We start from the raw sequence: 57671 nt of genomic DNA, 5'->3' as shown, positions 1-57671 counted from the left end.
GACTTGCCTTTTTAGCTTGTTGAGGTAACGTTTTAGCAAAGTCACAAGGGATTATATACATGGACGCGTCAAAAAGCTTGCCTATCAGAAGGCATACGACTCTTTTAAAACGACTACCCGAAACTCGCTTTGCCACCCAGCTTGATAAAGCCAAGGCTAACTGGATTGTGTTTGGTGAACATCTTGAGCCCCGTAACTTCGAAGACATCGATTTTTTTACTGGTTTCTACAATCCAATCTTAGACACTTGGAAAGTTGGGCAGTATGAAGTTGCATTGATGGCTGGGCAACTCACTCCAGAGCACGAAATCATTTTGAAGAACCTTAACCTTGATTATGCGTCGCTTAATGAAGTGCCGGATCTCTCTACGCCAGGGCTGGTGGTTTTCGATATGGATTCGACGGCGATTCAAATCGAGTGTATTGATGAAATCGCTAAGCTGGCAGGCGTTGGTGAAGAAGTGGCAGAAGTCACCGAACGAGCCATGCAAGGGGAGTTGGATTTCGAACAAAGTTTGCGTCAGCGCGTGGGTAAACTGAAAGGTTCCGATGAAGCGATTTTGGAACAAGTACGTAGCCAACTGCCATTTATGCCTGACTTTGAAGCGCTGATTGCGACCTTTAAAGCATTAGGTTGGAAGACGGCGATTGCTTCCGGTGGCTTTACTTATTTTTCTGATTTCATCAAAGACAAAGTTGGCTTGGACTTTGCTCAATCGAACCAATTGGAAATTATCGATGGCAAGTTGACCGGTCAGGTACTTGGCGATGTTGTCTCTGCACAAACAAAAGCGGATATCTTGGTTGAACTTGCAGAAGAGTATGACATTGAACAACACAATACAGTGGCCGTAGGCGATGGAGCTAATGACTTGGTGATGATGTCTGCAGCAGGGCTAGGTATTGCTTATCATGCGAAACCAAAGGTAGAACAACAAGCGCAGACATCAGTTCGATTTGCGGGGCTCGGTGGAGTGTTATGCATTCTGTCAGGCGCTTTGGTTAAGCAACAGAAAATCAGCTGGCAAGCAAAGCCATAAGCTCAAGGTTTAAGACCGACCAATAGAAAACACCGCCTATAGTTGGCGGTGTTTCTTTATTCGGTGAGTTCAAGCCTGACGACGACCTCTTCCGTGATGTCTTCAAACTCACTGTAACCGACGAGAGCAGTCAGTTCTTTTTCTAACTTGCTGGCTTGATGGACACCAAATTGAGTCAGGTCGCTCAAATCTTGGCGCAGCAAAGAGGTCATTGGATCAAAGATCGGCGCGGTTGAAATACGTGTGGCGTAGAACTCGCCCATCATGCGCGCTTTCTTAATAAATTGAATGCGCTCTTTCACACTGGTGAAATCTTGGTGCAGTTTAGACTCGAGGCCCGTGATCTTGCTGCCTACCTTCATCAGGCTGATATAAATGTCTTGATGTCTTGCTTGTGCGCCATCGATACGCTTGATGGGGTCGGCAATCAATGTGCTGGAGCGACCCTTAAACAGAGGTTCTAGCGAGAACAGTTGATTGTGGCCCAAGCGAGCGTACAACTCGATGTGTTTTGGAAGTGGGAAGTTCACCCCTATCACTGGTGTTTTAACCGAAGAGGTGGCACTTTTACTAATAAAGATCGGAGTACTCAAGGTACGAGAAAGTAACACGCTGTGCAGCCTTTCTAGCAGTGGGTTACTTGGTAGCACCTCTTTTTGTTGAATGAGTTTGTCTTGGTTGTGTTCAATAATGCTATTAAAGAAAGCAATCACACGCATGGTTTTGCTGTCTTCGTCTATCACCATTTGCACACTGCGGCCATCAGGACTCACTCGAATAATACGATAAGGTACCTCGGATAGGGGCAGTTTCTTATCGTAGAGCTGCAACTCACGGAAATTGATGTGAACCTCTTGCCCTGAACGCAGCGCAGTAGGTTCATCTAACCTGATGCCCAAGCCACGTTTGGAAATATCCATGGTGAAACCAGCGGCTTTTAGGTTGCCAGCATCCAATACCAACGGCGTTTTGAAACGGTAGCGAGGTTCCTTGCGACGTGATTGCGCATCGAAATAGATACCTTTAGGACTACCAATGATCTTCCTCGGCTGACGAAATGAATTTAATGTGTTCGCAGGAACACGAGGTTTCTCCGTCAGTAGGTAATCTTGACCGGATTTATCATCAGCGATCTCTTGCAAAATACCGACATGTGTTAGTCTTTGTGAGCTTTCAGCAAGCTCAGAAGAGAACGCTGCAAGGTCATTTTTCTCTTGTTCAGAGAGTTCAAAAATTGAAATACGGAACGCACGCCAACTTGAACGTTTTGCACCTAAGTGCCAAAACAGTTGGCGTTGTTCTCTAGTCGCTTCTGGACGGAGCATTGAATAGAAGTAGGTTTTATTTTCATGCTCATGGGTAAAGGAATAAAGCACATTGGTTGTTCCTTTAACTCCTGGCGTAATAAGCGATGCCATTCTTTGCTCATGGAACAACGAACCAAATACTTGCTGATTACGTTCATCGTGCCAGTACTGCCATAACTTTTGGTTATTTGGCGTTAACATGGCTAACTTAAGTTCGCTACCTTCGAAGAACAGAGGTAGATTGCTCGTGTGCTTGAGAGCAATGTGTTCGTAACCACGAGTTCGAGCGCGAATGATTTTATCTTGGTTGTCATGACGAGCTCGTTTTGCTGCACTGTTTAGTGCTTCGTCAATCACACGAGCGATGATGTTGGTTTCCGTCAGGCGAATCGTTCTTAGGTAGCGAATCGAGTCATTTTCATAACAATCATCTACGGCCAGAACACGATAGGTCATTGGCTTTTCAATGCCAGCGACCTGAGACTTGCTCGCAAACTCAGTAAAAGTCACCTGAATGACTTCTCCCAGACTGTATTTAAAAGCGCTAGGGACTTTGAATTTCGCCCCCGAACAAGAAAGGTCGATGCTCAACCCATGGATCACTTGTTCTTTTGAACGAACGATTTCCACTTGGGACTGTACTTTTAAACGCTTCTCTTGACGTTTTAGGTCATACCCAAGGTGCACAGGCTCTGCAAGAAAAGGGCTTTTCGGATCGGTCAGCGATCGTTCTTCACTCTTACCATTATTTTTGCTCATCACACGGAAGTTATTGCGTGTGTTGACCAAAGCCTCCCACATGCCCTCGGTGTAAACACCGTACTTTTTCAGGTTCTTGTGGTAAGCGTTAAAGGCGACATCATCCAGCCAATGTGGAATGCCATCTAATAAGTATTCACGACATTCACCTTTCACTCGACCTCGCAAATCAATGCTCTTTTTACAAGGAGCCATGACACGGTTGAGCTCCATCTTTACTAGAATTTTGGCCGATGGTGGCTCTCCTTCAGTCAATTGACCCAGGACGAAATCAAAGTCATCAGCGCCATAAACAGGGATGAGGCGTTCTGCGAGCGAGAGAATTTCAGATTGCTGCATTATTTCTGTTAAAGTATGTCGTTATTCGAATTATATCGGCTAAGCAAAGCAAAACTTGAGTATATCAATAGTTCTGCTCATATAAGGTCTGACATGGCTGTGCTTGGTCACATTTGTTGAAAAAACCGAGTGTTGAAAAAATCGAGGCATCATGGCGAAAGCAAAACGAGCGTATGTTTGTAATGATTGTGGCGCAGACTTCCCGCGTTGGCAGGGGCAATGTAACGCATGTGGCGCGTGGAATACGATTACTGAAGTTCGTATTGCAGCCTCTCCGACGGTTGCGCGCAATGAACGCTTGAGTGGTTATGCTGGTTCAGCAACAGAATCGAAAGTTCAAACCTTATCGGAAATCGATTTACAAGAAGTCCCAAGATTCACCAGTGGTTTTAAAGAACTAGACCGGGTTCTAGGCGGTGGTGTTGTTCCTGGCGCTGCGATTTTGATTGGTGGTAGCCCTGGTGCGGGTAAGTCGACCTTATTACTGCAAACCATGTGCTTACTCTCTTCTCAAATGCCAACCTTGTATGTGACGGGTGAAGAGTCTTTGCAGCAAGTCGCGATGCGAGCCTCTCGCCTTGGGCTGCCGAAAGACCATCTAAAGATGTTGTCGGAAACGAACGTCGATAAAATTTGCCAAATCGCCGAGAAAGAGCAACCTCGCATTATGGTTATCGACTCGATTCAAGTTATGCACGTGTCTGACGTTCAGTCGTCACCGGGCAGTGTAGCGCAGGTACGTGAATCAGCAACGGCATTAACGAGATACGCAAAGCAAAACAATGTCGCCGTCTTTATTGTTGGTCACGTAACAAAAGATGGTACCCTTGCCGGCCCGAAAGTACTTGAGCACATTATTGACTGTTCAGTTCTGCTCGATGGTGGCACTGACAGCCGCTTCCGTACTTTGCGTAGCCATAAAAACCGTTTCGGTGCTGTGAACGAGCTTGGCGTATTTGCTATGACGGGACAGGGACTGAAAGAGGTCAATAACCCTTCGGCGATTTTCCTATCCCGTGGTGAAGAGGAAACATCGGGTTCTTCCGTTATGGTGGTGTGGGAAGGTACGCGTCCTCTATTAGTAGAGATTCAAGCGCTAGTGGACTACTCACAATTGGCAAACCCACGTCGTGTTGCGGTTGGCCTAGAACAAAACCGCCTGTCTTTATTATTAGCGGTACTGCATAAGCATGGTGGTCTTCAAATGGCAGACCAAGATGTGTTCGTGAATGTCGTCGGTGGTGTAAAAGTGACAGAAACCAGTGCTGACCTTGCGTTAGTTATGGCGCTTTTATCGAGTTTCCGCGATCGCCCGTTACCGAAAGATGTTGTCGTGTTTGGTGAGGTTGGCTTGGCGGGTGAGATTCGCCCAGTACCAAGTGGCCAAGAGCGTTTAAATGAAGCATTTAAACACGGCTTTAAGAAAGCGATAGTGCCAGCGGCGAATATGCCTAAGGGCGGAATTCCTGGTATGCAAATCCATGGTGTGAAAAAACTCTCGGAGGCCATCGAAGCATTTGATGAGTTGTAAATGCCATCTTGTGCCCCAATTTAAGGGGTAACAATAATGTTGAACCCATCCTCATTATTCTTGAATTAAGCACACAAATTGCGAAGTTTGACTATTATTTGAGGGTGGAAAATCGACGTTAAAATTTTTTTTGTTCCAATGGCACGCAAAGGTATCCGTCTTGACAGATTGTGATATACTCTGCGCGCACTTTATACCTTATTAACAGAGTAAGACAATGACTGATTTATCAAAATACAGAAACATTGGTATTTTCGCGCACGTTGATGCGGGTAAAACTACCACAACTGAGCGTATCCTGAAGCTTACTGGTAAAATCCATAAGACTGGTGAAGTACACGACGGCGAGTCTACAACTGACTTCATGGAACAAGAAGCTGAGCGTGGTATTACAATCCAGTCTGCAGCAGTAACTTGTGAGTGGAACGGTCACCGCCTGAACGTAATCGACACTCCTGGACACGTAGACTTTACAGTTGAAGTATACCGTTCACTTAAAGTTCTTGACGGTGGTATCGGTGTATTCTGTGGTTCTGGTGGTGTTGAGCCTCAGTCAGAAACAAACTGGCGTTACGCGAACGACTCAGAAGTTGCTCGTCTGATCTTCGTAAACAAACTAGACCGTATGGGTGCAGACTTCTTCAACGTTGTTGACCAAGTTAAGAACGTACTAGGTGCAAACCCACTAGTTATGACTCTACCAATTGGTCGTGAAGACGATTTCGTTGGTGTTGTAGACGTACTAAACCGTAAAGCTTACGTTTGGGATGACACAGGTCTACCAGAAAACTACGAAATCCAAGACGTTCCTGCGGACATGCTTGATGACCTAGAACAGTACCGTGAAGAGCTAGTTGAAACTGCTGTAGAGCAAGACGACGACCTAATGGAAGCTTACATGGAAGGCGAAGAGCCGACTATCGATCAACTAAAAACTTGTATCCGTAAAGGTACTCGTGATCTAGCGTTCTTCCCAACGTTCTGTGGTTCTGCATTCAAAAACAAAGGCATGCAACTTATCCTTGACGCTGTTGTAGATTACCTACCAGCTCCAAACGAAGTTGATCCTCAGCCTCTAACAGATCCAGAAACTGGTGAAGCAACAGGTGAAGTAGCTACAGTAGACGCTGACGCGCCACTAAAAGCACTTGCGTTCAAGATCATGGACGACCGTTTTGGTGCACTAACATTTATCCGTATCTACTCTGGTCGCATGAAGAAGGGTGACACAATCCTTAACTCTGCAACTGGTAAGACTGAGCGTATCGGTCGTATGTGTGAGATGCAAGCTGACGAACGTAACGAACTTACTGAAGCTCAAGCTGGTGACATCATCGCTGTAGTAGGTATGAAGAACGTTCAAACTGGTCACACTCTATGTGATCCTAAGCACGAATGTACTCTAGAAGCTATGATCTTCCCAGAACCAGTAATCTCTATTGCTGTTTCTCCAAAAGACAAAGGTTCTACTGAGAAAATGGGTATCGCGATCGGTAAAATGGTTGCAGAAGATCCATCATTCCAAGTTGAGACTGATGAAGATTCAGGTGAAACTATCCTGAAAGGTATGGGTGAACTTCACCTAGACATCAAGGTAGACATCCTTAAGCGTACTTACGGCGTTGAGCTAGAAGTAGGTGCTCCACAGGTAGCTTACCGTGAAACTATCACTAAACCAGTTGAAGATAGCTACACGCACAAGAAACAGTCTGGTGGTTCTGGTCAGTTCGGTAAGATCGATTACCGTATCAAACCAGGTGAGCCAAACTCTGGCTTCACGTTTAAATCAACAGTTGTTGGTGGTAACGTACCTAAAGAATTCTGGCCTGCAGTTGAGAAAGGCTTTGCGTCAATGATGGATACTGGTGTTCTAGCTGGCTTCCCAACTCTAGACGTTGAAGTTGAACTATTCGACGGTGGTTTCCACGCAGTTGACTCATCAGCAATCGCTTACGAAATCGCAGCGAAAGGTGCATTCCGTCAGTCTATGCCTAAAGCAGGCGCGCAACTTCTTGAGCCAATCATGAACGTTGACGTGTTCACTCCAGAAGACAACGTTGGTGACGTAATCGGTGACCTTAACCGTCGTCGTGGTATGATCAAAGACCAACAAGCTGGTACTACAGGTGTTCGTATTAAAGCTGACGTTCCTCTATCAGAAATGTTTGGTTACATCGGTCACCTACGTACTATCACTTCTGGTCGTGGTCAGTTCTCTATGGAGTTCGCACACTACTCAGCATGTCCAGCAAACGTTGCTGAGCAAGTAATCGCAGAAGTTAAAGAGCGTGACGGTAAGAAGTAATTCTTAAGTTAACTCTTTAAAATCTCAAAGCCCCGCCTAGTGCGGGGCTTTTTACTATCTGTTCTCTCACTTTCTATCAACAGCACTTGTTGCTGGGCTCGTCATTAAATCTTAGTTTTATTGAGCCAAGGTTATGGTCTCAAAGTCTTTAACCGTGGTCTTTTCAAATTCAGCAATCTCTTCTTTTATCCACTGGCTAAACGACAGTGCTTTTGGTCGTTTCAGGTAACCAGTGGGAGCGCAAAGGTAATAAGCATCTTTTGGATGATATTGGTTACAACGAAAGTGAAGTACAAAAGGAAATTCAGAAACCGTTTTGGCGAGATTGAACGCTAGCTAAAGAAAAAGCCAACGGGCAATTCACCGCTGGCTTTGTACTTGGTGGTTTCACTTTAAGGCATCGCTTTCACTTCTACCGTAATCGTGTCTTGGTATCTTCCCGCACGGGCAAAATCAATATTGCCTAGCGTTACTTCGAGAGGTAAACCCCACCGCTTAGTATCTTCATTATTAGAGAAGGTATAAACCGACTTCTGGTTTACCTGGGTATGGTTAAACTTGAGGGTATAGGGAATCGTAAAGTCTGGTTCTGACTTTTGTTTTAACTCACCATATTTTTGTTTAATGACCAAGCGAACGTTTGAATTAGACAGAAGATCAAAATCAGACCGGTAGGTTCGGTTGGATTCAAGTTCACCTAACTGGAAGCGATAACCTGAATTGCCGGAGCGCTGAAGGTTGGGAGTATTCGGTGCAGAGTTAAATGCGACAAAGGCGGGTACCTTTAGTTTTACTTTTGCATTCTTGGTCTCTTCTTTTCTATCTAGTGAAATGGAGGCTTCTAGCAGGCCGGTATAATTCCCAGAGGCAGATGTTTTGGCCTCTGGGACTTTAATCCAAAACTTGGTTCTCTGGCTATTATCAAGTGGAAGTTGGAACCCTTTATTAGGAAAGTGGCTTAATTGACGAAAGTTTTTGTCTAAGATCGTCAGGGGTAGGTTTCCACTTATTGAGCTCAAGTAGCTAGATTGCTTATTGTTAACCGAGACCATGGCCATCGGAAAGCGGCAGCGTTGGATGTCTCTTGAGAGTTCAAGGTAGACGGGTATATAAGCGCCTAAATCGCGTTTAAATTCGACGTTACTTCTGTCGACATTGAGCGTCCATTTGCCACTGCATTCCGCCCAGACTGAATGGGAAAGTAGGGCAAAACCAAGCACTGAGAGTTTGATTAGGTGTTTCATTGTTTATCCCTCTTTAATAAGTAAAGTGGGTAGATAAATCAGATTTTCATTTGTATCAGGGACGTTCAGTTTCGTTGGGGAGAAGCCATCTATCATGATGGTGTAATCGCCCGGCGCAACGCCTTCTACAACAAATCTACCTGATCGGTTAGTGAAAAATTCATACGTTTTCTGTTGTCCAACTAACTGACCTTGGAATAGTTTTAATGGTTTATTCTGGCTAAGTTCAATCGTACCAATGATGGTTTTCGATGCTGCTGACCCTATTTTTATTAGATGACCAGTCTGTGACCCTGGCGTGATGTTGTACTCGTGGTCGCCAAAGTCATAGCCGACAGGAGCATCCGGTACGTTGATGTAAATGCTGGATAACTGATGCCCACCAGACAATTGAACCGCATTATTTATTGTAGAAGTTGATATGGCTTCTGCGGGATCATCCGCGACAGCATTGATCTCGACGTCTGCGTTTAGTGACTCATGAACTGCGACAATCGCAACTGGGCCATTTATTGGGCGCGACCACGCCAAGTTACCGTCTGCTAATGTCAATGCCGTACTCGCGCGAACGGAAGCCGTTTGGTAACTGTCTGCGTTATCAAACTCTAGGTGGGAGACCTTGGCATCGGCAATAAATCGGTTGGCAACATAATCGCCTTCAACGGAATAGGTTTGTGAATCTGCATCGCCTTCCGCGGTCATAGCATAGCCATAGCTGCCAGTGTAATCATCGGATGGACGTTGGAATTGTGCTCGATAAGTATCAGGCTCATTCGAATAGGAAACATTGGCGTTATATTCCCCAGAAACCGAATTCCAATCCCAATCCGCGGAGAAGGTGAAGCGCGTTTCATCAATATTGTCGTTTGGGTTCTCCTCTTTTTCTACACCAGCAGAGAGCGAGAGGCTATACCATTGCCACGCAATTTCTGACGAAACTAGCCATTCAATTTCCTCTTCTTCAAAATCACGATAGTCCCCAGTTAAGATGAGATTGAGATCATCCGTAATGGTAAATACGTAGTTAGAGAACACTCGTAACCCTGTCGCTGAAGGGCCAATTTGCCAAGGCAGTGAAAAATACTGATCTTGATATTCAGCACCTAAGCGAAAGTTTGGTGAGCCATAACTGTCCGTTCCCCAAAGTTGATGAGAGTAATCCAGGCTGTAAATGCTGCCAGTTTCATCATTGGGTTTGTTGTTTTGAGCGGAGGCCCTTAACCCCAAATTCCCCCAATCTGAACCAATGGTAGCGATAACACCAAGTTGTTGCCCATCTGGGTGATACAAGCCGTTTACGCCAAGCGTTAAGGTATCGCTGATACCGTAATCGTAATACCCAGACGTTACCCATTGCTCATCATCGTATTTGAAGTTGTTGTCCTCAATCGTCGAAATCAGTCCTGAGTAAAATCCAAAATCAGAGATGCCTTCACGCAGTAGGCGAGAATTGAAAAATTGGCTATAAACAATGGTGTCTGTGCGGCCTGATTGATAACTGATGTCTAACCGAACATCATTAGTGCCAGAGACCAGCGGAAGGTCATCAAGGGTGTATCGGCCTGGTGGAAGTCGGATTTCGGTGAGGAAAATATCATTGATGTAAATCTCCACATCAGCACTTTCGTTAAGCACTAAAGGTTGTGTACCACCATTTTGAATATTGCGAGTTGGTTGAAGGTCTTGATACAAACGCTCAAATGCAACGCCGCCTAACGGTGTACTAGGTAAATGACCGGCACTGGTTTGAGTCACATCACCGAAGGTTAAACGCCAAGGCGTGCTCGGTTCATCGAAGAAGAGTCTTGCCTCCCCACGATAAACGTCAGAGTCAATATCGTCGCCATCAGTAATAAAACCCGAGACGTCGATATTGGCACCACGAACCCCACCTATGTTGGCCTTCACCAACCATTCTCCTAACCATGTCTGCGTATTTTCACTGTCTGAATCGCTAAACAAGGTGTAATCAGTACTGGCATTAAAGGTGTTTTGCATGGTCCAAAATGCACTCTCTGAATATTGCGCAGGCTCGTATTTACTGCCGAAAGAAAGCAGAAAATCAGCCGCTGCGGATTCATCAATCACGAGGTTGATGCTTTGATCTGATGAATTGAATTCTGCTGCTATTCCCATCTGCTTCAATTGCTCGACCGTGACATACTCATCTGGTAAGTTTCGGAGGGCGTCGAGCGTACCAGCATTGACTAATTGCTCAGTTGCTTGTGTCAATTGTTCTACATTGATGGAGCCAACTGTGATCCCATCCGAATACGCATCGATTTCCCCAAGGGTCCTTTCCCCCCATATCAACGGAAATGGAAATAACCAACTTTGAGCAGTTGCAGTTTGCAAGGTCAGCAAGAAGATAAGGCCTATAATGAGATTCTTCATGAAAACCTCATTAGTCTAATGTTTTTACGGTGACTTTCTTTGGTTGTCCTAACTTGCTAGGAAGGGCGTATTTCACCGTGCTACCCGGCATTAAATAAGCACTACTCTTATTGCTCAACACTTCCCAATCGATAGTCTCGTTTGACTTGCCTCCGGAGAAATTGAATTCCATCCCGTTCATATTCAGTACGCGTTTGCCATCGTTGGTTAACGCAACTTGGTTATTTTGAATCGACGCTTTTGGAATGGATTTACTGGATGCCGGTGAAACGAAGGCAAGGGTCGCAAACTCTAATAGCATTGAGATCGAACTGTCATCCGTCTCGTCTTCGACCTGATTTTCAAGTTCAATCTGAGTAAAGATAATTCGGTAGGTGACTGTCTGGCTGATGTTACCTTTCGGCATATGACGGACGCGGAATGTTTGTGATTTTTGTCCATCGATTTTGGCTTGAGGTGGGAGAACTAAGAAGTCCTCTTCTGATGGCGTTAAGATTTCCTCCCCACTAGAGAAATCAGCTTGATAGACACTCACTTCAAGCAGAATGGGCTCTTCTTCTACATTTGTTACTTTATAAAGCCCTTGGGAACCCCGTCCTACATCATCAAGCTCTAAGTAAATCGGACTTACCTCATAAGCAAATAAGACAGAACTGAACAATAAAGAAAAGAGAAGAGTGGTGATCCTAGCCATAGATTTATCTCCCTATAACAAACTTGGCTCGATAACCGAGCCAAGTTTTTTTGCCTTTACCTTTAAAAGATATTATCTATAAAGATGTCGTTCGGTTAAGGCATTACTGGACCTGATGCAGCAAGGCTTACTTTGATACGACCTTTATATTTACCAGCTCGTGCAAAGCCTGAATCTTCAGGTTTCACGTAAATTGGATGCTTGTTGATCTTGTTCACCAAGTGCTCACCAACTGATGGAAGCGGAGTTGCCATTTGCTCCATGCCATGGTGGTTTTTAGTGTTCGCAACGGTTTCAGAGCCAATTTTTACTTTGTAGTTAATTTTCATGCCCATATTGTGTTTAGTAACACCGCGAAGTTTGTAAGCAGTTACTGAGAAGTCCAAATCAGTACCGTAGTTACACCAAGCGCGTAAGTTACCAACCAACACTTTCTTGTTGTTGAACCCGTTATCCCACGAATCTGAGTGCACTTTGTTTGCTTTACGCAGAACATTGTTTTTCACATCTTTCTTACCGATTCGTAGTAAACAACGTTTTGGCACACGACCTTCAATACGAATCGTTTTTTGGTCAGTTTTGCTCAGCGTTGTAAAGTCTACTGGGTTGTTAAACTGAACCGCAGAAGCGCCAAAAGAAAGTGAAGCAGCAGCTGCAGCTACAGCTGAAGCAAGAAGTAACTTTTTCATAACTCAATCCCTCGTTAGTAATGAATGCATATCGTTGCATCGCTCTACTAGCTTATGAGGGGAGGAGTCTCTCAACCTCACCGACAAAGGTGAGATGATGTTATTAGTTAGGGTGAAAAAGGGGTGAACTTGGTTCAACTCTATTTGATTACACCCTGACTAATGTTGAATTAATCAATAATCCTTTTTTATTTCTTATAGTTAGCTTAGAACTGATCTTTTGCCATCGCCATTAACTCGTAGCGAGAATGCACATCCAATTTATGCAATACGTTGGACGCATGAGTTTTGACCGTATTCACACTCACATTTGAGTGTCTTGCGATTTGCGTATTAGAGAGGCCTTGAAGCATGAGTTTGCACACTTCACTCTCTCTTTTGGTAAGCAAGAATTTAGAGCTAAGCTCTTCGGCCGCGACGACAGGGTTTTCAGTCCCCTGTTGGTAGTGATGAATGGCTTTATTTAAGATGTGGCGCGGGAACCAAACATCGCCATTTGCGACCGCAGAGACGGCTTTGGGAAGCAGTTCCAGTCCATGGCAAATCTGCCCTGAGTAGCCTTTTTCTAGCCACTCTAATGAGGTTTGGGAGCTGACATTAACGGCGATCCACTTTTCATCTCGTTCGTTAGGCGCAATACCATATCGTTTAGGGCATGGCATGGTCTGTACGTCGAACAATATGATTGAGTTGAGACTGTTTTCATCCAACTGGGTGAAGCGGTCGCTATTGACGAAGTTGACGTATGGAAAGGAAACCTTAATTAAGTCGCGAATCACCCTAGAGTATGAATTATCTCGACTTAAAAGGTGTACAACAAAATGCTGAGTACTGAATTCCATGGCAAATATTCCTGTAGGTCTAGTCTTTGATTTTTTATTAACCTAGTTCTCAACGCGTTGATGTATAAAAGTATTTAACGAATAGACTGCGGCATATGATTCATGCATTTTCATATTGTTGTAAGCAAAACTACGCTAACAAATCATGTGCACCTGTATTAAAAAAGGTTAGTACCAAATGACTAGAATACAAATATCGATAAGACAATAAGTTAGGAAAATAAGCGGTGAAGCTAGAGCGGGCGGAGTATGAAAAGGTATGAAAAGAATCACCCCTGATGCGCAACTTTGTCAGCATCAGGGGTGATATTGGGGTGAGTTAGGAAGGATAATTACAAATCTTCTTCCCAAACAACGAGATCGCCTTTCGGCCAGTTGTGACCAATTTCATGATACTTTTGTTCAAGCACATGACGTTTTATCTTGAGTGTTGGTGTGAGCACGCCATTCTCTATACTCCACGGGTCTTGGATCATCAATACCCCTTTAATCTGTTCATGAGACTCCAAATCTTGGTTCATTCTCTCAATCACTTTACGAGTGGTACGAGCGTAGCGCTCTCGATCAAAGTTCGGGAAGTCATGTGGCACGACCAACAGAATCGGTGCAGGCAGACCTAAGCCGATCAAGCACATCATTTCTACACGGCTGTACTCAAAGAGCTTATTCTCAATTGGTACTGGGGCAACAAACTTGCCCTTGGCGGTTTTAAAGGTGTCCTTTTTACGACCTTGAATGGTGAGGTAGCCTTCCGCATCAATAAAGCCGATATCGCCTGTATGCAGCCAACCATCGCTGTCAAATGACTCTTGAGTTGCGATGTCGTTTTTGTAGTAACCCGAGAATAAGCCGTTACCACGAACCATGATTTCATCATCGTCAGCGATTTTGAGTTCAATACCAGGGCCTGCATTACCAACCGAACCAATTTTATCTGCTCGGAATGGGTAGTTGAGGGTGCTGTAAGCGAAAGATTCGGTCATGCCCCAAGCTTCGGTAATGTTGAGGCCGACACTGCGGTACCACTCCAATAAGGCAGGAGATACTGGCGCAGAGCCACATCCCAATACACGTGCTTGATCAAGGCCAAGGCCGTCAGCCAGCTTCTTCTTAATAAGAGAGTTGACGAAAGGAATCTTCAACAGAATATTGAGCTTTTTCTGTGGCAGTTTGTCTTGAATACGTTGTTGGAACAGCGTCCATAAGCGTGGCACGGAGATAAACAGCGTAGGGCGGTGCATCTTCACGTCTTCGATAAAAGTATCGAGTGACTCTGGGAAAGCAGTCGTTACGCCACCCATGACTGACGAACCAAAGATGTATACCCGCTCAGTAATGTGCGCAAGCGGCAAGTAAGAGAACAAGCGATCGTTTTCTTGTATACCAATATGGTTGATCAGTTGTTGTACAGACCAACTGAACGCGCCATAGGTCAGCATTGCGCCTTTAGGCAGGCCAGAAGTACCAGATGTATAAACCAGAGACATTAGCTTATCATCGTAGTGCTGAGGACGCTCCTCACTCGGCTGCGCATTAGCGATCAATGTTTTAAATTGATGTTGGCACTTGGGCGCGGTGTCGTAAGGTAAAGCAATGCTGATTACATCAGGAATGGCATCAATGACTTGTTGGGTCGCGGCCGGATCATCCAACTTACCGCCTATGATCGCTTTGCTTTCACTGTGTGTGAGGCAGTACTCAATGGTATCTGCACCCGCAGTCGGGAAAATAGGTACGCTGACGTAATCGCCAAGCATCATGGCAAGGTCACAGATAAACCATTCGGCGCAGTTTTTTGAAACCAGCGCGACTTTATCGCCCGGCTGAATCCCCAAATTGCGCAAAGCGGTAACCAATTTTAGTGCTTGGTCGGCCACTTCGGCGTAGGTGAACTCAACAAACTGTCGGTTGATGATTTGTTTTAAGTAGACTTCATCTGGGCGCTCCGCTGCCCATTTGAGAATCATTTCATTTGGTGGTGGGAGAGCGCAAGTCTGCTCACTTAACTCGTTAGGCTGAATCATTCTCTAACTCCATGTTAATCGCAGGTTTGTTGTTGTTAATGTAATGTTAACGATAGCATGAGTATGATTATTTGGGGAGAGAAAAAACAGTAACTTGCTGTCAAGGATCACAGCTTATCGATTCTTTGGGCCAAAGTACGGTTAAGCCCATCATTAAAGTGTATTGGTGAGGTGCTTTTTATAGTGCTGATAAAGCTTCATCACTTTCGCGACATAGAGCCGAGTTTCTTCAATTGGCAGTGTTTGTGTTAGTCGAAAATAGACTTCTTCATCATTTAAACTATTCATTTCTTTAGTAAAATTTTGAATGGATTGTGTATAAGATAAGTAGCGCATCAAATTCGATAAACCGCAGTTGTAGGCCGCAATTGCGAGTAAGGTTCGACTCTTTTCTGAGTGAATACCGTGTAAATACTCCGTTTCGAGAATATGTAAATATGCCGTGCCTATATCGATATTAAACTCAGGCTCAAACAATGCTTCTCTTTCTATCCTTCGGCCAAAATAGAGCTGCTGAGAGACTTCTAATGCTCCACCGTTTTCCATCACCTGCATCAAGCCAATTGCATCGGCATGAGATACCGCATTGGGGTTAAATGCGCTTTCCGTATGAATGACAGCAAGAATAAGAGCAGGATCAATCTGCCATTGTTTTGATGCTGCGACGATGGTGGGTAAATACTGTAACGCGGCAGGCGATGTTGGCTTTTTGATGAACGAATAAACGGTTTGGGAAGAAGGCGTATTTTTTCCTCGAAGTTCAATAACGTGATTTCTTGAACTGGTAGAGGCGGTTGGAGCAGGTTTCAGCCTGAGCTTTTTATTGTTCAATGATTGCCGATTTTGTTGAGCAACGGAGTTTTTGTCTACCGCAGTCATTTTTGCTTGAATTGGGTAAGAGGCATAAAGCAAAACAATGCTCAAGACGATGAGAAGGTAGTTTTTGAATAATGGAGAGTAGAAAGACATCTCGACTCCAGTTAAAAGTGTTTGTGCCCTTTTCTTAATTTATCGTGCAACCATTGATGGTATTTGCCGTAGTCAGAGTGTATTGGCCAAATCAACGAGGCGTACAGCTGCTTCCCAAACAACGCACTTTCGCTGGGGGCCTTTGCTAACACCCCCTGATGCATGGAGTTATCAATCGTATGTTGCGGAAGGAACGCCATGCCTTTCTTAGCAATACACAATTCCATGATGGTACTGATGTCATCGAGTATCCACATGTTGTTTTTGGCTACATTCGAAAGGTCGATCAAATCTTCGCACCCATCCAATAAGAGTAGTCGAGACTCTGTGGGCTTACCCTCTTGAATTAACTCTCGATGCACAATCCAATTGCAGTTGACGGTAAAAAGCTCATCAATATTAAAGTCTAATTTGGTGCGGTGATAAGGGTTGCAGATGGCAATATCGATTTGGTTATTATTGACGTATTGACCCAGAATTCGACTTGGTTTAGTGACGACAGTAAGTTCAATTTCAGGAAAGGCTTCTGAGAACTCAATGAGTGCACTTTTGACTTCGTTGTTAAACACCAGAGAATCAATGCCGACTCGCATATGGTATAGATCAGTTCTCAACAGGGATTCGGCGATTTGGCTCAGTTCGTTGTACTTGTTGATGATGGGCGTTGCCAGCTGATAGATCTTCTTTCCCCGTTCTGTTGGTTCAACTTGTTTGTTGCTTCTGTCTATTAGCAGATAGCCTAGCTCCTCTTCTAAGCTCTTCACCGCACCACTTACCGTCGATTGAGACTTACCTAACTTTCTTGCTCCACTGCTGAAAGAACCATGAGTGATCACGGCATGAAAAGAGATCAGATTGTCGAAGGGAAGTTTCATCGAGGTGCTTCCTCTTTCCTCTAGTCCTTAAGTTTTAGCTTAATGGGTATGAAGAAGGCTTAACTAATAATTTGGCTAAGTGTGACGTGTGTCACAATTTAAGTTTATGGTACAAAATCTTATTTTTGCCAGTCAAAGAAGAAGAGTGATAGCTAATTGACTGAACTGTAGATAGAAGTTTTTTTCTGATACCTCTAAAGAATAAGGACAATTGGAATACAGAGTATTGGCAGAATCGGTAACACCGATGTTGTTCATTTTTGAGACAGTGATCCGGTGTCTACGATCAAAGTGCTAAGCAATTAGTACGAAACAAGGAAAGAGGGACAAACCATGATTACTAAACTTTATGTAGACATTACAAACTACCTAAACGAACTCAAAAATGATGAGCAGGGCGTTACTGCAATTGAGTACGGATTAATCGGCGTAGCAATGGCGGCATTCTTGATTCTTACCTTCGCTGCTGATGGAACTCTTATTACAGCGTTAGGGAATGCGTTTGGTGATATTGCTGCTGACTTAGATACATTCTGAAACTAAAACAGGTTTTCCAAATATTGAATGTTGTTTGTATACATTACGTTAGCAACAGTCTGTCTTGTTGTGTCGCTTTCTGATATTAGAGAGCGAACCATCAAAAACAGTCACGTATTGGTGATTGCCGTTTTAGCGATTGCGATTGGCATTGCAGATTTTTCATTATCAAGTCTTTGGGTTTTAGGTATTTGTTGGTCTGCTTTGCTTTTCCTCCATGTAATTAGGGTACTTGGAGGAGGGGACGTAAAACTTATTGCTGCTTTTTCTTTCTCACTCCCAACTCAAAGCCTTTTAGAGGCATTGATTTTCGTTGGGATATACGGAGGGATATTGGCAGTAACCTACCTGATACTACCGCGACCATCTCACGTTACTGGAGAGGGTAAGAAATCTCAGATCGGGCTCCCCTACGGTGTTGCAATTTGTTGTGGGTTTTATACGGCACTTCTTTTGAAAACATCCGTTTAAAAAACGGGAGGGGCGTATGCGATCTCGTATAGGGATGGTTTTTGCACTGTTAGCATTACTGGTTGGAGGCATCGGACTTTACAACCATATGACTGCCCAGCCTCAACAGCAAAATCCAACCGTATCCCAACCAAGCAATTCAGATGAGCCACAGGCTCATTATGTTCAGGTCTGGCGTGCGAAGAGCAATCTAGAGCGCGGAACACCTATTGAAATCGATGATGTTCAAAAAGAGCAGATGTTGCTTAATATCGCTTTAGAAGAGGGGATTAACTCCGATATAAAGCTGGATTTCTCACCGTCTACTCTCCTTTCAAAAAACATTGAAGCTGGAAAAATCGTCTTCTCTGAATATCAAGTTAAAGAAAACGATCCTCGTTATATCGACCTTCTCATTACCGAAGGGAAAGAGCCATATTCTTTACTGGTGAGTACTCGTAACTTGGTCAAAGGTTATATCCGTCCAGGTACTAATGTTGATGTACTTTCCGTGGGCTCCCCAAAAGAAAACTTATCCGATGAAGATACCGACGCAATTGATTTTAGTGGCGTGAACGCACAATTGATTTTGAGAAACGTCAAAGTGCTCAGTGTCGGTAATACCAAAGAGCCAGTGGACTCCCGAGTTAAATCAAATGTCTCAAGTGAAGATGATCATCAAATAGTCATCGTTGTTGAAGTCGAGCCCAGTGAGATCGCCAAGTTATCTATCGCGCAGAAAACAATGCATCTAGAGGTATATCGAAGCCATCGTTATAAAGAGCCTGTTTTCGCGGAAGTTCGTGATGTGATCGGCAATTACAGTGGCGTGACCGAGTTAAGAGGATCTTCTCGTCAATCTGCCCAAGGAGAGGAGCTGTGATGAAAACAAAAAGGATATTCTCATACGCTTGGTTTTTGGTGTTTTTATTTAGTTTTTCCGCTTTCTCTGGCGATCGTTATATCACGGTGAGTGATGGTCAACATATTGAGGTGAAAGAACCGATCTCGACCGTATTTGTCAGTGACCCTGAAATTGTCGACTACAACGTTGTAAATGAAAATACCGTCGTTGTTTTTGCCAAGGATGTCGGGCAAGCCAGATTCATCATTTACGGTAAATCGAAGAAAGTGCTGCTCTCTGACAGAATTATTGTCGATATTGATCTGTCGTTGGTCCGACGTCAAATCAAGCTTCACTACCCTGAACTCAACATCAAAGTGGAATCGGTGGGTAATCAGGTCGCAGTGAGTGGGGTTGTTGAGTCGGAACAGCAACGTGATGATATTTATCGAATGGTCGCTACTTTGCTCGGAAGAGACAAAACGGAGAAGTGGGAAGAGACCCAAGTCTTGGAGTTTGAAAGTGATGCTTACGATGTTGAAGAACCTCAAAGCATGATCTTTGCTCGCAATATGACGTGGGAAGGCATATTAGAACTTATTGAGGTCGCGACGGATCAACAGGTCAATGTGAAAATATCGGTCGCTCAAGTGACAGAAACGTTCGCTCAAACTGTAGGTGTGGATTGGTCTTCTGTTGGGGCGGATGTCGGTGAGTTTTTATTCCAGCAATTTGATGCTGCCGATCTCACCACTTTGATCACTGCACTTGGTAATGAAAACGTTGCCCAAGTCCTCGCCGAGCCAAACCTTACCGTTATCTCAGGAGAGTCTGCGAGCTTTCTCGTTGGTGGCGAAGTGCCCGTGATTGTTACCACCAATAATAATATCAACATTACCTTCCGAGAGTTTGGTATCAAACTCGACCTTACCGCGAAAGTCCTTCATGAGGGCAAAATTCGAATGCGCCTTATGCCTGAAGTTAGCGAAGTAGAAAGATATATTCGCTCTGCTGGGCTGGAAGTACCCCAATTTGCGACTCGAAGAGCGATGACCACGATTGAACTTGGTGATGGCGATAGTTTTGTACTTGGTGGGCTGATGAGTAGTGCCGATTTAGAAGAGCTGCAAAAAATTCCACTTCTTGGCGATATTCCTGTTCTCGGCGCTGCGTTTCGCAAAGCCTCTACAGATAGACGACGCACGGAGCTGATCATTGTTGCGACCGTTAATCTTGTCAAACCAATGAAGAAGAAAGACATCCAAATGCCCTACATGAGCAAAACGTCGACACTTCGCCGTTGGTTGAAAATTTCGGATAGTGAAGAAGGCAACAAAGGCAATGACCCAACCATTCAATTGCTGTCTCAGGGAGGGTTTATTCAATGAAAACTTTATTTGTAGCAGTGCTAAGCGCGTTATTACTTTCTGGGTGTGCTGAGCGTTATTTCAATGGACCAGGAGCGGAAGCGCTTATTTACCCTGAAACCCATATCTATCAGTTTACGGTGAAATCTACTCAACAAACGGAAGAAAAGTTGAACATGATTTTTGACACGGTTGACGAGATAGATTCAGGGGCGAGTTACCTTGTTGAATATCGGAGCAATAAGGGTAAAAAAGTGGTTTATAAATCACTTAAAGACAAGACGGCGTTGCGTTTGAGAGCGGATGAGTTTGTTGTGCGCCAAAACAGTTCGCTGTCGAATGACATCCAACTGACGATTACTTACCACGCATTAGTGACGCACCAGTGCGCACCTTCTGAGATAGAAGAGGTGAATGTCAGTCGGAATTGCTTTTCTGAAGTAGCTCGGATGAAGCAAGTCTCACACAAGGAACGTATCGTGGAGGGATTGTGATGTTTGACTTAGGAAAATCTCTCAAAGAGAGCAAACCGCAAATCATAGAAAGTGCACATGGGCCAACAGGGTGTGTACTGCTTTACCAGAGCTTAGAATGTATGTCTTTGGTTCAAGAAATGTTCGAGTTTGAAGGGTGGAGTGCACCAACGTGTGTAAAACAGAGTTCGGTTCCTAAAGGCTTTTACTCAGAGCAAAGCGGAAATATTGTCATTCTTGAACTCACGGAGTCATCTGACATTGTCACGGATGCTCAAGCGTTAACCAACCAAATGCCAACCCACAAAGGTATTATTGTCATCGGTACAGAAGACTCCATCTGCGTCTTACGTCAGCTCAAAGAGTTAGGGTTCTATTATCTTTATTGGCCAATCAACAAGCACGAGTTTGCTGATTTCGTCATGAATGTACATCGTAATTTGCAGACTTACACAGGGGTAAGTAAACAGCGAAAAGCAAAGCGTGTTGCAGTTGTCGGAAGCAAAGGTGGGATAGGGACGTCGTTTATTGCCACTGAAATTAGCTCGAAGTTAGCCTCCAATAATATCGATAATGTGTTGGTCGACCATCAATACAATGACAGCAATATTGATGTGCTCCTTGCGCTAGATGACTTCAAATCTCGCTCCATCGACGAATACTCTGTCCCTATCCATGAGTTAGATACGGAAGGGGCATTAAGTCATCTGACCAAAGTGCGTAAAAACCTACGTTTACTTTCACTTAATAGTGACCGATCTCAGTCAGACATTTTCAGTTATAGCCAGACACTTTGCGAATTATTGAGTCGAAACACCAACTTTATGATCGAAGACTTCTCGGGAAGCGTCGACTTTCGTGTTGACCCCAATATGTTGATTGAAAATTACGACGTAGTCGTGGTGGTTTTTGAGCCTTCGGTTTCTTCCGTCCGCAATGCCAAAGCGTTACTTGAACAGCTTGAGAATAAGCAGCTTTCAATGAGCAAGCGGATCCGGATTATTACACTTGCAAATCACCACCGACCAGAGAACACGTTTGTCATCGAACAAAATGATCTCCAGAAATATCTTGGTTCTGAAGTCAATCTTGATATGGGGTATTGTCGCTCACTGGCTCACCTTCTTATTGAGGGCAAGCGCGCGCACAAACACGATCGAAATATCAATCATGCTATCGATGATCTTACTCGTTTGATCAATGGACAATCCACTCAACATGCTAGCGGTTGGCTCGCTAGATTGGGGGTAAGATGAGTTCAAATAAAGAGATCTACACGGCTTTTCGGTCACAGATTTTTGAGGCTTTAGATGTTGAAGCAATACAAAGCCTTTCTCGTTTGGAAATTGAAGGGCAAATCCGAAACGCTGTCGATGTTTTAGCGACGAACTTTGATCGTCCAGTCACGACCATGATGAAGTCAAGTTTGGTCAAAAGCATGCTGGATGAACTCTTTGGTCTTGGGCCTATTCAATCGCTGGTTGATGACCGAGCGATAACTGACATCATGGTAAATGGCCCCAATAACGTCTTTTTTGAGAAGCATGGCAAATTAGAAAAGTCGGACATTACCTTCATCGATGAAGAGCAAGTCCTGACGATAGCAAAACAAATTGCTGCGCGGATCGGACGTCGTGTGGATGAGCTTTCTCCTACCGTAGATGCGCGTCTTGAGGATGGTAGTCGTGTCAACATCGTTATTCCACCCATTGCTTTAGATGGCACCTCAATTTCGATACGTAAATTCCGCGAACAAAATATCGGGCTAGAAGAGCTTGTTGATTTTGGTTCACTGTCGATGGACATGGCGAGATTGTTATCAATTGCTTCCCGTTGCCGAATGAACATTCTGATCTCGGGTGGTACGGGTTCAGGTAAAACCACCTTATTAAATTCGCTTTCACAATACATCAGTGAAGACGAGCGTATTGTGACAATTGAGGATGCGGCAGAGCTTCGTCTAGAGCAGCCCAACCTAGTTCGCCTAGAAACGAGAGCGGAGAGTGTGGAACACACGGGCTTAGTGACTCAGCGTGATTTGGTTATTAATGCGCTTCGTATGCGCCCTGATCGAATCATCCTCGGTGAGTGTCGCGGCTCAGAAGCATTTGAGATGCTCCAAGCAATGAATACGGGTCACGAAGGCTCCATGTCGACACTACATGCTAACTCGCCACGAGATGCAATATCACGCGTGGAATCCATGGTAATGATGGCGAACTTAAATCAGCCTCTCGATGCTATTCGACGCGCGATTGTGAGTGCTATTGAGCTGGTGGTTCAAGTGAACCGACTGCGTGATGGTTCAAGGAAAATAACCAGCATCTCTGAAATCGTAGGGCTCGAAGGCGATAGCGTGGTGATGGAGGAAATCTTCCGTTTTCAATACGACGAAGTGGGTTATGGTGAAGCAGTAAGAGGACGCTTTATGACCGAGGGCCTTATGCAGCGCTCCGAGCTTGTTAAAAAAGCACATTTTTACGGCTTGTATGAAGAGCTGATGCAAGCCTTCCAAGGAGCAAGATCATGATGTTATGGATTGCTTTTATCTTATTTGGTATTGCCGTTTTGCTTTTAACGAGCCATCGAAGAAGCAAAATAGGGAATTATTTTCCAGAGACTGAAGTCGACGAAGATATTATTGCGGCGATTAATTTGAACGCATTGATGGAACAAAAGCGTTGGCAGAGATTCAAAAATAATTTATCTCCCGCAATAAAGGTTTTAGGACCAAGAGCAAATTTCATTATTTTTGTGTTTATCGTTCTTTCTGCTTATTTAAGTTATTACGTCATTTATGAAGTTCTCAATATTAAATCAATGCTACTGTCTATTGGTATTTTTACGTTTTCAGTAGTTTGGGCCTATTACTGGTTGCAAAACAAACGTCGCTTAGATTTCGAGAAGAAATTTCCGGACGCATTGAACATTTTGATGAGTGCCGTAACCGCTGGTGAGAGTTTAATGCACGCTTTTTCTTTTGTTGGCGAAAACATGGAAGGAGAAGTCGGGCGAGAATTTAAAGAGATGGGCGATCGACTTAAGCTGGGGGAAAATGCAGAAAAGGTGTTACTTCGCTCTTGTAAAGCATTCCCTTATCCAGAATACATCTTCTTTACCATTACGATACGTGCCAATATTAACCGTGGTGGACAACTAAAAAATGTGTTGGCAAGGCTAATTCGCATTTTGGTTGATGCCAGAACGTTAGAGTCGAAAAAAATGGCGATGACCTCTGAGGCTCGTATCTCCGCTAAAGTAGTCGCTGCAATACCGATCGCATTTGCATTCATGGTCAATCAAATTGATCCGAGCCACATCGACTTTATTCTTAATGACCCTCAAGGGCGGATGGTACTTTACTATGTTGTAGGTAGTGAGGTGTTAGGTTTATTCGTTGTTTGGCTTCTTGTAAAAGGAGTAAGACGATGATTTTATCGCTGAGTATTTTATTGATTATTTTTTCGTTGTCATTTTTGATTTATGACTATTATTTCACTCGTAAAAAAGAGTTGGTACTGAGCAAGTATCTTAAATATGGCCAAAAACAACCGGCAAAGAAAAAAATCGATTCCTTCATTGTTAAATTTGGTGAAGGAAACAAAAAAGATTTAGAGCAAAAACTTCTTAACGCCGGATACTACAATAAAGATTTAGCGAAATATTACTTCCCTTTAAAAGCAGTTGTTTTTCTTTTAGTAACCGTATTTATATGGCTGTTAGACATGGCATTAATTAATAAGTTATTAGTTTCAATCATTGCTGTTATTAGTATCATCATTGTTCCAGATCTGTTGCTCGAGATGCGAAAGCGCATGTTAGTGCGAAAGGTTTCGAAAAACCTTCCTTATGTCCTCGATATTATGTCTGTTTGCGTGCAAACCGGTATGACAATTGAAGCGTCGTTTGCGTATTTAGCACAAGAGCTAAAAATCTTCGATAAAGATTTATGTTATCAAATCAATAAAACATCAGAAGCCGGCAAAGTACATGGGATAGAAAAAGCATTGCATGATCTTTCCGTTCGCTTGCCTGCACCAGAAATCAACAGCTTTGTCTTAACGATTATTCAAAACCTTCACTATGGCGCATCCGTTGCGAATGTTTTAAGTGATTTAGCCGAAGATATGCGTCGGATTCAATTACTCGAAATTGAAGAGAAAATGGGTAAATTGTCAGCCAAAATGAGTGTGCCTTTGATCTTACTAATCATGTTTCCAATCGTCATTTTTATTCTTGCTCCTGGCTTTTTACAAATCGATTTTACGAGCTTTAGAGGGGGTAAATAATGAATAAGGCGACTTTTTTGAGTATTCCACTACTTTTGCTGTTTGGTTGCTCTTCCACAATAGAGAGTGAAGAGAGTGTGGTGCAAAACATGGAGCGTGTTGATAACCATACAGGCCTGATTAATCACTATAAAGGGCATCTAGAAAAGCGACCTGAAGACGTCCAGATCATGCAGGAATTGGCAAAAGTGTATTTTGATAAGGGCGATATCGAGTCGGCTAAGTTTTATGCTGACCATTTGCTCAATCAAGGGGTGAAGAATAGTGAGCTCCTGCAATTAAGAGGTCAGATTCATAGCCAAGATGGTGAAGATTCTTTGGCTCTGAAACGCTATAAAAGCTCGATTGAAATGGGCAACAACAGCGGAGAAATCTATGTTTTATCGGGCATCTCCTATTGCAATACCGACCAGTTCTCTCAAGCAAAAAATGCGTTCAATCAAGCTCGTCTAAAAGGCTATAACGACGTGGCGGTGAAAAACAATTTAGCCGTAGTTTATCTTGCACAACGACAGTATGACGACGTGATATCGCTATTGGTTCCTGTTTATCAAGAGAACCCAAGTAACCAGAAAGTGCGAGCGAATTTGGCTATCGCACTGTTCAAAGTAGGGGATGTCTATCAAGCGAGAGATTTACTTGAAGGAGCATTTACCGATTCTCAAGTAGCGCAAATCTCGAGGAAGTTACACCGGTAATAAGGGTGGACGGTATGGAGTATTCTCGAAGAAAGGTAAAGGGCGTAACCGTAGTTGAATTTGCATTAGGGGCCGGGGTTCTTGCTCTTGCTCTCGTCATGCTTTTTGAAATGGGATTTAGAATTTACGTAACCAACTTAGTTGAGTATGCGTTGAGGGAGTCAGTCAGAAATACAAAGGTGTTTGAAGGCGGAAACTCCTACGATAACTACAACCTAACATTGGATTCGGCGATGAAGGACGGAGGGGCATTATGGACGTCACTCGTTCCTGCTGAAAACTTTGAAGTGTCTGGTCGGTACTATTTGACATACGCCGATCTGATTTCAGGTACCAGTTATTCTGATGCCGAGATGGGAGAAGACGATCAAGGGTATGCAATCGCTGAAATTACGTTGACCTATAACTACACGCCAATTTTGAACGTATTTTCCAACGATGTTATCCCGATTACCAAAAGCACACTGATTAACCTAGAACATGAAGGTTGGGAGGAGTGATGATGAAAATACGATCCCGACAAAAAGGTGTTTTTGCGATTGAGCTGTTTTTTGTTTTGATTGCTCTCATCAGCATCTTTTATTTCATGACGGACATTAGTGACAAGTTATTAGCTCGTGCTCAACTTGATCGTGGGAGTTTTGCGCTAGCTAATATCCTTAAAGAGCGAAGTCGTTATTACGACGAAAGATTACCTTTAAACGCAAGTGATGAAACGGACATGCAGACACTTGCGTCACGTCTACTTGATACGACACCAGGCAGCGTCGCTATCAAAATTGAAGCATTGCACAATAAGGCGACGTTAAATGCTTTTGAAAGTAACGAGTACAAAAATCTCGGCTGTGAGGCTGCGGGTTTAGATACGAAGTCAGAGTTAGCACCCGTTGAGAATGGCGTGATTTTCTCTTTGTATCAAGTAACGCTTTGTCAGCAAGAAAACTCTTGGTTTACCCAGCTTTGGGGGAATTCAGGCGCATCCACGATGACAATCACATCCAGTTCTGTTGTGGTGGGGAGGTAACGATGAATTTCACTATTAAACAACGAGCTCCAATTCATTCAGGTCGCAGTCAAAAAGGGATTGCGGCAATTTGGTTCGCACTGAGTTTAGTGCCTGTTTTTGGTATGACATTTTTCGCTGTAGAGGGGACGCGTTATATCCAAGAGACAAGTCGACTGAGAGACGCAGCGCAAACTGCTGCATTGGCCATTACGATAGACGACAAATCGAACCAAGCGGATGCATTGGCGACGATGTACATCAATGACTATGTGCGTGATATTTCCCATGTTGATATTCAAACGGTGAGGACGTACGAAGAGCCAACAGAAGACAACGATAATACGGAAAAAATTCAGTATTCCGTGCAAGCGGTTACCACTCACAACTCTTGGTTTGCCAGTAACTTAATTCCATCTTTTGAGGCTCAAGAGAAACTCGCTGGACAAGCCGTTGCAGCGAAATATCCTTTTTATTTAGGAGACAAAATCATTGATCTGGTTTTGGTGACTGACTTTTCAGGGTCGATGAACAACAGCTGGGATGGCGAAATTAAAATTGATCTCCTCAAAGATGCGGTTAAGCAAATTTCAAATCGTATCTTAGTTCCGCGAGAAGGTGAGAGTGAGGTACTGAATCGTATTGCCATCATTCCATTTAACCTGCGAGTGCAAGAGAAGATCAATGACAACCTCTACTCTACCAGTCAGTTAAGGTACAAAGGTAACTACCGCAAAAGCGTCTCTTCAGTGAAGTATGAGCAGGTAAATTGGGACTATTGGTCTCCTTACTCTGAAGAAGCTGTGGAGGAATGTGCCAACAAACGCACCGACTGCCCAAACAAAAAAAGTTGGGAGAGAGACCAAGCGAAGCGAGTCGCAGATGTGGTGAATATCAATAATAATCGCTTGGAGATTCCTGACTATGTCGGTTACTCAAAATCGGTTAGACACATGTTTGACGATAAAGTCGCGAATAACAATTTGACCTTTCACTTTAGGTCGAACAATAACAAGCTTTATAACTCCAGTATGACGCGGACTGGTCATTCGGGCTTTTATACCATTCCACTGACTGCCAACAAAACAAACCTCGACAAGGTACAAACCATGAGCTCGGGTGGGAATACCGCTGCCTATCAAGGCATGCTGCGTGGCTTGCAAATCATGGAAGATGGACGTCCAAACGGCAATAGCGAAGAAGAAACAGAGCAATACAATGACCGTCTTAAAATGCTGATAGTAATCAGTGATGGTATGGAGTATCCATACACAGAAATTTTGCCCGGTTTAGTAAACAAAGGTATGTGCGATAAAGCGCGTGAGCACTTCCAAACCGAGAACGGCAATTTGTACATTGGCGTCATTGGCGTGAACTTCAGTGCATCTTCGCAAAGCGGTTTCCAAGATTGTGTGTTGAATCCGGATGAAGACATCATCGATGTAACAGAGACGGAAGACTTCATTAAGAAAATCGAAGAACTAATTCAGAAAGGATCTCGTGGTAATGGTGTATCGAGACTATATGGGTGAGAGATATGACCAAAACAATGCTAATTACAGGGATGCTGGTGGCCGGTTTCACGACCGTTAGTGCGAATGCCAGTGAAGTCAGTTCAAAAGTAACCGAATACTGTGGGACGTCATATTATGAATACTCGCACTCGATTCAGGTTGGCGACGTGACGGGTGTGGCATCGCATCGTGATGGCAATTTGCAGGTAACGGATGTGAGTAATGACCCCGCACTGAAGTGGGCGCTGATGAAGAACTCATCGTTACTTACTAATCCTAATGATTGCCTGACTTATATCTCCAATTTAGGTATTGCTCAGTTTAGCGGAGAGGTCAGCGATAAAGGTAAATTGATTGCGCGAGTGCACTTCGCCTTTGACAAGTTTAACCTTACCCCGTTGGCCAGAAATGTATTGAGCGATGTGGCTCGTCAACTTGCTCAAACGAACTATCAAGTAACAGTAGAAGGGCACACCGATTGGATTGGCACCAAAGCGTATAACCAAACCTTGGGTCATAACCGAGCCAAAAGCACCGCTGGTGAACTGCACTATTATGGGGTGAGTGAGCAGAAAACCACGCTTAAATCCTTTGGTGAATCTGAACCGATAGCAACCAACAATACCTCTTCGGGTCGTTCTAAAAACCGTAGAGCAGATGTTTACATTCCAGTGGATGAACAGGAAAAACCACCAGCAACGGAATAGGCGTTAACTACTGACTCGATGGAATTAAAAACGCCCGCCTCCAATTGGAAGCGGGCGTTGTACTCTTGTCTTTGTCTTTGTCTTTGTCTTAGCGATGCGCTTACATCATGCCTGTTACGATGCCTGCTGTGACAAAGAACACAATCATCCAAAGCACCGACAAGTTAAGTTTCTTATGTAAGTAGAAACCAGCTATCACAAGAGCGATGTCGATTGGAGCAACGACAGCGCTGCTGAATACTGGTTGGTAAAGTGCTGCCAATAGCAAACCAACGACCGATGCGTTTACGCCGTTGATTGCACCTGACACTGCCGGTTTACCAGCCAGCGCTTGCCAGTTCTTTAGCACGCCAAGTAGCAATAAGAAGCCCGGTAAGAACACACCTAATGTTGCGACTAGCGCGCCTAGGATAGGTGCATCAGATAGTTCGTAACCAATGTAAGTCGCGAAGGTAAACATTGGCCCCGGTACCGCCTGCGCTGCGGCATAGCCCGTTAGGAACGCGTCTTGACTTAATTGATCGCCAACGATGTTTTGCAGTAGGGGAAGTACCACGTGACCGCCACCGAACACTAAGCTACCCGCTTGGAAGAAGTCGCTAAATAGCCCGAGCATTGGCAGGGTGTGAGCCACAAACGGCAAACCAATCAGAAGTACCGCGAACAGTGCCAATGGTGCAATGGTTGGTTTAAAAGGTTCGGCAGGTGCTGTGGATTCTTTCTTTAGATATTGAGTACCAATCAAACCCGCTACCACAAGCACCAGCATTTGAGTTGCGATGCTCGGTGCAACCAATAACGCAATCGCGGTTGCCACACACAAGCCGGCTGTTAGTTTGCTTTGGCAAAAGTTTTTGTACATTCCCCAAGTCGCATCCGCCACCACAACGACCGCAAGTAACTTCAAGCCGTGAACGATGTTTTGGAACAGCGCGGTATCAGTGATCTGGCTGCTTACCATAGCAAGCGCCAACATGATGATCACGGAAGGCAGTGTGAAGCCAAGAAACGCCATGCATGCGCCGCCTAAGCCTCCGCGTTTGTAACCCAGAGCAAAGCCAACTTGGCTAGAACCAGGGCCCGGTAAGAATTGGCTCAAAGCCACGATCTGTGCGTATTCGCTGTCATCAATCCATTTGAGCTTTTCAACGAACGTTTGGCGGAAGTAACCGATGTGCGCCGCAGGGCCACCGAAACTGATCCAACCAAGCCAAAAAAAGGTTTTAAAAATGGTAAACATGTTGAGCCTGTTAAATCTCCAATAAAACTGCATCTACTGTAAGAAATGTACTAAGATGATTCAAATTAATAGTTTTAATTTTATCTATGAATAAAATGGGATGAGGTGTTCTGTGAAAGATGATGTTCAGTGGCGCAATATCGACTTAAATCTATTGGTGACCTTTTCTTACCTATATCGCTATCGCAGTGTGAGCTTGGCGGCCGAGAAAAGCTTTGTCAGTCAGTCTGCTATGAGCCACAGCTTGTCGCGTTTACGTGTGTTGTTTGATGACCCATTGTTTGAGCGGAAAGGCCATAAGATGGACCCAACCGAGCACGCGCATCATATCGCGCCGACGGTGCATCATTTATTGGATTCGATTGCCAAAGACTTACTGACGAAGTCCGCTTTTCAACCAGAAAACTACGCTGGCGTGTGCCGCATTGGTTTAACCGACTACGCTGAATTCATCTTCGCCCCATTGCTTTATGATGAAATCCGTAAGCGTGCGCCAGAAGCACAAATCAGTTTTATTAACGTCAACCGCAGTAATTACGTGGCGATCACGGAACACGATAAGTTAGATGTCATCATCGGCAGTATGCCTGTGCTCGATGATAACTTTGAGAGCCAGTACCTCTACACAGAAAAGCACGTATGTCTGTGTGATAAGCGAGTGTTGAAAGGTGAAACACAATTGTCGATTCACGCTTTTGCCAATATCGAGCAAGCCCTCGTGAGTCCTGATGGCAGCTTGAGTACACAAGTAGACAAAAAGCTTGCTGAGCATGGCTTGAGCCGAAAAGTCACCGTTGCTTCACGTAACTTCCTGACGATTCGAAACTTGCTTAAACAGCGAGAGTTGGTTGCGATTGTGCCAGAGAAAATGGCGCAAGCGGAAGGGTTCTCGGACGATTTGGTGAGCGTCCAGCCGCCGATTGCGGTGGCGGATTTTGATATCGCCATGTTGTGGCATACCAGTCGTAATAACGAGGATAAAGGGATTTGGCTGCGTCAGCTAGTGGCAGAATTGATCACAGGTAATTGATCTTATAAGGGCACCACGAGGGTGCCCTTTAAGTAACCGAGCTATAGGTCGTTTATACTTGCGTTACTGGCTCGTGCGCCTTTTCTTGCGTTGCTTGTTGTTTGAGCGCTTGCTTCTTTTCAAAGCGAGAGATCCACCACCAAGCCAGAGCAGAGAAGACGGCAGTCATAAACACGTTGATGAAGAACGCACGTACCAAATCAACACCTGTTGGGAATGCCGATGCGGTCATGCTCACCACGAAGATGACAATCAGTACCGACACCACACTCATGCCCACTTTGCGTGAACCCATACGGAAGTCGCGCGGTGTATCGTCGTGTTTTAGACGGAACACAAAGTACGCAATCATGATGAAGATTGGTGGTAGCATCGCCGTACCTGCGGTTAGGTTGATCGCTTGGTTCATCATGTCTTGCACGGATTCTGAACCAAAGCCGTTGACGATTAGCATCACGACAACGAACGCGAATTGCCACCATGCTGCACGTACTGGTACACCGTGTTCGTTTAGCTCTGTGGTTTTCTCGCCGTACACACCTTTTGGAATTTCAGAGAAGTGAATTTTTACTGGTGCCGCAGTCCACATCATCATTGAGCCAAACATCGCGATGAACAAGATGATGCCAACGAAGCGGCCAACCAATACTGTTGAAATGTCGAAGTATTGCGCCATACCGGTAAAGATTTCTACCATGCCGCCTGCGTATGTTAGGTCTTCACGCGGAACGAACACGTTCACCAAAAGTGAGCCAATAGCGTACATCGCACCAATCAAGACGCCCGCCATGATGATCACTTTGATGAAAGCTTTTTGGCCGCCTTTTACGTCTTTCAGGTAAGCCGCTGCAGTTTCTGCACCACCTGCTGCTTGGAAGATCCAACACATAATGCCTAGCGTTGCCCAGTTAATGGTTGGGCTCATTGCTTCTAGCGTGATTGGTTCTGCTGGCGTATAGGTGTCGCCGCCTAATGCCATTAGCGCGCCGAGAACGTAAATGCCGAATAGTGCAAACACACCGTAAGCAACCAGCTCAGAAATTTTGCCCAACCAAGATGCGCCTTTGGTTGAAATGTGGGTCGCCGCTGCGAACAGAACAATCGAAATAATCGATGTGACCATTGGCGAGAAGGTGTATTCGTAACCAAGCATCGCGTAAGACGCGTAAGCAATCACGTTTGGTAGCAGAGACACAAACCAGAATAGGTTCACGAACCAGTAGAGGAACGAACCAAGGTAAGCGGCTTTAGAGCCAAGCGGTTGTTTAAGCCAGTCATACATGCCTGACTCAGAGTTTTTGTTCGCCGAAACGAACTCAGCAATGATGAATACAAATGGAATGAAGTAAACGATCGTCGCGAAAAGGAAGATAGGGGCAGAGCTAAGGCCAAGCTCAATGTTGTTGTTCACGATGTTACGGACGTTAAATACCGCCGCAAATGTCATCGACAGCAAGGCGAATTTGCCAATGGTGCCGCGCATAGATTCAGACATAGAGTCCTCCGATGAATCACGTCAATTCCCTTCGTAACTCAGTGATAGTGCTATTGACCGTTTTATCATCCTTGGGCGAATACTATTCGTAATCGCGTGGGATTGCTGAGGTCTACAACTGATCTGTGATCTGAATTACTTTGGGTTTATTTAATTATTTTGTTGTTAGGCCAGACGCGTTGTCTGGCCTTGCCTGTAAGCCGTTATTTATTTAGGAAATAGCCATCTTCGATGGTCACTTTGAGCACCACTTTTCTTACTCGGTTGTCACCGTGGAAGCGGTACGCTTTATCGTTATCAAAAATTGCAACTTGGCCTTCGCAAAGCTCACGTGTCTCACCTTGACCTGAGAGAAATTCGCGGTCAGTTTCATCTCGATATGCTTGCTCTAGGCGTAAATCGGATTTGTCGGCGAACTCCACAGTTTCGCGACCTTCTAGGTAGTAATGCACGTCGAAGTAGCGGCGGTTCCCTTCAAACAGGTCGGTTTGTTTTGTGCCGTCTTCAATCATGTAAACCAGAGAGTCACCAATCGAATACATCACGCCGTCTTTGATGTTGGCGATGTTCTCAATCGCTTCCACGCAGCGGTTCCATTTACGACCGTCGCGGTACGCGACTTTGAATTGTTCTAAGTTGTCTAACACGATCATGGATTACGCCTTGTTTGCTGTTTGAGTATTAGGTTGAGTGAAGAACGCATTGTCGAAATCATGGTTTGCCATGGCTTGTGCACTGCAATCGCCTGCTTGAAGTGGCATCAGTGTTAGGCCATAGCGGAACTCGTCCATGTACACACGGTATGAATCAAGCACTTCGCTGCCCCATGAGTTTGAGCCCAGTCCCATCACTTGATGGTCAAGGTTGAGCGTGATGTAGCCGCTCTTTTCTAGCTCAATGGTGTGTTGTGCTTCGTGCAGGTTTTGGTTGGTGTAGAACCAAGCGCTGAAGTCGATTTCTTGCTGTGGTTTCACCAACAACCCCGTGCCGTGGCGATTCGTCAGTGATGCCCAACGAACGTGTTGGCGGTTGCCATTGTTTTGTGGGAACGGGTAGTTCTCAAACATGTCGGCTACTGTGCTGTGGTAGACATCAATCAAGTTCGCTTGGCGGCTGTCTTGGTAGTTTTCTTCAGGGCCACGACCGTAGTAACTCACTTGGTCAAAGTTGCCGTTGATGCCCAAATCCAAGCCAATTACAGGGATAACGTGCGGGTAATCGCCATAGCGCTCGCCGCTCAGTTCCACATTCAAGTGACCTTGTGCGTTGATTTGGTAGCGGTAGGTACAGCGCATGCCAAAATCGAACACCGGTGGCGCGATGATGCTGGTGGTCGTAATCGAAACCGAATCATCCGTTGCTTCGACTTGTAGCGTGCGGAAGTGCTCTTGCATGATTTGTAAGTGCGCTGGGTGCCACAAACCTTCGTACTCTTGTTTGTGGTTATCAATCATTGGCTTGAAGAAGTTCAGTCTAGGTTCTGATTGAATTAGCTCTTCACCATTGACGCGCCAAGAGGTCAGCTTGCCGTTGACTTTAGAGAAGGTCAGCGTGAAGTTGTGGCCTTCAATCACATGTTCCAAGCGGCTTTCCGTGGTGACCAACGCTTGTGCATTGTGGCTAACAAATTCGCCTTTGCTTGCTGTGTTCTCTTTCAGTAGGAATTGGTACACCGCGATGTCGTGGTTCGCTTCGCTGTACAAAGTGCGGCTGTCTTTACGCACGGTGAAGTTGATAAAGGCTTCGCGTTCGTCCAGTTCTGGCAGGTTAATTGTGATTTCACGCGCGCTGTTTGCAGCAAGTTCTTCGACCTTAAACTGCACGCTGCGCAGCGTTTCACCTTCCGCTCGGACATCTGCCGTGATGGTGTAATCATCAAGGTTGGTAAACCACAATTTGTTCTCTACGGTGAAGGTGTTTGTCGTGCCTTCTACTGCTTGAATTTTCACTGGAGCGATGACTTGTTTGTACTCTTTCAAGCCCGGTCCAGGTGTTTGATCTGGGTAAATCAAACCATCCATACAGAAGTTGTAGTTATTCGGGTAATCGCCGTAATCACCGCCGTATTTGTAAAACTCTTGGCCGTTTTCATCACGTGCTAATACGCCGTGATCACACCATTCCCATACGTAGTGACCTTGAATGTGGTCGTGCGCATAGAACACGTTTTGGTATTCCGTTAGACCGCCAGGGCCGTTACCCATTGCGTGTGCGTATTCACAAATGATGCGTGGTTTCTCGTGTGGGTGCTCCCCAAAGTGATTCATGAGCTGCGCACGTGAGTACATGGTAGAAATCACGTCGACAACTTCTGCATCACGGTCTTCTTCGTAATGCACCAAACGGGTGTCATCAATCGCTTTGGTTGCGTCGTACATTGCGCGGATATTGCAGCCGTAACCGGACTCGTTACCCAGTGACCACATGATGATAGAAGGATGGTTCTTTTGGGCGTGAACGTGGCGTTCTGCGCGGTCTACAAACACACTTTCCCATGCAGCGTCGTTGGTGATGCGACTTAGATCGCCAACGTTCGCGAAGCCGTGGGTTTCTACGTCGGTTTCTGCCATTACGAACAAGCCGTAAATGTCACACAGTTCGTAGAAGCGTGGGTCGTTAGGGTAGTGCGCGGTGCGAACTGAGTTGATGTTGTGCTGTTTCATCAAAATCAGATCTTTCTCGATGCGCTCCATGCCGACTGCACGACCTTTTAGGTGGTCGTTATCGTGGCGGTTCACACCGTGCAGCATTACGTATTGGTTGTTGATGTAGAACAGGCCATCACGCACTTTGATGTCGCGGAAGCCAACGCGCTGCGGGATCACCTCAATTACATTGCCTTGTGCATCTTTCAGTGTGATGAACAGTTGGTATAGGTATGGGTTTTCCGCGGTCCAGTGGGTTGGGTTCACTACATCAATGGCAAAGTTTGTTTGGCTGTTGCCTTGGATAGTCAGTGCATCACATTGGCCACTAGCAATCACTTTACCTTTGTCTTGTAGTGCGTATTCCAGCGTGTAACCAGAAGCAGCCGCAGTAGACAGGTTTTCTAGCTCAACTTGGCAGCTTAAAGTGGCACTTTGGTAATCGTCGGCGAAATCAGTACGAACAGTCAGATCTTGGGCGTGAACGTGCTCTTTTCCGACAAGGTAAACATCACGGAAGATACCCGCTGTCCACCACATGTCTTGGTCTTCAATGTAAGTCGAATCTGCCCATTGCATGACGCGCACAGACAATAAGTTCTCGCCTTGTTGAACGTAAGAAGAAATGTCGAATTCGGCAGTTAAGCGACTGCCTTTGCTAAAGCCAACGTAATGACCGTTTACATAAACTTCGAAGTAAGTTTCAACGCCATCAAATTTGATGATGGTTTGTTTGTTGTCCCATTGCTGGCCAAGCGTGAAAGTGCGTTGGTATGTGCCAGTTGGGTTGTCGGTTGGGACAAACGGTACGTCGATAGGGAATGGGAAACCTTCGTCAGTGTATTGAAGGTCACCGTGGCCTTCCATTTGCCACATGTTCGGAACGGTAATGCGTCCCCAGTCTTCCATTTTTTGAGAGTAAAACGCTTCAGGTACCAAAAGCGGGTTAGTGAAGTAGTTGAATGTCCATTGACCACTCAGCAGTTTAAAGCGGCTGCTCAGCTCGCGTTGGAACGTTTGTGCGTTTTTAACTGAATCGTATGAGAAGAAGTAAGCACGTGGTGCCATACGGTTCTCATGTAGGTGAAGGAAGTTTTCCCAGTTGTTCACGTTTGTTCTCCCCTCGGCTTAGCTTGGTCATTTCGGCGCGGTATCGTCAGCGTCGAATCTGCCCAAAAGAAATGCAGCCGATGTATTGTGAAAATGCTTATGAGTTATCTGGGAAAGATATTAGTAAAAGTTTTACTAAAATAAATTAGTGAAAACGTTTAACTTTAACTTGATCACGTTTTAAATAGCGATCGGTGAGCAAGATGTGATCAGCGTAAAGGAATAGCATCCCAAGCTTATTTGCTGGGTAAAATGAGTAAAAAATGACGGGAATTTAGATAAAGGAAATAAAAAAGCACTGAGGATTCAGTGCTTTATAAAATAAGAATAAAGAGGGATAACTACTTAGTCGTGCCGCGCAGTTTGAGTTTGCTTGGTACGTGAACTTGCAATGGCAGCGCACGACCATCGCGGTATTTTTCTACCAATAAGTTTACCCCTTGTATGCCCATCATCTCTGAGTGAATTCGTACAGTAGAGAGCGGTGGGAAGGTAAAGCGCGCGGTTGGAATGTCATTCACACTGATCAGAGCAATGTCTTGTGGAATGTTCAAACCGAACTCATGGATGGCACGTAAAACCCCAATCGCAATCGAGTCTGATGCGATAAAGAGTGCTGTCGGAAAGTCGCCTTTTGCTAACATCGCTTTGGCTAAATCGTAACCCGATAGGCTAGAAAAATCGCCACGGTAAATGTCGTTCTCTGATACGACACCTTTTAGGTTGCCGTATTCTACAAACGCGTTTTCACGAATGTCCGCTGTGTTGGGTTCGTCTTGTCCGCCAATGAAACCAATGCGCTGATAACCTTGCTCGACAAAGAAGTCGACGACTTGCTTACTGATGCGAGCGAGATCGATATCAACACTGTCGTAAACGCTGTCGCTGTCTGAAAAGTCGATATAACAAATGCTGTCTGCGAGGCGCTTAGGTAGTTTATTGATGATCGCTTTATCGGTTTTACCAACCAAAAGGATGCCGGTGATCTTTTGCGTTTCGACATCGATGACGCTGTCGTAGCAGTTGGTTAATGTAATGCCCAACCTGTCGCACTGGGTTTCAATCCCGTGACGAATCGACAGGTAGTAGGGGTCATTCACCTCAGCTTCTTGCTTGTAGTTGTACAAGGCTAAAAAGTGGTGTTTTTGTTTCGCCTCTTTAGTGGCTTTTTTCGAACTGCTGGTGCGGTATTCCAGCTTTTCAGCAATCTCTAAGATGCGGTGTTTGGTTTCTTCTTTTACGCTCAGAGTCGGATCGTCATTCAACACGCGTGAGACGGTTGCTAGTGAGACGCCCGCTTCTGTAGCGATATCTTTTAGTGTTGCCATGTTCACTTCCCGTTGGCAAAGCTCACTGTCCCAGTGAGATAAGCAATAATCCCACCATTGTAAACAGCTACTTATGGATGCACAAATTTTTAGTAAAACTGTGCGAGGGGTGAAATGAAGCGATCACCGCGATAAGAGGTTTTTTTAGGCAAACAAAAGCCCGAACGGCTAGGACAATCCGTTCGGGCTTTGTTATTTACTCTCACGACTTAAAACGAGTGGTAAGGCGATAAGATTAAACCTAAGACTTTTTACCTTTGGTTTTATCTGGTTCTACAAGCAAGTGGTCAAACACATGGCGAATGAATGGTGCCCCGACTTTTGAACCTCCGTTACCGTGCTCAATCACAACGGTCGCTACGTATTTTGGATGGTCGTACGGTGCAAAGGCAGTGAACAACGCGTGGTCAAGTAGGTGGTTCGCGAGCTTTTTCGAGTTATAGACCTCGTCTTTGCGCAAGCCAAATACCTGGGCGGTACCGGATTTGCCACCACTGCTGTATTCCGCGCCTTTAAATGCGCGACGACCAGAGCCATGTGCGCCATTGTTTACCAAGCGCATCGCATTGATTGGAATGTCCCAGTATTTATCTGGCACACCTTCAATTGGTGGTAGATCTTTCGGTGCGACTTCGACTTGGTTTTCAAAATCTTCACCGTGCTCAATCACCGCTCTTAGCAGATGTGGTGCTTTCATCTCTCCATGATTGATAAGGAATGAAGTGGCTTTGGCGATCTGCATCGGAGTGGCTGTCCAGTAACCTTGTCCGATCCCAATCGGAACGGTATCCCCTTGATACCAAGGCGTACGGTGACGGGCAATTTTCCATTCTCGTGTCGGCATGTTGGCACTGCTCTCTTCATAGATATCAATGCCTGTCGGCAAGCCGAAGCCGAATTTGTTCATCCATTTAGAGATGCGGTCAATACCCAAATCAAATGCGGTTTGGTAGAAGAACGAGTCAACCGATTCCTCGATTGCCTTGGTAACATCCACGTTGCCGTGACCCCAACGTTTCCAATCTCGCCAAGCTTTTGAATTCGGTTTTGAACCTGGAATACGCCAAGAACCGTGATCGTTACGCACCGTACTTGGCGTGATCACATGTTCTTCAAGCCCAGCGACTGCCATAAAGGGTTTGACGGTTGAAGCGGGTGGATAGACACCTAGCGTGGTTCGGTTTACGAGCGGGTGGGCTGGATCGTTCAACAATGCGCTGTAGGCTTTGCTGGAAATGCCGTTCACAAATGGGTTTGGGTCATAACTTGGGCTAGATGCCATCGCAAGGACGCTATTATCTCTTGGATCGAGTACAACAGCGCTGCCCTGACGATTATCCAGTTGCTGATAAACATACTCTTGTAGTTCGATATCGAGGTTTAAAACGATGTCTTTCCCTGCAATTGGCGGCACGTACTTAATGGTACGAATCACGCGCCCGCGACTGTTTACTTCTACTTCTTCATAGCCTTTGGTGCCATGCAAAATGTCTTCGTAGTAACGCTCCACGCCCAGTTTTCCGATGTTCTGAGTCGCTTGGTAGTTTTGTGCTTTGCCTTCTTTGTCTAAGCGTCGTAGATCGCGGTCATTAATGTGAGAAACATAGCCTAGAACGTGTGTTAATTCCTTCCCGTAAGGGTAGTAACGTTTAAGATCTGCAGTTACAAATACACCATCAAATTCATGTTGATGCACCGAAAAACGCGCAACTTGTTTGTCGTTGAGTTCGTTCAAAATGGTGACAGAACGAAAACGGCGAGTGTGCTTGTAGCGTTTTTTGAATGACTCAATTTGTTCTGGTGTGATGTCGATGTAATGAGCGAGTTTTTCAAGCAAAGCATCGGGGTCGCCTGCTTGCTCAGGGATCATATCGAGGTTGTAAACTGGGCGGTTTTCAGCAATCAAAACGCCATTGCGGTCATAGATAAGACCGCGAGTGGGCGCGATAGGAAGAATCTTAATGCGATTGTCATTAGAGCGAGTTTGGTAATCTTTGAAATGATTAACTTGCAAGTTGTAGAGGTTAGCGACCAATCCTCCCAGCAAAATAACCATGCCGAGAAAGGCAACGACGGCACGGTTTTTAAATAACCTTACTTCTTGATTATGATCTCGAAATTCGTTTCGCTTGCGTAGCATGAGGGCCCTTCAGATTTGTTTTTATTCTCAGCATGCCCCGATAAAAGGAAAAAGACGCAGATTTGAGTCTTGTTACAAAAGGTTACATTTGGGGCGGGGCTACTGTAGCGGGCTTTATCTCTTGCTTTGTAAGAGCAATGTCAGGTATCGATTGCGGAAAATCATCTTTCTGGTTTGCGTGAATCACCGTGTTTTTCTTACATTGTGTAAACGTTTATACATGTAAGTGTCATAAATCTTTCCCATTTTTCTTCTATAACCCAGCTTTATTTATTTTTATTGATTTTGAATCGTGATGCAATTTTGTGGAAACGTTTACACTATTTTGAGTTTGATCACGGATCTGGATCGGTTTTGATTGGTAGACTTTTAGCCAGTTAAGAGATAAGCGAATTTGCTTGGTGAGCAGGCTCAACCAATTTCCAAGCATCGAGCAGCAAAAGTGGAGAAGCAAAAGTGAAAGTTCTTGTCACAGGCGGTATGGGGTACATCGGCAGTCACACATGTGTCCAGATGATTGAAGCAGGTATGGAGCCAATCATTGTCGACAACTTGTGTAATGCCAAAGTGGAAGTGTTAAGCCGCATTGAAGCGCTAACCGGTAAGCAACCAGCTTTCTACCAAGGCGACATTCGCGATGAAGCCTTTTTGGACTCAGTATTTGCCAAGCATGACATTCAAGCTGTGATTCACTTTGCTGGCCTGAAAGCGGTGGGCGAATCTGTCGCGAAACCATTGGAATACTACGATAACAATGTGAATGGCTCATTGGTGTTGGCGCGCAGCATGCGTAAAGCGGGCGTGAAAAGCATTGTATTTAGCTCATCGGCAACGGTTTACGGCGATCCTGACATTGTGCCGATTACGGAAGACTCTCCAACGGGGGCGACCACTAACCCATACGGTCGCAGCAAGTACATGGTGGAAGAGTGCTTGAGCGATTTGTTCAACGCAGAAAACGATTGGAGCGTGACGTTGCTGCGCTACTTCAACCCAGTTGGTGCGCATCCATCGGGCACTATGGGTGAAGACCCTCAGGGCATCCCAAACAACTTGATGCCGTTTATCGCGCAAGTGGCAGTAGGCCGCCGCGAGAAACTGTCGGTATTTGGCAATGACTACCTAACGCCGGATGGCACAGGCGTGCGTGATTATATCCACGTGATGGACTTGGCTGATGGCCATATCGCAGCGCTTAAATCGGTAGGTGAAAAAGCCGGTTTGCACATTTACAACCTAGGTACGGGCAAAGGCTCTAGTGTGCTTGAAATGGTAGAAGCATTCGCAACGGCTTGCGGCCATCCAGTGCCTTACGAGCTTTGTCCTCGTCGCCCGGGTGACATCGCAGAATGCTGGGCAAGTACAGATAAAGCGGAGCGAGACCTTGGTTGGAAAGCGACGCGCAGTGTTGCGGAAATGACGGCAGATACGTGGAAGTGGCAGTCAAATAACCCGCAAGGCTATTCCCCTGCGTAATTGATGCTGCAGCGTTGTTGATTGACCGTCTAGCTGCAACTCCAATTTCATTGGGGAATGCAGATGAAAGAAATTCTAAAAGTTGAGTAAGTAAGATGTCGAATGTTGAATTTAACCCAGTGGATCACCCACACCGTCGTTACAACCCATTAACGGGTCAGTGGATTTTGGTGTCACCGCATCGTGCAAAACGCCCATGGAGTGGCGCCGATGAGAAACCTGCGATTGATGAGCTACCAAGCTACGACGAGAAGTGTTTCCTTTGCCCAACAAACGAGCGTATTTCTGGTGATGTTAACCCAGATTACCAAGGCACGTATGTGTTCCAAAATGACTTTGCAGCACTGATGGTGGACTCTCCAGATGCTCCTGAGTCAGATAACCCACTGTTCAAAACACAAGGTGTGCGCGGTTTGAGCCGAGTGATTTGTTTCTCGCCTGATCACAGCAAAACCTTGCCTGAGCTACCGGTCGACAAAATTCGTGGCGTGATTGACACGTGGAATGATCAAATCGAAGAGTTGGGGAAAGACTACGTTTGGGTGCAAGCATTCGAGAACAAGGGCGAGACCATGGGTTGTTCTCAGCCTCACCCGCACGGTCAAATCTGGGCAAACAGCTTCTTGCCAAACGAAATCGAACGCAAAGAACACAACTTAAAAGCGTACTACCAAGAGCATGGTAGCAACTTGCTAGTGGATTACGTGCAAGCTGAACTTAAAGACGGTTCACGTACCGTGGTTGAGACCGAACACTGGCTTGCTGTTGTTCCTTACTGGGCGGCGTGGCCATTCGAAACCATGCTACTTCCTAAAACGCACATTCGTCGAATGAGTGAGCTAACCGATGAGCAACGCGATGATCTTGCGGTTGCAATCAAAAAGCTAACCAGCCGTTACGACAACCTATTCCAATGCTCTTTCCCTTACTCAATGGGCTGGCATTACGCGCCGTTCTTTGAAGAAGGTACCGATATCGACCATTGGCAACTGCATGCGTTGTTCTACCCGCCACTGCTGCGTAGTGCAACGGTTCGTAAGTTCATGGTTGGTTATGAAATGCTGGCAGAAAGCCAACGCGACCTAACCGCAGAACAAGCGGCGCAGCGTCTGCGTGACTTAAGCGATGTGCATTACAAAGAGCAATAAACCAATTAATGAATAGCCGGAGTTATCGCTGGTTTTACCTAAAGCTCGGTCAAATTCCCTTTTATTCGGGAGGGGAGGGCTAACCCCCTCTAACTCCCCCTTATTAAGGGGGAGGATTAGACCGAGTGAATACGAAACTGGAAATCAGGACTTAACGCTGGTTACACCAATACCAAATTTATAATTTAAGAGAACGTCCCTATGTCTGATCTAATCCAAAATGTGAAAACCTCTTTTGAACAAGTGCTGGGTTACGCCCCAAGTCATATTATTCAAGCGCCTGGTCGTGTAAACCTGATTGGTGAGCACACTGATTACAACGACGGTTTTGTACTGCCATGTGCGATCAACTACCAAACCGTTGTGGCGGCAGCGAAGCGTGAAGACAACTTAGTGCGCGTGGTTTCTGTGGATTACGGCAACGCCGTGGATGAGTTCGACATCACGCAAGAAATCACCTTCCAACAAGACAAAATGTGGGCGAACTACATTCGCGGTGTGGTGAAGTGTCTACTTGCTCGTGGTTACCAATTCTCTGGTGCGGATATTTCTGTTAGCGGTAACGTCCCTCAAGGTGCGGGTTTAAGCTCGTCTGCAGCGTTGGAAGTCGTGATCGGTCAAACGTTCAAAGTGTTGTTCAATCTAGAAATCAGCCAAGCGGAAATCGCACTAAATGGGCAGCAAGCAGAGAACGAATTCGTCGGTTGTAACTGCGGCATTATGGACCAAATGATTTCGGCAGAAGGCCGTGCAAACCACGCTATGCTATTGGACTGCCGTAGTCTAGAAACTGAAGCTGTATCGATGCCTGAAGATATGGCCGTGGTGATCATCAACTCAAACAAAAAACGTGGCTTGGTCGACAGCGAATACAACACGCGTCGTGAGCAGTGTGAAGAAGCCGCGCGCATCTTCGGTGTAAAAGCGCTGCGTGATGTGACCATTGAACAGTTCAACGAGAAAGTCTCTGAGCTAGACGAAATGGTCGCAAAACGTGCTCGTCACGTAATCACAGAAAACGACCGCACGGTAGAAGCGGCGCAAGCACTTCGTACGCACAACATGAAGCGCATGGGGGAGTTGATGGCTGAGTCTCATGCTTCTATGCGTGATGATTTCGAAATCACAGTCAAAGAAATCGATACGTTAGTTGAGATGGTGAAAGAGGTGATTGGCGAGCAAGGCGGTGTGCGTATGACAGGCGGCGGTTTTGGTGGTTGTATCGTTGCAATGGTACCACCAGCATTGGTTGACGAAGTGAAAGCAACGGTAGAAGCGAAGTACCAAGCAGCAACGGGCCTAAAAGAATCCATCTACGTGTGCCAAGCGAAAAACGGCGCTGGTTTAGTCGAAGTACTTTAAGAGGCCGGAATGAGAGAGTATTTTGAAAACTTACAGCAAGCGATGGCCAATACACCTTCGTTTGATGGTCTCCCAGCGAAGCTGATTCACTTAACCAACAGTAACGGAATGACTGCGTCTTTTATGGATGTCGGTGCGACGTGGTTAAGTTGTACTTTGCCTATCCATGGAGTGCATCGCGAAGTGTTACTGCGCTCGCCAAATATGATTGAGCATATGAGGCAAGGGGCTTACTTTGGCTCGATTATTGGTCGCTTTGCTAACCGTATTGCCAAGGGGGCGTTTGAGCTTGAGGGACAGCGCTACCAACTTGGCATCAATAATGGTGAAAACTCATTGCATGGTGGTTTAGAGGGGTTTGACAAAAGGCGTTGGACTATTGTCGAGCAGGATGCTCAGCAAGCTGTATTTGAACTTCATTCTGAAGATGGTGACCAAGGTTACCCGGGTAATCTAGACGTTAAGGTGACGTACGTTTTAACGGACGACAACGAAGTGTCGATTACTTATGAAGCAAGCACAGATAAAGCGTGCCCAGTGAATTTAACGAATCATGCTTACTTTAACTTGGCGGGAGAAGGTTCTGACTCTAAAAGCTTAGATCATGAACTACAGCTAAATGCTGCTCACTACTTACCGACTGATCAAGGTCTAATTCCTACAGGAGACCTAAAGCCTGTAGAAGGAACCAGTTTTGATTTCTCATCCGCTAAAGTGGTAGGGAGAGATTTCCTGAGTGAACCCGATCAGAAAACCGCTGGCGGCTACGATCACGCCTTTGTGTTCAAGCCTGAAGTGACCAATGGCGTGTCTGTCGCCGCGGTTCTGATTTCACCTCAACAAGAAGTCACGATGACGGTCAAAACGACAAAACCAGCCGTGCAGTTTTACTCTGGTAATTTCCTCGCAGGAACACCAGGTAAGAGCAAAAGTTATGAGCTCTATGATGGACTAGCACTGGAAACACAGTACTTTCCTGATGGGCCGAATAAACCTGAATGGGGTATCAACAGTGGGGTGTTGAACTCTGGGGACTGCTATCAGCATCAAACCATCTATGGCTTTGAATTTTAGATAGCTTTTTTGGTGGGCTAAATGCCCACCTTTTTTGTTTTTGTCGAAGAAGTTCGAATAATCAATTCACCTTCTACTTTTCGCTTGTTGGAGAGTAAAGGTTGCTCTTCTATCAGAGCCATCAAGGATTCAACGGCGAGCTTACCCATATCTGAGTAAGGCAGCTCAACAGAGGATAGTGCGGGAAAGCTTTCAGAGGCAATCTGTTGATTATCGTATCCAACCACCGCAACATCCTGAGGAATCTTAAGACCTAACTCCGCCAATGCTTGGTAACACCCCATCGCCATGTAGTCACTTCCACAGAATATCGCTTCAGGTGGTTGCTCCAAGTTAAACAGCGCTAGCGTCTGTTGGTGCGCTTCTTTTAGAGACCAATTCGCTTCAGCAACGTACGCGTTATTCGGAATAATATCGGCGTCAATCAATGCTTGACGATACCCTTCTCTGCGCTGCTGACTTGCAAGCATCCAGTTTTCACCAGTGAGCATTGCAATACGACGATAACCTTGTTGAGTAAGGTGAGAGACTGCTTTGTAAGCGCCTATCATATCTGCGGGTAAAACGCTTGGTGTTTCGTAAGCACTTTCGTTTGTACAGTTTAAAAGTATGGTTGGTAGTGCTGTATTGACGCGTTGTTGTTCAAGTTCACGGGTCATGCTCGACGCATAAACCAAGCCAGCATAATCACCGCTATTTATTTCTGCTTCAATCTTACTCGCCAATACTTCATCGTGACTGTAATTGAACGTCACTAGAATAAAGTCGTTCGCCCACGCTTCTTCACGAGCGGCGTTAATTGCATCAATAAAAGGATCGTAGCTAGTCAGTCCATTGATCACCAAGGCGATTTTTTGGGGGCGACCAAGCGCATGAGCCACTTTCTTATTCTTATAGCCAAGCGACTCTGCGGTTTCAAGGACCTTTTGTTTGGTGGTATCTGCAATTTTTACCGATGTAGAGCCATTCAACACCAAAGACACGGTTGACTGGGATACCCCTGCTTCCGCAGCAATATCACTCATAGTTACTTTTTTAGCCATTCTTCGATTTACGGATAATTTTCTTAGCTAAAGATATTAGCTAAAGATTAAGACCAGATCATCCCCAAAAGATGTTGATCACAAAGTCATGTCATAGAGCCACTAAAGCTGTGATGAGCACCACGTTTATTTTGTGATGATCTGGCGGCCAAATCATTTATTAATATATTAGCTAATATTATTAGTTAATAATTTAGTTTTGAGGTTAGTAAGATGACAAGATGGTCAGAAGAGAAAGCATGGCAGTGGCAAAAAGAACATGGATGGCTGCGTGGCTTTAACTATTTGCCAAGAACCGCGGTTAACTGGAATGAGATGTGGCAAGCCGAATCGTTCTCTCCTGAAGTTATGGAGCAGGAGTTAGCGTGGGCGAGAGAAGTTGGCTACAACACATTACGTACTAACTTACCTTTCATTGTTTGGCAGGCGGATCGCCAAGGTTTGCATGAGCGTATTGAGCGCTTTCTAGATATTTGTGAACGTAACCAAATTAAGGTGATGATGACACCGATGGATGATTGCGGTTTTTCTGGCGATCATCCTTATCTTGGTGAGCAAAAAGCACCCGTTCCGGATTTGCACAATAGCCAAGCAGCCGCAAGCCCAGGCCGTAATGTCGTAATGGATAAAACACTATGGGGAGAGGTTGAAACCTATATTCGAGACATTATTTCAACTTACAAGAATGACCCTCGTATTGTTATCTGGGATCTGTATAACGAACCGACCAATCGTATGATTTTCACCAATGAAGGTGAGTTTGCATATGACGAAGAAATGGAAGTATTCAGTCATGATCTGATGGTAAAGGCATTTGAATGGGCGCGAGATGAAAACCCATCACAGCCTCTTACGGTGGGAGCATGGCACGCCCCTAGCATTCTAGATCGAAGCCTACCGATCTTCGAACACCCTACAGATCGCAAAGCTTTAGAGCTGTCAGATATCATCACGTTCCACGCTTATCTTCCCATCGACCTCTTCCATAACGCTGTCGAAATTGTGGAAGCTTATAACCGCCCAATGATGTGCACTGAATGGTTAGCGCGTCACGCTGAATCTCATCTGCATGAACAACTGCCTATTTTCAAACAGAAAACCATTGGTTGTTACCAGTGGGGGTTAGTGAAAGGCAAGACTCAAACTCACTTACCTTGGCCAGAAATTAAACGTAACGATACCGACTACGCAAGTCGATGGTTCCACGATCTGCTTGATGAGCAAGGACAGCCATATGACCCAAGTGAAGTGCAGTTAATCAAAATACTCGCAGAAGTGGATTAATTGCCTGTGAGCCGACCTTGAGATTTAGGTCGGCAGCCAATCTATAATTAACTCAATTGAGACGTGAACTATGACTACTCTACAAAACAGATTAACGAATAAGGAGCTGATGTCTTACTTCGGCTACGGAGTAGGCCAGTGCTTTAGCTTTGGCCTAGTCGGCTCTTTTATTCTTTACTTCTATACCGATATCTTAGGTATATCGCCGATAGCGGCGAGTACGATATTCTTAATTGCCCGAGTTTGGGATGCGGTGAACGATCCTTTGATTGCGGGCTATATGGACACGCTTGAATCTCGGTTTGGTAAGTTCCGCCCGTACATGTTGTTTACACCATTTCTTATCGTCTTGGTGACGATCGCTTCTTTCTACAACATTGATGCCGATACTTCTACAAAGGTAATGTACGCGGGTATCACTTACATTCTTTGGGGAACGCTTTACACCATTTCAGATGTGCCTTTCTGGTCAATGTCTTCTGTCATGACAGACGAGCCGCAAGAGCGTGCTAAAGCAGCAACTTGCGCAATGCTTGGTGTAAATGCGGGTATTGGTGCGACGTTAGTTATTTTCCCTAAACTGAGTGCTTATTTTGCCGACGGACGTGCAGATCAGGGTTACCTGCCTGCAGTGGCAGTGTTGATGATTGCGGGTCTGTTGTTCATGTTGAACGGTTTTTTCAACACTAAAGAGCGTATATCCACTGCGAGCTGTGAGAAGGTCACGCTTAAACAAACTTTCCAAGCGGTACGTAAGAACAAGCCATTATTCTTTATTCTTGCCGCTTTCTTTATGAATGTGTTCTTTAACCTAGTAAATGGCCTGTACATTTTCTTCTTTACTTACAACATGGGTGATGCAGGCTTGGTTTCTTTGATTGGTACTATTACTTTGGTGAGTGCGATCGCTTGTTTAGCCACGCCAGTACTAACGAAGCGATTCAAAAAGCGCGACATATTCATCGCTTTATGTGTGCTTGAGATCATCGCTCGCGTTGGCTTTTACCTTACCGGTTACGATAACCCAACGGCAGTTATGACTTGGTTAGCTGTTGTTACGGGAATATTCATGATGACGAACCCACTAATCTCAGCAATGATTGCAGATACGGTAGAATATTCTTACTACCACAGTGGAAAGCGTACGGCAGCGATTACGTTTTCTGGGCAGACTTTCACAGGCAAACTTTCCGTAGCAGTCGCTGGTGGTTTAACAGGTATCATCCTAACGATGATTGGCTACGTACCGAATGTGGAGCAGACTGAAACAGCGCTAAATGGCATGTTTTTCTGTATAGCTTTATTGCCTGCACTAGGAGCTTTGGTTCGTATTTTTATTATGTCTCGTTATACCTTCACAGAAGACCAGCATGCAATCCTGCGTGAGAAACTGCAACGTGGTGAATTTGCGGATGGGGTTGAAGTGACACAGACTAATGCCAATGAGGCATTAAGCTAATAAACCTTTGAAGTGAAAAAGCCCGCTTAATCGGATTGAGCGGGCTTTCTTGTATTTGTCTTTTAGAGATTAGAACTAAAGGCGATCTACCGAGTTGCGGCGCACTAAAGTCGGGCTAAATATGATGGTGTCATCTTCCACTTGTTCATCACGTGATAACGCTAACGCCAAACGCGCGGCACGCTCTGCCATCATTTCGATTGGGTAACGAATCGTGGTCAAACTTGGATTAACGAAGCGAGCAATTAAGCCATCGTCGAAGCCAACCATGGACACTTTTTCTGGTACGTCGATGCCGTTTTGGTCTAACGCTGCCAGTGCACCTGCTGCCATGTAGTCGTTGTACGCCACCACGCCTGTGATTGCGAGTGATTTGGTCAGCAGATTGGTCATGGCTGTTTCGCCGCCGTCACTGTTTGGCTCACCATATTCGACATAGCTTTTTGATAGCTCGATATCGTGATCTTTCAGTGCCGCTTGGTAACCTTGTAAACGCTCGTCGGTATCTTCGATGTCATGGGATGAGGCGATACAAGCGATCTTGGTGTGACCATGACAAATCAGATATTCCGTCGCTAAGTACGCGCCCTTGCGGTTATCAAGAGAGATACAACGCTCTGCCAACTCTGGGATATGGCGGTTGATCAACACCATGCCTTTGACTTCTTTGGCGTAGCCGATCAGTTCTTCATCTGATAGACCTTTAGAGTGAATCACAATGGCTTCACAACGGCTGTTGATCAGAAGTTCTAGCGCTTGGCGTTCGTCTTCTGGGTTGTGGTAGCCATTACCAATCAGAATGTGTTTGCCGTTTTCACGCGCCACGTTATCTACCGATTTCACCAGTGTTCCGAAGAACGGGTCTGAGACATCACCCACAAGCACGCCCATGGTGTTGGTACTTTGGCTGACGAGTGCACGCGCCGCTGCGTTTGGACGGTAGCCCAGTTTGCTCATTGCTTGCGTCACTGCGTCGATAGAAGATTGGCTCGCTTTCGGTGATTTATTGATCACGCGAGAGACGGTCGCGACCGATACGCCGGCTTCTTTCGCGACATCCTTGATTGTTGCCATGAGGGACCTTTCGTGGGCTAAATAACGTTAATTGGAGTATTAAACACCCATTGTGTAATAAGTGCAATCAACACCATTTTTATATTGCGATGAATTTGGTCTTACTCTATGAATTTATTGAATATATGTGATGTGTAAACGTTATCTTAGCTAGGGCGTTGATTAGTAGTATGAAAACAAAAAATCGCGGTCATTGATGCGACCGCGATTTGTCGTTTCTATTTCTCTTTACAGGCCACAGAAAATGGCGCTCAGAAAGCTAGTTGTTGTTCATCCAATCAACCATTTGGGTTTTGTACACATCGCTGTTGCCGCCAAAGATAGCTTGTACGCCTGTACCAACTCGCACCACACCTGCTGCACCAAGTGCTTTCAGTTTGGCTTCGTCGACTTTGTCTTGCTCTGCGACTTGGATGCGCAATCGAGTGATACAAGCATCGGTGCTTAAGATGTTTTGTTTTCCGCCAAACGCGCTAACCAACTCACTGGCAAACTCTGAACTGGTGTCATTGACGGCTTTGCTGCTGCCTTGATCTTCACGCCCTGGTGTTTTCAGATCGAACGTCTTAATGAACCAAGTGAACACAACGTAGTACAGCGCTGCGTATGCCAAACCTAATGGGATGATCATCCAACCTTTAGTCGAAATACCAAAGAAGGTCACGTAGTCGATAAGACCTGCACTAAAGCTGTAGCCATGTTTAACGCCCAGCATGATACACAGTGGGTAAGCCAGACCCGCAATGATCGCGTGAATCACGTAAAGCACAGGCGAGATGAACAAGAACGCAAACTCGATAGGTTCAGTGATACCAGTTAGGAACGACGTTAGCGCAGCTGAGATCATGATGCCCATAACTTTGGTGCGGTTCTCTGGTTTTGCTGCACGGCCAATCGCAATTGCCGCCGCAGGAAGACCAAACATCTTGAATAAGTAGCCACCCGCTAGGTTGCCCGCATTTGGGTCGCCAGCGAAGAAGCGAGGGATCTCTCCGTGGAATACTTGACCAGCAGCGTTCACAAACTCGCCGGCTTGAAGCTGAATAATTACGTTAATCACATGGTGCAGACCAAATGGGATCAGAGCACGTTCCGCGGTGCCGTAAGCCCAGAATGCCACCAATGGGTTTTGCTCGGTTGCCCATGTGCCAAACCAATCAATACCGGAGCCAATTGGTTGCCAAATAAAGGCAATCGCAATACCCAAAAACAGCATAGAAAATGATGTGACGATCGGGACAAATCGTTTACCCGCGAAGAAGGCCAAGTAAGCTGGCATCTTGATGGTGTAGAAGCGGTTAAACATATACGCACCAACTGCACCTGAGATGATGCCGCCGAGCACACCTGTGTCGATATGGTCCACGCCCAGCACGCCAGCCATGACTTTTAGCGTAGCGACTAATACGTAATAACCAATACCTGCCGCAACCGCACCAACACCGTCATTGTTGGTAAATGAGATCGCAACGCCAAGCGCAAAGATAAGCGGCAGGTTACCAAATACCGCGCCCCCCGCTTCTGCCATCAATTCAGAAACGACGGGTGTAATAAACCCAAATTGCGCCGAGCCAATACCCAAAAGGATACCCGCCGCGGGCATCGAGGCTATAGGCAACATGAGCGCCTTACCGACCTTAGAAAGGTTGGCAAAAAAGTTAGCAAACATAAAAATACTCCAACTTGTTAGATAAAAATCTTGAGTGGCGCAGTCATGAATAAACTGTGGGAAGCGGGGAGATTAGCGATAGCATCGTGATTATGGTTTGCGGGGGTTGGAGCATAAACATAAAAACTGGTTGCTATCGCTAAAGCTTTATAAGTGGTGTGCTGAGCTAAAAAATAGGGCGCTTTTACTAATTGAAGGGCACCGTTTCGATCGCTCAACCTTAGGACTGCGTCAGAATCTAAGTGTATTTTGGGTAAAAATAAGGCATGAAAAAACAGAGTGAATTTTGTTTTTCTTGTTCCTGATAACTAAGTTTTTAGACCTTTTTACTTGAATGAAGGCATTAAACGCTAATATAAGGAACAGAATTTTAGTTTTGGAGTGCCTGTTTTGGAGAGTATTAATCTTTTTCGCTACTACGAACGTGTAGAGAGTTTTGAGCTGCGAGAGGAATACGCGGTGACGCTTGCCGAGATTGCAGACAAGATGTTCACCAGCCCAAGGCATGCCCGAGCTATTCTCAAGCAGATGAATGCGCTCAACTGGACCGCTTGGATACCCAGAGTGGGGCGTAACCAACGTTCGACCTTAATTCGTAACATCGATCGTACAGAGGTGAAGCGCTCTATCGCTCTTGAATGGATCAAAGAGAGCAAATACGACCGAGCACTTGAGTTTCTTGGCTTCGACCAAGTCGTGTTTGAGCAACTGCTCAAGCAGACTTCCGGCGCCCAAGTGACAGAAGGCAAAGTCAGTGTACAACTCACCTATAACCGCTCTTTTGCTACGCTCAATCCAATCACACCGCAACGAAACAGCGAGCGTTTCTTAATTCGTCAAATTCACGCTTGCTTGGTTTCTATGACATCTGATGGCGAGTTAGTCGGAAACATTGCGCATCATTGGCAAGCCGATGAAGAGTGGCGAACATGGACGTTTTATCTTCGTCCGTCTGTTTGCTTTCATCATGGCGGAAAAGTGGATGCAGAGTTGATGGTGAAGTTACTAAATCATTGGCAGCAGCTTCCATATTATCAAAATGAACTCGATCACCTTGAAACGGTTTCCGTCGAGTCGCCTTATCGATTTTCCGTTCAACTTACTCGTCCAGACAAAGGCTTCGCTGCATTATTGAGTGATCTGAAATACTCCTTACAACCTGTCGAGCAACTCAATAACCTATCTTCTGACAGCATCGGCTGTGGCATTTTCTCTCTGGAATCGCACACGAACAACAAACTTACCTTGATGGCGAATGAGCGCTTCCACGGATTTCGCTCCCTCACAGATAAAGTCACCATCTGGTCGTTAAACAGTGAAAAGAAGGAAGGTGCAAAGGCTTCCAATTACCCCCACGATTTACCTAAGACAGAGCAGTACTCGAAAAAGGTCATCACCAACTCTTCAGATGAAGAAGTGGGTGAGCGCATCATCGATGCCAAACACACAGCATCGAAAGATCGCGTGGAAGAAGGATGCTTGTTTATGATTTTCAATCACAATCATCCTAACTTATCACACGCTCAGCGACGTTGGCTGAGTGATGCCTTGAGTGGTGAGAACATTTGGCAGCAATTGGAACGTAACGAAACCACCTTTGGGGCTGAGATCGCACATAACTTTTTCCCCTTCTGGCACAACGTCAAATATCTGAGAAGCGATGAAGTAGCGCTACCGAGTTCAATCCGAATCGCCTGTTATTTCCACCTTGGTATTCAACGCAGTGCGAGAGCCGCTGAGCAAATCTTGACGGAACATGGCATCAAGGTTGAAGTAAACGTTTATTCGTTTGAAGCATTTATTGAAAAAGCGCTTGGAGAGGGCTTTAGTGAAGAGATTGTCTTGAGCAGTTTTAACTTGGATGACAACCGACAAGTCTCGGCTTTACTGTTTTTCCTCAGCGATCCCATTTTGCACGCCACGATCGGATCTGACGTCAGCGACTGGCTGGTGGCTGAGATCAACCAAATTCGACAGTTTAGCGCTCCGGAAGATTACCTCACCCAGTTAGAGCAACTTGGCTCTGTGCTGATCTATGAAGGCGTAGTCAGCCCTATGCTTCACCACAGACAAACACTTAGCTTTCAAGACATATTCAAAGGTGTAGAGATCACGGCGTGGGGTTGGCCGAAGTTGAGTGAGATTTGGTAAAGGGCGATTGTAATCAGCACGATCTTTGCTCATCAAAATGCGATCTTCACCTCTTGTATTTGAAGTACTAAGTGATAATGTAGAGTTTGTTTTAGTAAAATTTTACTTGAGGTTTTAATCAATGGAAACGATCGCTTACTCAGACTTCGCAAAGCTAGAAATTCGCACCGGAAAAATCATCGAAGTGGCGCGTCACGAAAACGCAGATAAGCTTTACATCGTGCAGATCGACATCGGTGAGAAAACACTGCAAACCGTCACCAGTTTGGTGCCTTACTACACAGAAGAAGAGTTGATGGGGAAACAAGTGGTGGTTCTGTGTAATCTCGCGAAAGCTAAGATGCGTGGTGAAACCTCTGAGTGCATGTTGCTTTGTGCCGAAACCGATGATGAATCCGAAAGTGTTCTACTAACGCCTGAACGCGCGATGCCTGCTGGTGTGAGAATCGTTTAGTATCCTTAAGCTTGCTCAAATAAAAAAACAGCGCTGATAGAGCGCTGTTTTTTATTCTGTTCTTAAGAGTGTTGAGCAATTAGGTTATCAATCAACTCATAATGATGATCTTGTACGCCCGCTAAGTTGCCGTATTTTGGCTGGTGGCGATCGTTTTCTTTGGCATGATGCCAACCAACGGTATGGCGAACGAAGTGCTCAGCAAAGGCGTGGGAGACTTCTAAGCATCCAGCGAGGACCGTATCAACATAGCTTTGCATGATGGGACTGAGCGAGCAGGGTGGTAACGGATCGTTTTTCACATAAACCCAAATGCTGTGCTCAGAGTTAAAAGTGGCCTCTGTTTCAATCTGATCAGGACGGATTTGAATGCGATGGTAGCCACGCTCGCGTCGGTCAAAATCCGCTAGCGCTTGATCGTCGACTTCAAGCAGTACGCCATTGACTTGCCCTTCGCCTTCATTCACAACCAAGGGTGACAAAATATAGCTGTCGTCAACTTTGCCCCAATAGCGCACCAGACCATGAGCGATGACTGGGATGGCTTCTCCCGTTTGACCCGTTAACTTGCGCGAGGCGGTATTGATTAAACTGCCGTAGCCAAATATATACATCTCGATTGCTTCCCTTACTTCGACGAAATCACTGTTATCCGTTATACCTAAACACTACCAACCAAGCAACGCATGAAGCACAGGTTTTACCTCGAAAGGATAGTTTGATTTTATAACATGTATTTTTTATGCATGTTTGTGTTAATATCGATCGCGTAGAATTTTTGAACGGTATCAAATGTGTACTTAAGGGCATCACAATGCTGAATATCACCGATAAAAAAGTGGAAGAGAAAATCCCTGCATGGCTGCGATTAGGGTTTAGACCGTTTTTCATGTTTGGCTCTATTTATGCTGTTGTCGCAATTGCGGTATGGGTATGGATGTTCCAAACCGGACAGCCAAGCGCGTTGAGTGTTCCGGCGTTGTGGTGGCACGTTCATGAAATGTTATTTGGTTTTTCAATGGCAATAGTGGTGGGCTTTGTGCTGACTGCAGTGCAGAACTGGACGGGCATTAACGGCACGAAACACTACACCTTGTTAGCGGTATTTACACTGTGGCTTGCACCGAGAATACTGCTTTGGACACCAGCACCGCTTTGGTTAACCAGCAGCATTGAAGCGCTGTTTTTGCTGTTTGTAGCGTACGAAGTGGGCATTCGTGTTTACCGCGCGAAAGGCTGGCGTAATCTATTCTTTGTGCCGTTATTCTTGCTCGCCATCTTTGCTAACTTTGCCAGTTACGCAACGGTGAAAGGCATGCCGCCATTTACCTCGTCTGCGGTATGGCAAGCGATGCTTTGGTGGTTCACTCTGCTGCTTTCTGTCATGGGCGGACGAGTGATTCCATTCTTCACAGCCCGTCGCTTTAACTTCGAAAAGGCTCAGCCGCTACTGTGGTTAGATTGGTTAGCAAACCTACCTTTAGTCATGTTGTTCGTATTGAGTTTCTTCCCTGTGACGTTTGCGGAACTTGGTCAGCCACTTATGTTGTTTGCCGGTGTGGCGCAGTTGGTTCGATTCCTGCGCTGGAAGCCTTGGCTGACGCTTAGCGAGCCGTTGGTGTGGTCGTTACATGCGGCTTATTTGTGTCTGCCTTTGAGTCTGATTTTACGTGGAAGTTGGGATAATGCGTTTGCGAACCACAACTTAATTCATCTGTTTGCTATCGGCGCATTAGGTGGATTGATCTTAGCGATGATTGCTCGAGTGACTATGGGGCACACAGGTCGCATGATTTACAAAGGCCCGAACATGAGCATCGCCTTCGTCGCGATCTTTTTAGCAGCCTTGGTGAGAAGTCTCGGTGTGATATTAGACCCAGCGAACATGTTACTTTGGATCGATATTAGTGGTGGCTTGTGGATCCTGGCTTTCGGTATGTTCGTATGGCGATTTGGCATGATGTTGATGACCCCTCGTGTGGATGGACACCCAGGATAATCATTATCTTCAGCAAAAAATGAGACAAATTTAAGGGCTTAGCGGCATGCTGAGCCCTTTTTGTTTGAGGTTGGTTCAGCAATTAACCTATTTCTAGTAAGGAAATTGTTAGGAATGTGAAAAACGTTGAATTCTAAAGCGGGATTTGAGCGTGCTAGAAGTCGCGGAGTCCGCTAACCTGTATGTGTTATTACTCGTATGCACACGAGTGATTAACTAGCCAATTGACGTTTAAGACCCATAGGTGTCTCTCGTGTAATTACATGGCCGCTTAGTTCTATCCCTCCGTGGAACTAAGCGGCGTTTTTCGTTTTGTGGCTAGATAAAATTAGATATTCCCTTCGCTAAAGTCTTTCTGGAAATACAGCACCTTTTGCAAGTAGCGTCTTGCTTCCCCTTTTGGATGTTGAGTGGTTAACGCATCATAAACCTGAGTCGGGTTAAGGCTGTTAAGCTCATTCATCGCGCGTTTTCGGTCACTATCGAAGGTAGAAAGCACGCCGCCAGTACCGCCGTTATAGGCGGAAATCATACTAAAGTGTTTCGAGGTAGGATGTTTTACATCTCTTAGATAACGGTTCTTCAAGATGTAGAAGTACGCCGCGCCTGTATCAATGTTATTGGCAGGATCGAACAAGTACTCTTTGGTTGGAATGCCCGGTTTGTTTTTCACCAAATTAAACACATCTGCCCCCGCTGTTTTGGGGATTACTTGCATCAAGCCGTAAGCACCGGCATGAGAAACCGCATAAGGGTTAAAGCTACTTTCGGTTTTGATCACGGCAAAGATAAGGTCTTCTGGCAATCCATACCGTTTAGCAGCATCGCGAACCAAGCCTGCATATTGATACTCACGTTGCTCTAGGTGATCTTTCACCATATTGATTTCGACATAGTAAGCACTGCCGCGTTTGATGGCTTTCTTTTGTAGCTTATTCTCGATCAGGTAATCCGAATAACGATTAGCACGCCATTCCCACTCTATTGGTTTACCATCTTGATCAAGCACTTGGCCAAGCAAGAAGGGTTTTCCACGCAGAACCGCTTCTTTGTCACTAAACAATTCTGCATGAGTTGGATCGGCAGGCATGAGCAGAGTTTGAACGATGGCTTTTTGCAGCTTCTCCGTTGGTTGGTACTGAGAAATTGTCGAAACATAAATCTTACCCGTTTCGAAGTCGATGTGTGCTCGGGTGTTGTAACCGTCAAGGTACTTCACGTAACGGTGTTTGCCTGCTTCAACGAACTCATCTTCACCCCAGCGATCTTTGGCTTTTTGAGCGATGTAAGCCAGTAACTGTTTGATGTTGTCTTCGTTCGCTGCGCTTGGCGGCTTTACATAAGGAGGAACGTAGTCATCACATGCGCATGGTGGTGTTTCTTCAGGAGCGACAGAACAACCACCGAGAAGGAGTAAGCTCAGGATTAGCGATTTCTTCATCGGATACGATTAAATTAGAGGTGAGGGCAATTGCCGGCTGAAGAAAATAATAAGTAAGAGTGCTAATCGCCTGAAATTAAAACTTTTTGTGCTTTCGATAGAAGCGTTTGATGCTGAGTATTCACCGAAAAAGAAAAAGCCTCGCAAACGCGCTG

General features: G+C 45.3%; 47 protein-coding genes and 1 pseudogene. 27 read left to right on the top strand and 21 right to left on the bottom strand.

Annotation, left to right across the window (positions count from 1 at the left end):
• Positions 1 to 59: 59 nt before the first annotated feature.
• The gene (gene serB, locus BCT11_RS12735) at positions 60 to 1040 is read left to right on the top strand and encodes a phosphoserine phosphatase (protein WP_039976178.1); all 981 of its coding nucleotides are present in this window, start codon (positions 60 to 62) and stop codon (positions 1038 to 1040) included.
• A gap of 56 nt (positions 1041 to 1096) precedes the next feature.
• Here the strand turns inward: serB and BCT11_RS12730 are convergent, their stop codons facing one another.
• Complete coding sequence (locus BCT11_RS12730) at positions 1097 to 3445, bottom strand: PilZ domain-containing protein (RefSeq protein WP_102388474.1); 2349 nt, start codon at positions 3443 to 3445, stop codon at positions 1097 to 1099.
• A 151-nt stretch (positions 3446 to 3596) separates the two neighbouring features.
• Here BCT11_RS12730 and radA point away from each other — a divergent pair, with 151 nt between their 5' ends.
• Positions 3597 to 4976, top strand: a complete 1380-nt coding sequence (radA, locus tag BCT11_RS12725; RefSeq protein ID WP_038865921.1) for a DNA repair protein RadA — start codon at positions 3597 to 3599, stop codon at positions 4974 to 4976.
• Between the two features lie 217 nt (positions 4977 to 5193).
• On the top strand, positions 5194 to 7281 hold the full coding sequence (fusA, locus tag BCT11_RS12720) for an elongation factor G (protein WP_102388473.1): 2088 nt from the start codon (positions 5194 to 5196) through the stop codon (positions 7279 to 7281).
• 117 nt (positions 7282 to 7398) lie between these two features.
• Here fusA and BCT11_RS28390 read toward each other — a convergent pair.
• The 9 genes and pseudogenes from BCT11_RS28390 to BCT11_RS12675 form a co-directional block, all read right to left on the bottom strand.
• Positions 7399 to 7545 (bottom strand): annotated as a pseudogene (locus BCT11_RS28390) (transcriptional regulator); the annotation flags it as partial.
• Between the two features lie 128 nt (positions 7546 to 7673).
• Positions 7674 to 8525 carry a hypothetical protein gene (locus BCT11_RS12710; RefSeq protein WP_038865928.1) on the bottom strand — a complete coding sequence of 284 codons (852 nt, stop codon included), beginning with the start codon at positions 8523 to 8525 and terminating at the stop codon, positions 7674 to 7676.
• A 3-nt stretch (positions 8526 to 8528) separates the two neighbouring features.
• A complete protein-coding gene (locus tag BCT11_RS12705) occupies positions 8529 to 10919 on the bottom strand; it encodes a fimbria/pilus outer membrane usher protein (protein WP_102388472.1) in 2391 nt (796 codons plus the stop codon).
• Between the two features lie 10 nt (positions 10920 to 10929).
• On the bottom strand, positions 10930 to 11613 hold the full coding sequence (locus BCT11_RS12700) for a fimbria/pilus periplasmic chaperone (RefSeq protein WP_038865930.1): 684 nt from the start codon (positions 11611 to 11613) through the stop codon (positions 10930 to 10932).
• Between the two features lie 95 nt (positions 11614 to 11708).
• Positions 11709 to 12302, bottom strand: a complete 594-nt coding sequence (locus tag BCT11_RS12695) for a hypothetical protein (RefSeq protein WP_038865931.1) — start codon at positions 12300 to 12302, stop codon at positions 11709 to 11711.
• A 206-nt stretch (positions 12303 to 12508) separates the two neighbouring features.
• Positions 12509 to 13144: a response regulator transcription factor gene (locus BCT11_RS12690; RefSeq protein ID WP_038865932.1), complete on the bottom strand. Its 636-nt coding sequence runs from the start codon at positions 13142 to 13144 to the stop codon at positions 12509 to 12511.
• A 332-nt stretch (positions 13145 to 13476) separates the two neighbouring features.
• Entirely contained in the window at positions 13477 to 15168 is a 1692-nt protein-coding gene (locus BCT11_RS12685) for an AMP-binding protein (RefSeq protein WP_102388471.1), read from the bottom strand.
• Between the two features lie 153 nt (positions 15169 to 15321).
• Positions 15322 to 16137, bottom strand: a complete 816-nt coding sequence (locus BCT11_RS12680) for a transglycosylase SLT domain-containing protein (protein WP_102388470.1) — start codon at positions 16135 to 16137, stop codon at positions 15322 to 15324.
• Between the two features lie 11 nt (positions 16138 to 16148).
• Complete coding sequence (locus BCT11_RS12675) at positions 16149 to 17012, bottom strand: LysR family transcriptional regulator (protein ID WP_038878998.1); 864 nt, start codon at positions 17010 to 17012, stop codon at positions 16149 to 16151.
• 333 nt (positions 17013 to 17345) lie between these two features.
• Between BCT11_RS12675 and BCT11_RS12670 the strand changes: the two genes are divergently transcribed.
• The 14 genes from BCT11_RS12670 to BCT11_RS12605 are packed head-to-tail and all read left to right on the top strand — an operon-like array spanning position 17346 to position 28894.
• On the top strand, positions 17346 to 17549 hold the full coding sequence (locus BCT11_RS12670; RefSeq protein ID WP_102388469.1) for a Flp family type IVb pilin: 204 nt from the start codon (positions 17346 to 17348) through the stop codon (positions 17547 to 17549).
• Positions 17550 to 17576: 27 nt separating this feature from the next.
• Positions 17577 to 18020 (top strand): prepilin peptidase, encoded by a 444-nt coding sequence (locus BCT11_RS12665; RefSeq protein WP_054756452.1) that lies wholly within the window; start codon positions 17577 to 17579, stop codon positions 18018 to 18020.
• Positions 18021 to 18036: 16 nt separating this feature from the next.
• Entirely contained in the window at positions 18037 to 18882 is an 846-nt protein-coding gene (gene cpaB, locus BCT11_RS12660) for a Flp pilus assembly protein CpaB (RefSeq protein ID WP_038865943.1), read from the top strand.
• Positions 18882 to 20231, top strand: a complete 1350-nt coding sequence (locus BCT11_RS12655; protein ID WP_050566679.1) for a pilus assembly protein N-terminal domain-containing protein — start codon at positions 18882 to 18884, stop codon at positions 20229 to 20231. Before cpaB ends, BCT11_RS12655 begins: the two co-directional genes overlap by 1 nt.
• Entirely contained in the window at positions 20228 to 20704 is a 477-nt protein-coding gene (locus tag BCT11_RS12650; protein ID WP_038865944.1) for a hypothetical protein, read from the top strand. The genes BCT11_RS12655 and BCT11_RS12650 overlap by 4 nt, the downstream gene beginning before the upstream one ends.
• On the top strand, positions 20704 to 21939 hold the full coding sequence (locus BCT11_RS12645; RefSeq protein WP_045405536.1) for a chromosome partitioning protein ParA: 1236 nt from the start codon (positions 20704 to 20706) through the stop codon (positions 21937 to 21939). Before BCT11_RS12650 ends, BCT11_RS12645 begins: the two co-directional genes overlap by 1 nt.
• Positions 21936 to 23213: a CpaF family protein gene (locus BCT11_RS12640; protein ID WP_038879009.1), complete on the top strand. Its 1278-nt coding sequence runs from the start codon at positions 21936 to 21938 to the stop codon at positions 23211 to 23213. The genes BCT11_RS12645 and BCT11_RS12640 overlap by 4 nt, the downstream gene beginning before the upstream one ends.
• Positions 23213 to 24115 (top strand): type II secretion system F family protein, encoded by a 903-nt coding sequence (locus BCT11_RS12635; RefSeq protein ID WP_045405601.1) that lies wholly within the window; start codon positions 23213 to 23215, stop codon positions 24113 to 24115. Before BCT11_RS12640 ends, BCT11_RS12635 begins: the two co-directional genes overlap by 1 nt.
• Complete coding sequence (locus BCT11_RS12630) at positions 24112 to 24972, top strand: type II secretion system F family protein (RefSeq protein ID WP_038865948.1); 861 nt, start codon at positions 24112 to 24114, stop codon at positions 24970 to 24972. Before BCT11_RS12635 ends, BCT11_RS12630 begins: the two co-directional genes overlap by 4 nt.
• Positions 24972 to 25670, top strand: a complete 699-nt coding sequence (locus BCT11_RS12625) for a tetratricopeptide repeat protein (protein ID WP_038865949.1) — start codon at positions 24972 to 24974, stop codon at positions 25668 to 25670. The genes BCT11_RS12630 and BCT11_RS12625 overlap by 1 nt, the downstream gene beginning before the upstream one ends.
• 14 nt (positions 25671 to 25684) lie before the next feature.
• A complete protein-coding gene (locus tag BCT11_RS12620) occupies positions 25685 to 26170 on the top strand; it encodes a TadE/TadG family type IV pilus assembly protein (RefSeq protein WP_038865950.1) in 486 nt (161 codons plus the stop codon).
• The gene (gene tadF / locus BCT11_RS12615) at positions 26170 to 26694 is read left to right on the top strand and encodes a tight adherence pilus pseudopilin TadF (RefSeq protein WP_038865953.1); all 525 of its coding nucleotides are present in this window, start codon (positions 26170 to 26172) and stop codon (positions 26692 to 26694) included. The genes BCT11_RS12620 and tadF overlap by 1 nt, the downstream gene beginning before the upstream one ends.
• Before the next feature lie 2 nt (positions 26695 to 26696).
• Positions 26697 to 28205 (top strand): pilus assembly protein, encoded by a 1509-nt coding sequence (locus BCT11_RS12610; RefSeq protein WP_045405539.1) that lies wholly within the window; start codon positions 26697 to 26699, stop codon positions 28203 to 28205.
• A 5-nt stretch (positions 28206 to 28210) separates the two neighbouring features.
• The gene (locus BCT11_RS12605; RefSeq protein ID WP_102388468.1) at positions 28211 to 28894 is read left to right on the top strand and encodes an OmpA family protein; all 684 of its coding nucleotides are present in this window, start codon (positions 28211 to 28213) and stop codon (positions 28892 to 28894) included.
• A gap of 100 nt (positions 28895 to 28994) precedes the next feature.
• Here the strand turns inward: BCT11_RS12605 and chrA are convergent, their stop codons facing one another.
• On the bottom strand, positions 28995 to 30134 hold the full coding sequence (gene chrA / locus BCT11_RS12600) for a chromate efflux transporter (protein WP_039840226.1): 1140 nt from the start codon (positions 30132 to 30134) through the stop codon (positions 28995 to 28997).
• 112 nt (positions 30135 to 30246) lie between these two features.
• On the opposite strand from chrA, the gene BCT11_RS12595 reads away from it, so the two are divergent.
• On the top strand, positions 30247 to 31164 hold the full coding sequence (locus BCT11_RS12595; protein WP_102388467.1) for a LysR family transcriptional regulator: 918 nt from the start codon (positions 30247 to 30249) through the stop codon (positions 31162 to 31164).
• Positions 31165 to 31216: 52 nt separating this feature from the next.
• Here the strand turns inward: BCT11_RS12595 and BCT11_RS12590 are convergent, their stop codons facing one another.
• From BCT11_RS12590 to mrdA, 5 genes are all read right to left on the bottom strand, one after another.
• Entirely contained in the window at positions 31217 to 32659 is a 1443-nt protein-coding gene (locus tag BCT11_RS12590; protein ID WP_102388466.1) for an amino acid permease, read from the bottom strand.
• A 203-nt stretch (positions 32660 to 32862) separates the two neighbouring features.
• Positions 32863 to 33312, bottom strand: a complete 450-nt coding sequence (locus tag BCT11_RS12585; RefSeq protein ID WP_102388465.1) for a beta-galactosidase subunit beta — start codon at positions 33310 to 33312, stop codon at positions 32863 to 32865.
• Between the two features lie 3 nt (positions 33313 to 33315).
• Entirely contained in the window at positions 33316 to 36414 is a 3099-nt protein-coding gene (gene ebgA / locus BCT11_RS12580; protein WP_102388464.1) for a beta-galactosidase subunit alpha, read from the bottom strand.
• A gap of 341 nt (positions 36415 to 36755) precedes the next feature.
• Positions 36756 to 37742 carry a transcriptional regulator EbgR gene (gene ebgR / locus BCT11_RS12575; RefSeq protein WP_005436560.1) on the bottom strand — a complete coding sequence of 329 codons (987 nt, stop codon included), beginning with the start codon at positions 37740 to 37742 and terminating at the stop codon, positions 36756 to 36758.
• A gap of 241 nt (positions 37743 to 37983) precedes the next feature.
• Positions 37984 to 39882 carry a penicillin-binding protein 2 gene (gene mrdA / locus BCT11_RS12570; protein ID WP_038879032.1) on the bottom strand — a complete coding sequence of 633 codons (1899 nt, stop codon included), beginning with the start codon at positions 39880 to 39882 and terminating at the stop codon, positions 37984 to 37986.
• Between the two features lie 456 nt (positions 39883 to 40338).
• Between mrdA and galE the strand changes: the two genes are divergently transcribed.
• From galE to galM, 4 genes are all read left to right on the top strand, one after another.
• Complete coding sequence (galE, locus tag BCT11_RS12565; protein ID WP_063344834.1) at positions 40339 to 41358, top strand: UDP-glucose 4-epimerase GalE; 1020 nt, start codon at positions 40339 to 40341, stop codon at positions 41356 to 41358.
• Positions 41359 to 41453: 95 nt separating this feature from the next.
• Positions 41454 to 42506: a UDP-glucose--hexose-1-phosphate uridylyltransferase gene (locus BCT11_RS12560; protein WP_102388463.1), complete on the top strand. Its 1053-nt coding sequence runs from the start codon at positions 41454 to 41456 to the stop codon at positions 42504 to 42506.
• Positions 42507 to 42707: 201 nt separating this feature from the next.
• On the top strand, positions 42708 to 43868 hold the full coding sequence (galK, locus tag BCT11_RS12555; protein WP_102388462.1) for a galactokinase: 1161 nt from the start codon (positions 42708 to 42710) through the stop codon (positions 43866 to 43868).
• A gap of 9 nt (positions 43869 to 43877) precedes the next feature.
• Positions 43878 to 44942: a galactose-1-epimerase gene (gene galM, locus BCT11_RS12550; RefSeq protein ID WP_198593944.1), complete on the top strand. Its 1065-nt coding sequence runs from the start codon at positions 43878 to 43880 to the stop codon at positions 44940 to 44942.
• Between the two features lie 17 nt (positions 44943 to 44959).
• Here galM and BCT11_RS12545 read toward each other — a convergent pair whose 3' ends face one another.
• Positions 44960 to 45985 carry a LacI family DNA-binding transcriptional regulator gene (locus BCT11_RS12545; RefSeq protein ID WP_039976286.1) on the bottom strand — a complete coding sequence of 342 codons (1026 nt, stop codon included), beginning with the start codon at positions 45983 to 45985 and terminating at the stop codon, positions 44960 to 44962.
• Between the two features lie 213 nt (positions 45986 to 46198).
• Between BCT11_RS12545 and BCT11_RS12540 the strand changes: the two genes are divergently transcribed.
• Complete coding sequence (locus BCT11_RS12540) at positions 46199 to 47269, top strand: cellulase family glycosylhydrolase (protein ID WP_039976287.1); 1071 nt, start codon at positions 46199 to 46201, stop codon at positions 47267 to 47269.
• Positions 47270 to 47339: 70 nt separating this feature from the next.
• Positions 47340 to 48728 carry an MFS transporter gene (locus BCT11_RS12535; protein ID WP_102388461.1) on the top strand — a complete coding sequence of 463 codons (1389 nt, stop codon included), beginning with the start codon at positions 47340 to 47342 and terminating at the stop codon, positions 48726 to 48728.
• A 75-nt stretch (positions 48729 to 48803) separates the two neighbouring features.
• On the opposite strand, the gene BCT11_RS12530 is transcribed toward BCT11_RS12535, so the two are convergent.
• Positions 48804 to 49802 (bottom strand): substrate-binding domain-containing protein, encoded by a 999-nt coding sequence (locus BCT11_RS12530; protein WP_102388460.1) that lies wholly within the window; start codon positions 49800 to 49802, stop codon positions 48804 to 48806.
• Between the two features lie 259 nt (positions 49803 to 50061).
• Entirely contained in the window at positions 50062 to 51471 is a 1410-nt protein-coding gene (gene ptsG, locus BCT11_RS12525; protein ID WP_102388459.1) for a PTS glucose transporter subunit IIBC, read from the bottom strand.
• A 381-nt stretch (positions 51472 to 51852) separates the two neighbouring features.
• Here ptsG and BCT11_RS12520 point away from each other — a divergent pair, with 381 nt between their 5' ends.
• Positions 51853 to 53622, top strand: coding sequence for an SgrR family transcriptional regulator (locus BCT11_RS12520; RefSeq protein ID WP_102388458.1), 1770 nt, complete (start codon positions 51853 to 51855; stop codon positions 53620 to 53622).
• Positions 53623 to 53743: 121 nt separating this feature from the next.
• The gene (locus BCT11_RS12515) at positions 53744 to 54076 is read left to right on the top strand and encodes a tRNA-binding protein (protein WP_005436572.1); all 333 of its coding nucleotides are present in this window, start codon (positions 53744 to 53746) and stop codon (positions 54074 to 54076) included.
• Positions 54077 to 54138: 62 nt separating this feature from the next.
• On the opposite strand, the gene BCT11_RS12510 is transcribed toward BCT11_RS12515, so the two are convergent.
• A complete protein-coding gene (locus tag BCT11_RS12510) occupies positions 54139 to 54690 on the bottom strand; it encodes a gamma-glutamylcyclotransferase family protein (RefSeq protein WP_042603820.1) in 552 nt (183 codons plus the stop codon).
• A gap of 200 nt (positions 54691 to 54890) precedes the next feature.
• Here BCT11_RS12510 and BCT11_RS12505 point away from each other — a divergent pair, with 200 nt between their 5' ends.
• A complete protein-coding gene (locus tag BCT11_RS12505) occupies positions 54891 to 56075 on the top strand; it encodes an NnrS family protein (RefSeq protein ID WP_042603896.1) in 1185 nt (394 codons plus the stop codon).
• Positions 56076 to 56403: 328 nt separating this feature from the next.
• Here BCT11_RS12505 and mltC read toward each other — a convergent pair whose 3' ends face one another.
• Positions 56404 to 57516 (bottom strand): membrane-bound lytic murein transglycosylase MltC, encoded by a 1113-nt coding sequence (mltC, locus tag BCT11_RS12500; protein ID WP_042603819.1) that lies wholly within the window; start codon positions 57514 to 57516, stop codon positions 56404 to 56406.
• Between the last annotated feature and the right edge of the window lie 155 nt (positions 57517 to 57671).

The sequence above is a fragment of the Vibrio sp. 10N.222.52.B12 genome (assembly GCF_002875385.1).
Classification (GTDB): Bacteria; Pseudomonadota; Gammaproteobacteria; order Enterobacterales; family Vibrionaceae; genus Vibrio; species Vibrio jasicida.
This window is presented reverse-complemented; position numbering and strand designations above follow the sequence as displayed.

Coding starts and splice junctions, on each gene's coding strand:
- BCT11_RS12625 (WP_038865949.1), top strand. CDS start 24,972: ATGAATAAGGCGACTTTTTTGAGTATTCCACTACTTTTGCTGTTTGGT.
- BCT11_RS12710 (WP_038865928.1), bottom strand. CDS start 8,525: ATGAAACACCTAATCAAACTCTCAGTGCTTGGTTTTGCCCTACTTTCC.
- BCT11_RS12545 (WP_039976286.1), bottom strand. CDS start 45,985: ATGGCTAAAAAAGTAACTATGAGTGATATTGCTGCGGAAGCAGGGGTA.
- BCT11_RS12700 (WP_038865930.1), bottom strand. CDS start 11,613: ATGGCTAGGATCACCACTCTTCTCTTTTCTTTATTGTTCAGTTCTGTC.
- serB (WP_039976178.1), top strand. CDS start 60: ATGGACGCGTCAAAAAGCTTGCCTATCAGAAGGCATACGACTCTTTTA.
- tadF (WP_038865953.1), top strand. CDS start 26,170: ATGATGAAAATACGATCCCGACAAAAAGGTGTTTTTGCGATTGAGCTG.
- BCT11_RS12530 (WP_102388460.1), bottom strand. CDS start 49,802: ATGGCAACAATCAAGGATGTCGCGAAAGAAGCCGGCGTATCGGTCGCG.
- BCT11_RS12560 (WP_102388463.1), top strand. CDS start 41,454: ATGTCGAATGTTGAATTTAACCCAGTGGATCACCCACACCGTCGTTAC.
- BCT11_RS12515 (WP_005436572.1), top strand. CDS start 53,744: ATGGAAACGATCGCTTACTCAGACTTCGCAAAGCTAGAAATTCGCACC.
- chrA (WP_039840226.1), bottom strand. CDS start 30,134: ATGTTTACCATTTTTAAAACCTTTTTTTGGCTTGGTTGGATCAGTTTC.
- BCT11_RS12535 (WP_102388461.1), top strand. CDS start 47,340: ATGACTACTCTACAAAACAGATTAACGAATAAGGAGCTGATGTCTTAC.
- BCT11_RS12690 (WP_038865932.1), bottom strand. CDS start 13,144: ATGGAATTCAGTACTCAGCATTTTGTTGTACACCTTTTAAGTCGAGAT.
- BCT11_RS12645 (WP_045405536.1), top strand. CDS start 20,704: ATGTTTGACTTAGGAAAATCTCTCAAAGAGAGCAAACCGCAAATCATA.
- fusA (WP_102388473.1), top strand. CDS start 5,194: ATGACTGATTTATCAAAATACAGAAACATTGGTATTTTCGCGCACGTT.
- mrdA (WP_038879032.1), bottom strand. CDS start 39,882: ATGCTACGCAAGCGAAACGAATTTCGAGATCATAATCAAGAAGTAAGG.
- BCT11_RS12630 (WP_038865948.1), top strand. CDS start 24,112: ATGATTTTATCGCTGAGTATTTTATTGATTATTTTTTCGTTGTCATTT.
- mltC (WP_042603819.1), bottom strand. CDS start 57,516: ATGAAGAAATCGCTAATCCTGAGCTTACTCCTTCTCGGTGGTTGTTCT.
- galK (WP_102388462.1), top strand. CDS start 42,708: ATGTCTGATCTAATCCAAAATGTGAAAACCTCTTTTGAACAAGTGCTG.
- BCT11_RS12675 (WP_038878998.1), bottom strand. CDS start 17,012: ATGAAACTTCCCTTCGACAATCTGATCTCTTTTCATGCCGTGATCACT.
- BCT11_RS12680 (WP_102388470.1), bottom strand. CDS start 16,137: ATGTCTTTCTACTCTCCATTATTCAAAAACTACCTTCTCATCGTCTTG.
- BCT11_RS12695 (WP_038865931.1), bottom strand. CDS start 12,302: ATGAAAAAGTTACTTCTTGCTTCAGCTGTAGCTGCAGCTGCTGCTTCA.
- cpaB (WP_038865943.1), top strand. CDS start 18,037: ATGCGATCTCGTATAGGGATGGTTTTTGCACTGTTAGCATTACTGGTT.
- radA (WP_038865921.1), top strand. CDS start 3,597: ATGGCGAAAGCAAAACGAGCGTATGTTTGTAATGATTGTGGCGCAGAC.
- ebgR (WP_005436560.1), bottom strand. CDS start 37,742: ATGGCAACACTAAAAGATATCGCTACAGAAGCGGGCGTCTCACTAGCA.
- BCT11_RS12650 (WP_038865944.1), top strand. CDS start 20,228: ATGAAAACTTTATTTGTAGCAGTGCTAAGCGCGTTATTACTTTCTGGG.
- BCT11_RS12670 (WP_102388469.1), top strand. CDS start 17,346: ATGATTACTAAACTTTATGTAGACATTACAAACTACCTAAACGAACTC.
- BCT11_RS12510 (WP_042603820.1), bottom strand. CDS start 54,690: ATGTATATATTTGGCTACGGCAGTTTAATCAATACCGCCTCGCGCAAG.
- BCT11_RS12655 (WP_050566679.1), top strand. CDS start 18,882: ATGAAAACAAAAAGGATATTCTCATACGCTTGGTTTTTGGTGTTTTTA.
- BCT11_RS12685 (WP_102388471.1), bottom strand. CDS start 15,168: ATGATTCAGCCTAACGAGTTAAGTGAGCAGACTTGCGCTCTCCCACCA.
- galM (WP_198593944.1), top strand. CDS start 43,878: ATGAGAGAGTATTTTGAAAACTTACAGCAAGCGATGGCCAATACACCT.
- BCT11_RS12605 (WP_102388468.1), top strand. CDS start 28,211: ATGACCAAAACAATGCTAATTACAGGGATGCTGGTGGCCGGTTTCACG.
- BCT11_RS12610 (WP_045405539.1), top strand. CDS start 26,697: ATGAATTTCACTATTAAACAACGAGCTCCAATTCATTCAGGTCGCAGT.
- BCT11_RS12505 (WP_042603896.1), top strand. CDS start 54,891: ATGCTGAATATCACCGATAAAAAAGTGGAAGAGAAAATCCCTGCATGG.
- BCT11_RS12640 (WP_038879009.1), top strand. CDS start 21,936: ATGAGTTCAAATAAAGAGATCTACACGGCTTTTCGGTCACAGATTTTT.
- BCT11_RS12620 (WP_038865950.1), top strand. CDS start 25,685: ATGGAGTATTCTCGAAGAAAGGTAAAGGGCGTAACCGTAGTTGAATTT.
- BCT11_RS12585 (WP_102388465.1), bottom strand. CDS start 33,312: ATGATCGTGTTAGACAACTTAGAACAATTCAAAGTCGCGTACCGCGAC.
- BCT11_RS12590 (WP_102388466.1), bottom strand. CDS start 32,659: ATGTCTGAATCTATGCGCGGCACCATTGGCAAATTCGCCTTGCTGTCG.
- ptsG (WP_102388459.1), bottom strand. CDS start 51,471: ATGTTTGCTAACTTTTTTGCCAACCTTTCTAAGGTCGGTAAGGCGCTC.
- BCT11_RS12665 (WP_054756452.1), top strand. CDS start 17,577: ATGTTGTTTGTATACATTACGTTAGCAACAGTCTGTCTTGTTGTGTCG.
- BCT11_RS12705 (WP_102388472.1), bottom strand. CDS start 10,919: ATGAAGAATCTCATTATAGGCCTTATCTTCTTGCTGACCTTGCAAACT.
- BCT11_RS12540 (WP_039976287.1), top strand. CDS start 46,199: ATGACAAGATGGTCAGAAGAGAAAGCATGGCAGTGGCAAAAAGAACAT.
- BCT11_RS12635 (WP_045405601.1), top strand. CDS start 23,213: ATGTTATGGATTGCTTTTATCTTATTTGGTATTGCCGTTTTGCTTTTA.
- BCT11_RS12730 (WP_102388474.1), bottom strand. CDS start 3,445: ATGCAGCAATCTGAAATTCTCTCGCTCGCAGAACGCCTCATCCCTGTT.